The 57,671-nt window shown below is 48.4% G+C and carries 55 protein-coding genes and 1 pseudogene (2 of these 56 only partly in view); 5 read left to right on the forward strand and 51 right to left on the reverse strand.

Annotated elements, in window-relative coordinates:
• The 23 genes and pseudogenes from V1224_10320 to V1224_10430 all read right to left on the reverse strand — a co-directional run.
• A protein-coding gene (locus tag V1224_10320) for a glycosyltransferase (GenBank protein ID WWR14890.1) crosses the window boundary here: on the reverse strand, positions 1-10 show its 5' end (the start). 1,142 nt of this gene lie to the left of the window's left edge; the window shows 10 of its 1,152 coding nt (coding positions 1-10); its start codon is at positions 8-10; the stop codon falls past the left edge of the window.
• Between the two features lie 3 nt (positions 11-13).
• Positions 14-3,685 (reverse strand): hypothetical protein, encoded by a 3,672-nt coding sequence (locus V1224_10325; protein WWR14891.1) that lies wholly within the window; start codon positions 3,683-3,685, stop codon positions 14-16.
• Between the two features lie 22 nt (positions 3,686-3,707).
• Complete coding sequence (locus tag V1224_10330) at positions 3,708-5,216, reverse strand: rhamnan synthesis F family protein (GenBank protein ID WWR14892.1); 1,509 nt, start codon at positions 5,214-5,216, stop codon at positions 3,708-3,710.
• Between the two features lie 8 nt (positions 5,217-5,224).
• Positions 5,225-6,631 carry a glycosyltransferase gene (locus V1224_10335; protein WWR14893.1) on the reverse strand — a complete coding sequence of 469 codons (1,407 nt, stop codon included), beginning with the start codon at positions 6,629-6,631 and terminating at the stop codon, positions 5,225-5,227.
• 42 nt (positions 6,632-6,673) lie between these two features.
• On the reverse strand, positions 6,674-8,353 hold the full coding sequence (locus tag V1224_10340) for a glycosyltransferase family 4 protein (protein ID WWR14894.1): 1,680 nt from the start codon (positions 8,351-8,353) through the stop codon (positions 6,674-6,676).
• A pseudogene (locus V1224_10345) lies at positions 8,340-8,831 on the reverse strand (FkbM family methyltransferase). The gene V1224_10340 and the pseudogene V1224_10345 overlap by 14 nt, the downstream one beginning before the upstream one ends.
• 11 nt (positions 8,832-8,842) lie before the next feature.
• Positions 8,843-9,361 (reverse strand): hypothetical protein, encoded by a 519-nt coding sequence (locus V1224_10350; GenBank protein WWR14895.1) that lies wholly within the window; start codon positions 9,359-9,361, stop codon positions 8,843-8,845.
• A 34-nt stretch (positions 9,362-9,395) separates the two neighbouring features.
• Positions 9,396-9,974 (reverse strand): SIS domain-containing protein, encoded by a 579-nt coding sequence (locus V1224_10355; GenBank protein WWR14896.1) that lies wholly within the window; start codon positions 9,972-9,974, stop codon positions 9,396-9,398.
• 52 nt (positions 9,975-10,026) lie between these two features.
• Positions 10,027-11,337 (reverse strand): HAD-IIIA family hydrolase, encoded by a 1,311-nt coding sequence (locus V1224_10360; GenBank protein WWR14897.1) that lies wholly within the window; start codon positions 11,335-11,337, stop codon positions 10,027-10,029.
• Positions 11,325-12,272, reverse strand: a complete 948-nt coding sequence (locus tag V1224_10365) for an NAD-dependent epimerase/dehydratase family protein (protein ID WWR14898.1) — start codon at positions 12,270-12,272, stop codon at positions 11,325-11,327. The genes V1224_10360 and V1224_10365 overlap by 13 nt, the downstream gene beginning before the upstream one ends.
• A 14-nt stretch (positions 12,273-12,286) precedes the next feature.
• Positions 12,287-13,270 carry a GHMP kinase gene (locus V1224_10370; protein WWR14899.1) on the reverse strand — a complete coding sequence of 328 codons (984 nt, stop codon included), beginning with the start codon at positions 13,268-13,270 and terminating at the stop codon, positions 12,287-12,289.
• A 41-nt stretch (positions 13,271-13,311) separates the two neighbouring features.
• Positions 13,312-13,785, reverse strand: a complete 474-nt coding sequence (locus tag V1224_10375) for a hypothetical protein (GenBank protein WWR14900.1) — start codon at positions 13,783-13,785, stop codon at positions 13,312-13,314.
• Entirely contained in the window at positions 13,769-14,596 is an 828-nt protein-coding gene (locus V1224_10380) for a hypothetical protein (protein ID WWR14901.1), read from the reverse strand. Before V1224_10380 ends, V1224_10375 begins: the two co-directional genes overlap by 17 nt.
• A gap of 46 nt (positions 14,597-14,642) precedes the next feature.
• Positions 14,643-15,902, reverse strand: a complete 1,260-nt coding sequence (locus V1224_10385; GenBank protein ID WWR14902.1) for a hypothetical protein — start codon at positions 15,900-15,902, stop codon at positions 14,643-14,645.
• Between the two features lie 74 nt (positions 15,903-15,976).
• Positions 15,977-16,756 carry a class I SAM-dependent methyltransferase gene (locus V1224_10390; protein WWR17460.1) on the reverse strand — a complete coding sequence of 260 codons (780 nt, stop codon included), beginning with the start codon at positions 16,754-16,756 and terminating at the stop codon, positions 15,977-15,979.
• Positions 16,757-16,779: 23 nt separating this feature from the next.
• Positions 16,780-16,917, reverse strand: coding sequence for a hypothetical protein (locus V1224_10395; GenBank protein WWR14903.1), 138 nt, complete (start codon positions 16,915-16,917; stop codon positions 16,780-16,782).
• A gap of 21 nt (positions 16,918-16,938) precedes the next feature.
• A complete protein-coding gene (locus V1224_10400; GenBank protein WWR14904.1) occupies positions 16,939-18,177 on the reverse strand; it encodes a glycosyltransferase in 1,239 nt (412 codons plus the stop codon).
• A 39-nt stretch (positions 18,178-18,216) separates the two neighbouring features.
• The gene (locus V1224_10405; GenBank protein WWR14905.1) at positions 18,217-19,404 is read right to left on the reverse strand and encodes a glycosyltransferase; all 1,188 of its coding nucleotides are present in this window, start codon (positions 19,402-19,404) and stop codon (positions 18,217-18,219) included.
• 24 nt (positions 19,405-19,428) lie between these two features.
• A complete protein-coding gene (locus V1224_10410) occupies positions 19,429-19,560 on the reverse strand; it encodes a hypothetical protein (GenBank protein ID WWR14906.1) in 132 nt (43 codons plus the stop codon).
• Complete coding sequence (locus V1224_10415) at positions 19,550-20,428, reverse strand: TylF/MycF/NovP-related O-methyltransferase (protein ID WWR14907.1); 879 nt, start codon at positions 20,426-20,428, stop codon at positions 19,550-19,552. Before V1224_10415 ends, V1224_10410 begins: the two co-directional genes overlap by 11 nt.
• 44 nt (positions 20,429-20,472) lie before the next feature.
• Positions 20,473-22,299 carry a thiamine pyrophosphate-binding protein gene (locus tag V1224_10420; GenBank protein ID WWR14908.1) on the reverse strand — a complete coding sequence of 609 codons (1,827 nt, stop codon included), beginning with the start codon at positions 22,297-22,299 and terminating at the stop codon, positions 20,473-20,475.
• Positions 22,300-22,303: 4 nt separating this feature from the next.
• Positions 22,304-23,032, reverse strand: coding sequence for an IspD/TarI family cytidylyltransferase (locus tag V1224_10425; protein ID WWR14909.1), 729 nt, complete (start codon positions 23,030-23,032; stop codon positions 22,304-22,306).
• 2 nt (positions 23,033-23,034) lie between these two features.
• Positions 23,035-23,871 (reverse strand): LicD family protein, encoded by an 837-nt coding sequence (locus V1224_10430; GenBank protein ID WWR14910.1) that lies wholly within the window; start codon positions 23,869-23,871, stop codon positions 23,035-23,037.
• Between the two features lie 154 nt (positions 23,872-24,025).
• On the opposite strand from V1224_10430, the gene V1224_10435 reads away from it, so the two are divergent.
• Positions 24,026-24,247 (forward strand): helix-turn-helix transcriptional regulator, encoded by a 222-nt coding sequence (locus V1224_10435; protein WWR14911.1) that lies wholly within the window; start codon positions 24,026-24,028, stop codon positions 24,245-24,247.
• A gap of 116 nt (positions 24,248-24,363) precedes the next feature.
• On the opposite strand, the gene V1224_10440 is transcribed toward V1224_10435, so the two are convergent.
• The 9 genes from V1224_10440 to V1224_10480 all read right to left on the reverse strand — a co-directional run bounded on the left by V1224_10440 (position 24,364) and on the right by V1224_10480 (position 34,311).
• The gene (locus tag V1224_10440) at positions 24,364-25,167 is read right to left on the reverse strand and encodes a MerR family transcriptional regulator (GenBank protein WWR14912.1); all 804 of its coding nucleotides are present in this window, start codon (positions 25,165-25,167) and stop codon (positions 24,364-24,366) included.
• A 105-nt stretch (positions 25,168-25,272) separates the two neighbouring features.
• On the reverse strand, positions 25,273-25,614 hold the full coding sequence (locus V1224_10445; protein WWR14913.1) for a hypothetical protein: 342 nt from the start codon (positions 25,612-25,614) through the stop codon (positions 25,273-25,275).
• Between the two features lie 141 nt (positions 25,615-25,755).
• Complete coding sequence (rlmN, locus tag V1224_10450; GenBank protein ID WWR14914.1) at positions 25,756-26,799, reverse strand: 23S rRNA (adenine(2503)-C(2))-methyltransferase RlmN; 1,044 nt, start codon at positions 26,797-26,799, stop codon at positions 25,756-25,758.
• A gap of 70 nt (positions 26,800-26,869) precedes the next feature.
• Positions 26,870-28,279: a 16S rRNA (cytosine(967)-C(5))-methyltransferase RsmB gene (gene rsmB / locus V1224_10455; protein ID WWR14915.1), complete on the reverse strand. Its 1,410-nt coding sequence runs from the start codon at positions 28,277-28,279 to the stop codon at positions 26,870-26,872.
• On the reverse strand, positions 28,279-28,986 hold the full coding sequence (locus V1224_10460) for a zinc metallopeptidase (protein WWR17461.1): 708 nt from the start codon (positions 28,984-28,986) through the stop codon (positions 28,279-28,281). Before V1224_10460 ends, rsmB begins: the two co-directional genes overlap by 1 nt.
• A 50-nt stretch (positions 28,987-29,036) precedes the next feature.
• Positions 29,037-30,065 carry a methionyl-tRNA formyltransferase gene (gene fmt, locus V1224_10465; GenBank protein WWR14916.1) on the reverse strand — a complete coding sequence of 343 codons (1,029 nt, stop codon included), beginning with the start codon at positions 30,063-30,065 and terminating at the stop codon, positions 29,037-29,039.
• The gene (def, locus tag V1224_10470) at positions 30,055-30,552 is read right to left on the reverse strand and encodes a peptide deformylase (protein WWR14917.1); all 498 of its coding nucleotides are present in this window, start codon (positions 30,550-30,552) and stop codon (positions 30,055-30,057) included. Before def ends, fmt begins: the two co-directional genes overlap by 11 nt.
• Positions 30,553-30,571: 19 nt before the next feature.
• On the reverse strand, positions 30,572-32,836 hold the full coding sequence (priA, locus tag V1224_10475) for a primosomal protein N' (GenBank protein ID WWR14918.1): 2,265 nt from the start codon (positions 32,834-32,836) through the stop codon (positions 30,572-30,574).
• A complete protein-coding gene (locus V1224_10480; protein ID WWR14919.1) occupies positions 32,833-34,311 on the reverse strand; it encodes a UDP-N-acetylmuramoyl-L-alanyl-D-glutamate--2,6-diaminopimelate ligase in 1,479 nt (492 codons plus the stop codon). The genes priA and V1224_10480 overlap by 4 nt, the downstream gene beginning before the upstream one ends.
• Positions 34,312-34,628: 317 nt before the next feature.
• Between V1224_10480 and V1224_10485 the strand changes: the two genes are divergently transcribed.
• The 3 genes from V1224_10485 (at position 34,629) to V1224_10495 (ending at position 36,147) form a co-directional block, all read left to right on the forward strand.
• Positions 34,629-34,844, forward strand: coding sequence for a (2Fe-2S)-binding protein (locus V1224_10485; protein ID WWR14920.1), 216 nt, complete (start codon positions 34,629-34,631; stop codon positions 34,842-34,844).
• 2 nt (positions 34,845-34,846) lie between these two features.
• Complete coding sequence (locus V1224_10490; GenBank protein WWR14921.1) at positions 34,847-35,017, forward strand: hypothetical protein; 171 nt, start codon at positions 34,847-34,849, stop codon at positions 35,015-35,017.
• 116 nt (positions 35,018-35,133) lie between these two features.
• Complete coding sequence (locus tag V1224_10495) at positions 35,134-36,147, forward strand: DUF4397 domain-containing protein (GenBank protein ID WWR14922.1); 1,014 nt, start codon at positions 35,134-35,136, stop codon at positions 36,145-36,147.
• Between the two features lie 29 nt (positions 36,148-36,176).
• Here V1224_10495 and V1224_10500 read toward each other — a convergent pair whose 3' ends face one another.
• The 6 genes from V1224_10500 to V1224_10525 form a co-directional block, all read right to left on the reverse strand.
• On the reverse strand, positions 36,177-37,298 hold the full coding sequence (locus V1224_10500) for an acyltransferase family protein (protein ID WWR17462.1): 1,122 nt from the start codon (positions 37,296-37,298) through the stop codon (positions 36,177-36,179).
• 76 nt (positions 37,299-37,374) lie between these two features.
• On the reverse strand, positions 37,375-39,096 hold the full coding sequence (gene recJ, locus V1224_10505) for a single-stranded-DNA-specific exonuclease RecJ (protein WWR14923.1): 1,722 nt from the start codon (positions 39,094-39,096) through the stop codon (positions 37,375-37,377).
• Positions 39,097-39,170: 74 nt separating this feature from the next.
• Positions 39,171-41,366: a protein translocase subunit SecD gene (secD, locus tag V1224_10510; GenBank protein ID WWR14924.1), complete on the reverse strand. Its 2,196-nt coding sequence runs from the start codon at positions 41,364-41,366 to the stop codon at positions 39,171-39,173.
• Between the two features lie 15 nt (positions 41,367-41,381).
• Positions 41,382-42,758: a thioether cross-link-forming SCIFF peptide maturase gene (gene scfB / locus V1224_10515; GenBank protein WWR17463.1), complete on the reverse strand. Its 1,377-nt coding sequence runs from the start codon at positions 42,756-42,758 to the stop codon at positions 41,382-41,384.
• A gap of 183 nt (positions 42,759-42,941) precedes the next feature.
• Entirely contained in the window at positions 42,942-43,088 is a 147-nt protein-coding gene (gene scfA / locus V1224_10520) for a six-cysteine ranthipeptide SCIFF (protein ID WWR14925.1), read from the reverse strand.
• 145 nt (positions 43,089-43,233) lie between these two features.
• Positions 43,234-43,608 carry a TIGR04086 family membrane protein gene (locus V1224_10525; GenBank protein WWR14926.1) on the reverse strand — a complete coding sequence of 125 codons (375 nt, stop codon included), beginning with the start codon at positions 43,606-43,608 and terminating at the stop codon, positions 43,234-43,236.
• Positions 43,609-43,766: 158 nt separating this feature from the next.
• Here V1224_10525 and V1224_10530 point away from each other — a divergent pair, with 158 nt between their 5' ends.
• Positions 43,767-45,083, forward strand: coding sequence for a hemolysin family protein (locus V1224_10530; GenBank protein ID WWR14927.1), 1,317 nt, complete (start codon positions 43,767-43,769; stop codon positions 45,081-45,083).
• Positions 45,084-45,173: 90 nt separating this feature from the next.
• Here V1224_10530 and V1224_10535 read toward each other — a convergent pair whose 3' ends face one another.
• The 13 genes from V1224_10535 to V1224_10595 all read right to left on the reverse strand — a co-directional run.
• Positions 45,174-46,172: a LacI family DNA-binding transcriptional regulator gene (locus tag V1224_10535; GenBank protein WWR14928.1), complete on the reverse strand. Its 999-nt coding sequence runs from the start codon at positions 46,170-46,172 to the stop codon at positions 45,174-45,176.
• Positions 46,173-46,218: 46 nt separating this feature from the next.
• Complete coding sequence (locus V1224_10540) at positions 46,219-47,697, reverse strand: glycerol kinase (protein WWR14929.1); 1,479 nt, start codon at positions 47,695-47,697, stop codon at positions 46,219-46,221.
• A gap of 51 nt (positions 47,698-47,748) precedes the next feature.
• On the reverse strand, positions 47,749-48,681 hold the full coding sequence (locus V1224_10545; GenBank protein ID WWR14930.1) for a transketolase C-terminal domain-containing protein: 933 nt from the start codon (positions 48,679-48,681) through the stop codon (positions 47,749-47,751).
• A 1-nt stretch (position 48,682) separates the two neighbouring features.
• Positions 48,683-49,507 carry a transketolase gene (locus tag V1224_10550; GenBank protein ID WWR14931.1) on the reverse strand — a complete coding sequence of 275 codons (825 nt, stop codon included), beginning with the start codon at positions 49,505-49,507 and terminating at the stop codon, positions 48,683-48,685.
• Between the two features lie 25 nt (positions 49,508-49,532).
• Entirely contained in the window at positions 49,533-50,933 is a 1,401-nt protein-coding gene (locus tag V1224_10555) for an L-fucose/L-arabinose isomerase family protein (GenBank protein WWR14932.1), read from the reverse strand.
• A 37-nt stretch (positions 50,934-50,970) separates the two neighbouring features.
• Positions 50,971-51,372, reverse strand: a complete 402-nt coding sequence (rbsD, locus tag V1224_10560; protein ID WWR14933.1) for a D-ribose pyranase — start codon at positions 51,370-51,372, stop codon at positions 50,971-50,973.
• A 50-nt stretch (positions 51,373-51,422) separates the two neighbouring features.
• Positions 51,423-52,469, reverse strand: coding sequence for an ABC transporter permease (locus tag V1224_10565; GenBank protein WWR17464.1), 1,047 nt, complete (start codon positions 52,467-52,469; stop codon positions 51,423-51,425).
• Between the two features lie 15 nt (positions 52,470-52,484).
• Complete coding sequence (locus V1224_10570) at positions 52,485-54,026, reverse strand: sugar ABC transporter ATP-binding protein (GenBank protein ID WWR14934.1); 1,542 nt, start codon at positions 54,024-54,026, stop codon at positions 52,485-52,487.
• A 13-nt stretch (positions 54,027-54,039) separates the two neighbouring features.
• Positions 54,040-54,618, reverse strand: a complete 579-nt coding sequence (locus tag V1224_10575; GenBank protein ID WWR14935.1) for a DUF2291 family protein — start codon at positions 54,616-54,618, stop codon at positions 54,040-54,042.
• A gap of 93 nt (positions 54,619-54,711) precedes the next feature.
• Complete coding sequence (locus V1224_10580; GenBank protein ID WWR14936.1) at positions 54,712-55,773, reverse strand: D-ribose ABC transporter substrate-binding protein; 1,062 nt, start codon at positions 55,771-55,773, stop codon at positions 54,712-54,714.
• Positions 55,774-56,136: 363 nt separating this feature from the next.
• Positions 56,137-56,757, reverse strand: coding sequence for a cytidylate kinase-like family protein (locus V1224_10585; protein ID WWR14937.1), 621 nt, complete (start codon positions 56,755-56,757; stop codon positions 56,137-56,139).
• Between the two features lie 13 nt (positions 56,758-56,770).
• Entirely contained in the window at positions 56,771-57,481 is a 711-nt protein-coding gene (locus tag V1224_10590) for an ABC transporter ATP-binding protein (GenBank protein WWR14938.1), read from the reverse strand.
• 11 nt (positions 57,482-57,492) lie between these two features.
• Positions 57,493-57,671, reverse strand: the final stretch of a protein-coding gene (locus V1224_10595; protein ID WWR14939.1) for an ABC transporter ATP-binding protein. 580 nt of this gene lie beyond the right edge of the window; only the last 179 of its 759 coding nucleotides appear in the window; the start codon falls outside the window, past its right edge; the stop codon is at positions 57,493-57,495.

The raw sequence follows: 57,671 nt of genomic DNA on the forward strand, positions 1-57,671 counted from the left end.
TATAATTCATTTCTTAAATAATCTCCTTATACCAGACATAGTCTTTATATTTCTGTAATCCATGTCGTTCAAGCTGGTCCGCCATCTGATTGTAACTGTCTGCTGTTATCACAATAAAATATTCCTGAAGACAGCTTAAATCTTCCGGTCTCATCACCGAAAGACCATCCAGCATCACATCCGGCTCCGGATGATTATCCAATAGCAGAACCGGACATACATCATAAAATTCCCGGCGCATTCTCCTGTACACGGCGCCTGTTCCAAAATAGGCCAGCCGCTTTGCATGTTTATAAAAATTCATATACAGTGAAGTACCCCTGGGCCATGATATGGAAACTTCGGGCAGATGTTTCATCAGCATCTGATAATACATTCCCCAATGATATGTCATTGGTTTCCCCGTATAGTAATCTTCCTGATACGTGTCAGAAAACATTTCCAGATCGACCTTGTTGATATTTCTCAAAAATCCTTCAAACGGCAACGAAGCCTCCTGTCCCTTATAGGGAATCATTTCTATATTTGTGGCAAATGTACCATACCAGTCAGAAATAAAATCCATGGCCCCCTTTTGCATTTTCTTAATTGCTTCGCTTTCACAGTACTCTTCCGGCTGCATCTCAAAAACCGGCACTAAGCTCCCTTGCTCCCGCGAAAACCCCAGGCATGTGGGTCCATTTTCGGAAATAATATACTCCCGGATGGCATTATCCACACTGGGTGTATAAGAGTAAAAACTGGAAATCCTGAAATTTCCATTTCGCCTCATAAATTCCGACGTTTCTTCATCTGTATATAAGTAAAGCACATCTGATACTCCGGAACTTAATTCCACAATTTCCTTCGCCAGCCTCCCGCTATATCCCAGATCAAATAATGCGTCGCCTTCTGTAAACTCCCGGTAATAACTCTGTACTGCCGCCCGCAAGTGTTCATGTTTCTCCTTGCTATAGTAATGCGTAAGAAAAAAGGTTATAAAATATTCAAATTCCTCTATAGATTCAAAATTTTTATCATATTCCAGATGCGCTTTTTCCAGTTCATCCCTGCACCTTTCCTCATATTGCGGATAGGTCTCCTGTTTGAACTCATATTCCTGTGCCATGTCCGTAAACTCCCAGAATAGCAGCATGGCAAGTCTGGGGGAATATTGATCATAAAAGACTCCCGGCGGCATAAAAAAGTCTGCTTCTGTCTTCAGTAAGGCGGGAAGCAACGCTTTCCTTGACGCCTGTATGTAAAGAGACTCCGGAAGCTGTGGTACGATCTTTTTATAGCTGTCATACGCCTGCTTAATCAGAAAACCATCTCTCGAGCAAAAAAGGATACGCCTGTACCTGTGGATTTTCGCCTCTTCAACAATCCATTTCACAATACCCGCCAAATGCATCCCCAGTGTATAGTACCCTGCAAAATAAGGGTCCACATTAAACAAGCTGTCTTTTTTCCAGTGTACAAAAGGATAATCAAAAAAACGGTTTGCAATCATTTTTCTCATGATTCCAATCCCTGCACTGTTTTTCATCCTGTCATAGGCGACCGTATTTCCTGCCGCAATCCACACTGCTTTCTCGCATAGGATACCCATATCAGATTCTCCGCAGAGAACATCAACGGTATCCGGTATCGTGACATGATCTGCGACAGAATTTTCGAATGCGCTGTGAGATCCCAGATACAAAATATTCTTTTTCCATTGGCCTTTTTCCATCATATGTTTCAAATCATGTTCATGGAACAGGCGATAATTACCCGTGTACCCGCATTGTTTCAATATCATTTGCACCATTTCAGGATCCAAAGGCCCAGAGAAAGAGAAGATGATTTCCTTTGCACTGCTCTGCGCCTCAAAATACAACGCCTTTACAAACTCTCTCGGTTTGCAAAAATCCAGAAGCAACTGACATTCTCTTTCTTTCAGTTCCTTTCCGGAAGCTGTACTTAAATGAGATTGACAACAGAGTGCATCATAAATGTCATGAATGGTCATATCTTTGCAGCGGTCATATCTGCTTCGCAATTCATGAAACACAAGATTGCTGTCTGTCATTTTTGCAAAGAGATCGTCCAGTAAAAAATACATATCTTTCGTCCTACTCCAGGGCGTAAGAACCGCTGTGTCAAAAACATTGACAATTACTGTCTGATATAAATCAGACCTTACCTTATCCGTTATCATTTCATCCTGACCATTGGATGAAATATCAGAACAGTTCATAACTCCGAACTCAAATTTATTCCGTATATATGTCTCCACCAGCCGGGCCATTTCTTCTTCTGTCGGAAATTCTTTTCTGACCCAGTTGTATCCGCTCAAACTTTTTTCCCGAAGCAACGCCTCATCTGCAAATATTTCTTCCAGTCCGGCGGCAAATTTATCAGGAAGGGAATCCAGCAAAAACACATGGTCGGCATTGTTCCCATATTTAGCCAGGGCAAATTCCAGATCCAAATCTACTACCGGACAACCGCAGCTCATCATTTCATAGGGAACAAGACTCGGATTCGTTGTCGAAAAGACAATTCCCAGATCGGCATCTGTATATAGCTGTGCCATATCCCATAATGTTGGAATATAATTCAGTATCGTGGCCTCAAACGGAACCATCTCCCGCGTAAGTTCATTTGAGCCAAACAGAATAATCTCAACCTCCGGGTGCCTGTGTTTATATATTTTTAAACCTTCTATTCCTATTTCAAAACATCGGCGCGACATCTCCGGTTTTGCAAAAAAAATAATATTCTTATTTTTCTTATACCTTTGATAGCCGGTATGATAGATGGTTCTGTCCAATGGAAACTGAAAAAATTCCGATTCAACAGAATATTTCTCTTTTAACATGGTATCAATCCAGGGTCCTGAACAAATATGCGACATGCCCAACTTGTAAGTGTTTTCTGCCAGATAATAATTAGAAGAAACCGGGTAAAAATAAGGCTCAAAATCCTGAACAAAGTAAAATAATTGTCTGAAGTGATCTTCCTGCTTTTTGAATACATACGCCGTTTCCCACCATGTCGCAATGCCTGCATCATGATAGCCAAGCTCTCCTGTGTAAGAAACAAACGCAATGTCCTGCATCGGATAAAACCACTCGGATACATTGTCTCTGGTATCCTCCGCACTTGCCGGCGTCCGGAACAAATAAACCGTTATCTCGTGTCCAAATTCATGCAAATATCTGACTGCCCGGAAAATATTGCGATGCCCTCCGCCTCCCTTGATCGGTTCCGGAATGATAAAAGCTATGTTCAGATGACTGAGATCCGGAGGCACAGATAATTTCTCTTTTTGCAGGCGTTCACTTTCCTGTCGAGAAATTCTGTTTTCATCTTTTGACGCGAACGCTCTTTCCGGCTTCCATGGATCGCAGACTGTCACAATCTCAGAATCCGTTATCCCCATTTCATATAACAGAGATAAAATTGATCTGACTGCATTTCTGCTGCCGATCGCTATGAGTATTTGATCATAATCACTTTCTGCTATCTGTGACGGCGGAAAGATGCCTGACTGATCCTCAAAGTTTTGATAATTTGTATCTACCCAGAGCACTGTTTCACAGTATCCGGTCGCGTCAAGCTGTTTTTTCCAGTCATGCCCGATTCTTCCCGCCCCATACAGAATGATCCTGCTCCCTTTTTTTACTTGATCGTACGGAAAAACCCATCCTTTTTGCATTTCACTTTATCTCCATCTCCCATCAGGGAGCGGTCTGCTGACCGTAACTTTCCATCACATGCCATCTTGCAAGCAATGTTACGAAATACCCATCCTCATCGACCAGTGGAATCTTTCTGATCTTCGTATTCTGAAATATGTTTCTCGCACTTTCCATATAGTTTCCACTCTGCACAAGGTACACCCCGTCCGGATTATAAATGGCGCTTACCGGAGTATTTTCTGAAAACAGATAACTGTTCTTAAATTCCTCACGTCCTATGATGCCGCAGTATTTTCCCTCTTCGTCTATTACAGTCAGCATCCTTTTCCCATGATAAAAATACTTTCCGTATGCGGTTATGACCGTATCGCTAATATCAATCAATAAGTCAGACAGATCAATATCATCTTTCCATATATAAAAAACATGAGTAAATGATTGCAGGACACACCTTGTCCATTCCATCTCATAATCCTCGACACAGACTAAAATTGCCGCATTTTTGTCCAGCTCCATCTCATTAAGACGATTCCATCTGATATTTGGTTTGATCAAATCTGTAATCGATGGCTTCTCACTGATAAATCCACCAAATTTTTCATTCTCCATAGTATGAAAAAAATGAGCAAAAACTCCGCTTGCACATTCACCAGACCCATAGATAAACACCCTGTCATTGGAATCTATGAATTCTCGAATCTGTATCCAGTTTTTCAACATGATATTCTGATGAATATCAGATCTTACCACTACTCTGTTCTGCCCGTCAGTCATCCAACTTTTTTCATCCAGCCTGTATTCGTCCTTTGCTTCCTCTATAATGAAACGAATGTCATATTGATAATTTTTCTTAATATAATTTAAACACGCTATGATTTGGTTTTTATCATAATAAGCTGGCGAAAAAACCTTTTTTTTCAGGACAGGAAGCCTGTCCAACTTTAAACTTCCATAAGGATTCCTGTAATTGTCACAGACAATATCTCTGGCATAAGCATCCATCTGAAATCCTCTGCCCAATAAATAATCGCTGATGCCGTCTTCAAATACATTACACACATCTCTGTAATCCATCTTCATCGGATCGATATATGTAACAAAATATTTCTTCAATATCCCCGATGTTAATATCTTCTTTCTAAATACACAAAAATAGCTTTGAATATGATGCACTAAATTTTTTTCCGCACTGGAAAGTCCCCAAAAATCACAACTGCGTTTCTCCATGCTCTGAAAAATTTCCTCAAACGGTATAAAAGGACCATAAAAACTGTTATTACAAAAAATACATTCGTCAAATTTCTCCCAAATATCATGATATTCCCCGGATGTAATCACTTCCCAATAAGCCCCGGCATCATAACTGTCGTTGCTTCTCTCTATAACAAAATCAGTAAATTTATAAAAAGGATCTGTTGTTTTTACACTGCCATTTATTACTATGACAAGTTTATCAACTACTGTCAGCAAATCTTTTATCTGCGCAACCGAACTTTTCCGGATTTCTCCTGCTTTATCATAATAACAATAAATTGCTATACGATTCATTCTTTCTTTTAACACTCCCCTCTGTCTAAAATAGACATGCGAATGATCTTTGCCTTCGAAATTCCCATGTTCACCAGCTCGGTTTTGATCTCGTCAAAATATAAATTGCTTCCCACAACAATAAAGTCAAACTGCATCGTTTTTAAATCATCTGGCGCATATATACGGTTTCTATGATGCCCGCTTATTTTTATATTCTTTTTATCTACTATGGCTGACAATTTCCAAAAGATTTCACTATTTTCATATAGTCTTTCATACTTTGTCAAAAATTCAAGGCCGCGCCTGCCAGCACCATACAGAACAAACGTTTTATCTTTCTTCAGCACTGCATTCCAGGCTTCGTCTGCCTCCTGCAAACTTTTTTCCACGCATATACACAATTCCTCATGCGCATCAGATGACAGATGATAGAAATCAAGCAGCCCGGACACAAGGGAAGAAAATGTCTGATTGCAATGATCCTGAAGAAAATCCACAACTTCACTATTACCTACAACAGATGGTGTCTCGTAGTTTCTTTGCACGCATGTGCCAAATCTGTCACCAAATTCTCTTCCAAGCGCTTCCTCGTTTATTTTTTGTAATTTCATATTTGCGTCATAAATCTGTAACAGCAGCCGGAACTGTTGCGATACATAGGAAGCTCTGCTTCTTCGCTCTACATGCGTAAACCACGTCGGATAAAAATCAGCAAAACGATACCCTGCCAGATCAATGTTATATAAATTTCGAATATACACGATAGAACTGTCTACCGTAGACTGTATCCCCTTATCACCAACCTGAAAAGTCGTGCAGTTGCCATGTACTCTGTACTTGAGCAACGGTTCCGAAATATTGGCAAACTCTGTACATAAAATCAGCTTCGTCCACAGATCATAATCTTCCGCAACTTTTGTCTCATCATAACACAGCTTATTTTCTGTCAGGACACTCTTTCTTATCATAACCGTCGGATGATATACCGCGCATGAAAATAACAGTCTTGCTTTGATCTCGTCATTGGTCTCTGGAAGAGGTACCAGTCTGTTTATATTCCCCTCCATGGTTATCTCATAGGCAAAGGTTCCCAAAACTCCTATCTGCGGATTTTTTTCCATGAAATCCATCTGTCTTTCAAATCTCTCCAACATTGCGATGTCATCAGCATCCATCCTTGCTATCATCTCCCCGCGGGAAACCGATAACCCATAATTCAGCGCATTTGCCACTCCCTTTTTTTCTTTCTGAAAGTATCGGATTCTTTCATCGGGCGGCAGTATTTTTTTTACTCCTTCCCTGTCTTGTGAACTGTCAACAACAATCAATTCCCAGTTCTCATAAGTCTGACCCATAATACTTTCTACTGCTTCCTCCAGAAATGATATTTCATCTCCAACGGGCATGATAATACTGATCAATTTGCTATTCATCCAAGCTCTCCTGTTTTCTGTTGTTCCACACTTCAGTCGCTGTTAAAATATATCTTTTCCACAGGCAAAATCTCTGCCGTATTCCAGTCCGATACACGCAAGCTGCCGGCATATTGCCGCTGCGTCAACCGGCGTAATTATGATAAACAAATTATCCCACGTTTCAACATCCCCAAAATAGAGAATTGACACTCCACCTATTTTTTCATTCCTTTTATTGATGTCATTGTCAATGCAAAAACAAATTTCAATTTCCGGATGTTCTTTCATATATCTTCTGCACCGGATCCCGGTCCCAAAATAAGCAATTTTTTTGTGCAACATGTTTGGTATTATTTTCTTTAATTCAATTTCGTTTTGACATTCAAACCGCTTCTCGATACCTGCTATGTAGAATTGCAGTAACGTACTTATCATTAACGATTCCGTATCTCTTTTTCGTTTTTTCTCCGGCCGATGCAGGCTTGCAAAAACTTCATTCCACTGACTCTTTTGATCAAAATCTATAAACCTCTCTGCATACATTTTCGCCCTGCCGCTTAAATACTGTCTTCTTCCCTCATCCTTCAGCAGTGCCGTTATCTGCTTTGCCGCTTCCCCTGCATCCATTTGTGCCACTGAGATAACAGCCTCGTTCTCATCGACAACAGAAAGATATGGCAATTCATACATCACACATGGAAGGCCATACGCAAGCCCCTCCAATACAGAAAGAGGAAACCCCTCATATACTGATGTTGAGAGTAAAAGGGAAGCCTGACTTAAATACCTGGAAAGATCACCCAGATAGCCCGTGATTATAATATTGTCCAGAAGATTGTATTGTTCTATCATCTGTTTAAATCCACATAGTTGAAGTTCGGGAACCTCCCCCAGCATATATAATTTAACGTCAGGAATCTCATAAACCACCTGGCGGATGATTTCGATTGCCTCCTCCGGTCTTTTCTCAGTCGAAAATCTCCCAATCCACACAATTATGTTCTTATTTTTCTTCGAATGCGCCTCTGCTCCTATCTTCACATCCACAGGATTCACTGTCCGAAACACATTATGATTGGCACTGCTCCAGTATTTCAGATCAACGTCACTCAAAGTAATGACTGCATCCACCAATGAATAAATCTCATGTAATTGCAGTATCTTTCTGTCTGCACTGAGCATCAGCTTCGCAAAAACCGAATGCGTATATATAATAAAGCGTACATCATATAACTTGCAAAAAAGCATGTCCCATGCAAGCAATTCCCGGTCCTCCCACGCATGATAGACCATCGTGTCTATGTGATAATCCAGAATTGCTTTCTCTATTGCTCCTGCTCTCTCCCGGTAACTCTTATCACGACGATTATACGGCGGAATCACGATCCGCGTTATCCGCGAGTCCAGTTTGTAATCATCCGGTGTTGATTCTGTCTCTGTCATAACAATGACACGGTAGCCCATGTCAATCCACATATTGGCCAACAAGACCAGAACCTTTTCCGCTCCGCCGCTGAATACGGAATAATAGAATGTCGCGATTGTTCTGACCTCCCGGGATGTACAGACAAAGGCATTCTCATTTTTCAGTAATTGAATCAACTTTTCAGGATCTTTTTCATACTTCGTTTTCTCTCTTTTTCCGGTGAGTTCCTCCAAGAGCTGTCTTTTCTCTTTTTCATCCATCGTTCTCCTCCAGGCTGTCTCCGTTTCACCGTCATCTGCACTATAGAACTGCATAAAGGACAGTCTCCCATTCTGATTTGGAATAATGTCTGACATACATTCGGTATTCCGGTACAAGCGATTTTATATACAACGGAATCTTGGTCATGTCTTCCGGCTTATGGTAGATGCATACCGCTATCCTCGGTTTACTGTCACAGATCAAACGTCTGGCTCCTTTTAACGTTTCCAGTTCAGCACCTTCGACATCCATTTTTAAATAGGTTATTCTTTCTTTTACCGTATCATCGACAGATACGACGGAAATAACTTCTTCTCCGTCCGCATCAATTTTTGAAGACCAGTTTCCCAGGGCAGTAAAATGAAGTTCCTCTTTTTTGCTCCATGTGCCATAAGGTATGATCTCAATTCTCTCGTCCCCGCCTTTTCTTGCATTGCAGAGAACGATATTGTCCCGATCCGGTTCAAAGGCATATGCTTTCTTAAAATGAGGGCAATTCTTTTTCCACTCCAAAGTCGTCGTCAGATCATATGCTCCGGCGTCTACGAAAACCTCGCCATTTCCCCCCCCAAATGTAGAAAGCTCTCGTCAAAATATTGTCTTCTGACTAAGTCTTTTTGTCTCTCTATAAACCGTTTCATATGTAATATCTGATTTTTATGGAAGCCCGCCTTCCTGAGTTCTTCCTCCATTTCATCTCCGTATTTGTCGCTCGTAATCAGGATACCGCTGTCCGGGTACTGTTTCAGCTCTTCCAATGAAATTACACGGTATCCTCTGAATCCGTTTTTCTGCTTTTCCAGATCTTTGTCGCAAAAACAGTCGATCTTCAGCCAGTCCGGAATAGAAATCATTGCCGCTCTTCCGGCGCCATAACATATGATCTTTGGAAATTCCAGAAAAGACTGCAATTCCGGTGATAAGGAATCACAACAATATCTTTCAATAATATTTTGCATGTACGTAAAATCACCCGTAACCAGATACCCCAGACGGTTCATCCATATATCCTTTGACTGCTCGTCTTCCAACATATTATAAACCTGCCGTAATTCTTCCATTCTCTCCCTCCATGATTCTCCGAAAAATATCTTATTATTTCTCACTGCACAAAGTCTGAGACAGTACAGCCATAATCATATGGTCATAGATCATATGGACATCTTCTGTGATCTGCATACTCATCGCATTCACATGAAGAGCCACGTCAGCCAGCGCATGGAGTCTGCCACCGTCAAATCCTGTCATCCCGATCACTTTGTTTCCCTGTTCTTTCGCATATTCCACAGCATGGATCACATTACTGCTGTTACCGCTCCCCGAAATGGCAATGATAATATCCCCCGGCTCAAGCCTGCCCATGAGCTGGAACCGAAATACTTCCTCAAACCCTATATCATTGGCAATCGCCATGATCGTGGAAACATTATCGTTAAGACACTGAAACCGGAACTTTACATCCACATATTCTGAAATTCCTTTGTTAAAATCATTCTGATAGTGAGAGGCGGTAGCCGAACTGCCGCCATTTCCAAAGATATAGATCGTATGCTCTCCCTCATATGCCTCCATGATCAGATTCATCGCTGCATTGATCGCATCGACGTCCAGACCATCCAGGGTATCTTTTTCCAACTTAATATATTCCTTTATCGCGTCCGTATAGTTTCCCACGTAACTTCCTCCTATGGTAATCCCTGAGACTTTCAGCGCAGTCTCTTTATTTTCAAAGACAGTTTGTATCTAAGATCCGCTCTATTACCTCTGACAGATTCTCTCCGACTATCTCCGGGATGACCTCATACTTGCCATCCCGTCCCGCCTCTCCGGTCATCACAAGCGCCGTGTGCATCCGCGCATTGATCCCGGTCTGTATATCTACCGTCGTATCGCCCACAATCCATGATCGCTCCAGATCAATATTGTATTTTTTCGCACATTGTTCCAGCATCCCTGTATCCGGCTTTCTACAATGACAGGGTATCTTAAAGGCAGGGTTTTCGCCCTCATAGCCTTTGTCCGGATGATGCGGACAGTATGCAATATCATCCACGTAAGCGCCTTCCTTTCCGAGCAGTGTCGCCATTTTTCTGTGGATTCTCTCCACATTTTCGATACTGCACAGACCACGCGCTACGACAGGCTGATTAGTGACTACAATGCAAAGCCACTGCGAATGATTGACTCTTTTGATCGCTTCCGCCGCAGCATCTTCCAGCACAAAATCGTCTATATCACTGAGCAGCCCCTTCAGTTTATTTACCGTGCCATCACGGTCGAGAAAAATACACTTCTGTCTGTTTCGCAGACACCGGGCACTTACAAAACCGCTTTTAATATCTGCAATGGTGTCCGTAATCCGTGTGACAGTCCCGACATCTTTGATATATTCTGCGGAGCGGTATCCATAAACATTCTCGCCATTAACAATCATTCCCGCCAACAGATCTTTTTCAAGATCCGTCTTCTCAGGCTTCCTCACTCTGTCACAGATTTCACTGTCTACCACATAGAGTCCCGCATTGACACAGTTCTCGTACCAGTCATCTCTTTGATTGTGTTTGGAGTCAAACGCCGTGATCCGTGCATCCTGATCCATGACAACCAGATCAGAATCCGACGGATGAGAGTTAGGATGGACAAAAAGTGTCACCGCCGCATTTTTATGATGATGAAAGGTAAGCATTCTGCCAAGATCAATATCAAAATACACATCTCCAAAGACCAGCAGAAAGCAATCTTCTTTCAGCCAGTCTTTCAGGTAATAAAAAGCTCCTGCAGTCCCAAGCGGTTCTGTTTCTTCAATATAGGAAGCAGAGATTCCAAACGCACTGCCGTCACCAAAATGCCGTCTGATCGTTTCCCCGAGATGCCCGATGATAAAGCAGACCTCTGTGATTCCATAACGTTTTAATCCGTCGACCTGCCACTCCAGCAACGGACGCCCCAGAATGTCCACCATCGGTTTTGGTATCAGATCCTTTGTGATGGCGTTCAGTCTCGTTCCCTTCCCTCCGGCCATGATCACTGCCTGCATCGCAACACCTCTTCCACCGTTTTCGTCACGGCCTCATCGGAATCACAGGAAGCTCTCCAGCCGGTGGCATAGATCCTGCTCAGGTCATATTGAAATCTGGGAACATCCCCCTTCCAGCCGATATTTCCGCCGGTATAGTTGTATTTCACACCTGCAAGTCCCATTTTTTCACAGATTATATCCGCAATCCTGTTTACGGTAGTCGCACCTTCCACACCCAGATTGTATAGCGTAATCCCTTTTCTTCCGGTCTCCATAAATCTGACCATAGCTTCCACAAGATCCATTACATACAGATAGGGTTTGCACTGTGTGCCATCCCCAAGTATCTCAAGCTGTGTATTGTCTTTCTCTAACTTCCCGATAAAATCAAAGATCACCCCGTGGGTCAGCCGTGGGCCGATCACATTTGGAAACCGAAAGACCAATGCCTCCAGATCATTCATATGGCTGTATGCGGAGATAAGCGCCTCTGAACCCAGTTTGCACGCTCCATAGTAAGAGACGGGACACAGGTTCGTTGTCGTCTCTGTCAAAAGCTCATCCAGCTTTTCTCCGTATACTGCCGATGTCGAGGCAAAGAACATCTTTTTTACACTGTGCAGCCGCATACATTCCAGCAAATCAAACGTCGTTGTATATGTGTTTTTATATTCAATGACCGGATTTTGGGCGCTGGCCTGTATATCGGAATTGGCTGCCAGATGAAACACATAATCAACCTGTTCCCTCTCAAAAATATCCGACAATGCCTCCAGATCACACAAATCCTGCTCATACATGTGAAAGCGCGGATCATACTCCAGATGCGCAATATTTCGCTTCGTACCGATAAAATAGTTGTCAACACAGACAATCTCGTGTCCCTCTTTCAAGAGCAGATCAATCAGATTACTTCCGATAAATCCGGCTCCTCCTGCCACTAAAATTTTCATAATGTTCTCTCCGTTTACCAATATTTATTACCCACATGGGCGATCGATGTGCCGTCATGCTCAAAGGAAAATGCGAAAGGTTTGAGTCCAAGTGCATCTGCGAGCCTCTTTTGTTTCTCTTTTTCACAGTAAAACAGAAAAAATCCCCCACCGCCCGCGCCCAGCAGTTTGCCGCCCCTGGCACCATTTTCCATAGCCGCATCATAAAGGGTATTGATCCCTGCGCTGGTAACTCCCGACGCCAGCTCTCGTTTCCGTATCCATCCTTCATGGAGTATCTCTCCGAAATCCGAAAGTTCACCCACTTCCAGACAAGCCTTCATATTTCTTGCCAGCTCACACATGATACGCAGATTTTTCGTCTTGTCTGCAAGGGAAAGATTGTTTTTCTGCTCTGCCAGAATCCTGTTTGCGTCATGCGTAATTCCGGTATAAAACATCACAAGGTTTTCTTCTAACCGTCTTTTCAGTCCCGAACGCAAAATCAGAGGTGACACCGTAACCGTATCGTCCCTGTGAAATTCCAGAAAATTCAGACCGCCACAAGCTGCAGCATATTGATCCTGTTTGCCGATCGGACTGCCCAGTTTATCGATTTCCACTTCACAGGCTTCTTTCGCAATATCTTCTTTGCCGACATACTTCCCCTGATAGCAATAAAGTGTATGTATCAGACCGACGGTAAAAGCACTGGAAGAGCCGAGACCAGTGCCGCTTGGAATATCCGCAGTGCTGCTGATTTCCACTCCACTGATGCCCATATCTTTAAGTACCTGCCGAAAAATAGGGTGACGGATCGCTGAAATATCATCCACGATCTCAACCTGCGAATAACGAAGCGCTGTCTTTGTCTCATCAAAATAAGGATGAATCGTAAGATACATATAACGATTGATTGTCGTACTGAGCACACAGCCGCCATTGTTCCGGTAAAAATCCGGCATATCACTCCCGCCTCCGCAGAAGCTGACGCGAAAGGGCGTTTTGGTAATGATCATCTTCTGTATTTCCTTTCCATATCGTAACGGTTTCCTCGGACTTACAGATACACATCACATGCGTTAAAAAAATCCTCCCCTTCTGTCAGTCCTATTTCTAAACATTGTTGTTTTACTTCCTCATACTGTAACACTGTCACTACAATACAATACCTTTTCCAGTCATCAATCGTTTCAGGAGACACAACGGGGATTCCGTCCATACTGCTTTTCCGCATCTCCGGGGCATTATCAATGATAAGATCCGGTCTATGTCCTTCTCTGAATAATTTCCTGCACCGTCTGCCGCCTCCCCAGAAAGCGATTTTTCTGTTTCTTGCCTTTTCCAGAAAACAGATCATATTTTTTTGACGCAGATAAAATGTAAAAAACGTCCTGATTATGCACTCCTGGAAACTATCGTACTGCGGACTATCATATGGCAGATCCACCTGCTTGTCGTAAAATAGTGTCTCCCTGTTTTCAAAAAATGTCTTAGCGATCTGTTGATTGTCTTTCTCATGGGCTTCCAACATACAGATCCTCTCTTGCGAACTGAGGTACCCCCCCCCGGTTCATTTTTCCCCGCTCCATGCCGGACGAAATATCTGTAAACAGTCGTTCAAAATTCCATTCCGGCTGCATCTGCGCAAATTGTTCCTTTCGCACTGCATGATAAAAACGCATTAATTCCAGACAGTCTCTTGACAGCCTCACATTCTCCGTTTTACCAAATATAAAAATTTCTTTTTTCTCTGACAATCCTAATATTTCCAGAAAATCATTGATCACGTCAAACTTTGGAAATTCGCTCTTCCCTTCATATAAGCGAAGGATTAGCTGTTCTTTCTTTATGATCTTGCACAGATCACCGATCCGCCCGTAATAATCACATCTGTCTCTGTAATCTCCGCATCGCAAAGCCTGCTGTGGATCACGTGTAAGTCCCCATTTCACATTTTCTCCCCACAGACTTTCCCAATACAAATCCTGCCTTCTCAAATATAAAACGATTTTAAGATCAGCAAATCTGGGTGCCATCTCATCAAGAATCTTTATACTTTCGTCCCAGTGAATATAAAACTGTTCCGAAGATAAAACTACATTCTTATGCGCTAAAACCTTCTCCAGTTCTTCATAATACCGACGTCTTTCCTGAGATGTCGTTGTTCTCTCCTCTTCTTTCACAAGCAGCAGATCGAATAAATTATCGATACGCTGACGACTTAAATCAGGATACGACCAACTACTTATTTCTCCGAGCCGCTCCCTGTTAGCCGTTAAAAAGTTCTGTAGTGACGTTGTTCCTGTCTTATCTGTGCCAATATGTAGTATTAAAGTATTCATTGCACTCTCTTTCTATTTCTCCCTGATTCATATCCGAAATATCCAGTCACAATATATCCCCGCCACAGATAAACTCTTTCCCCTCTGTCAGTCCATAAGACCGGCACTGCTCGCAAATTGCCTGCGGATACTCTACAGTGATCACAATACAATACTTTTTCAGCTCGTCTATATCAGCAACGGACACAACAGGAACGCCCGACAACTGTTTTCCCCACAGATTACCGTCATTGTCTATAATAATATCCGGCCGTATCAGACCACTTCTTATCATCTCTGTGCAGCGTGTTCCCGCTCCCCAGAAGGCTATCTTTTTCTCTCTGTTTGTCAGAAAAAACTTCATTGCATTCCGCCTTTTTACTTCCATCAACAGAAACATCTTTACGATTGTTTCTTCCATAGCAGAGACAGGCGGATCATAAAACGGATATTGTATTTTCTCGTTGAGAAATAATTGCTCCCTTCCCAGATATTTCCTTGCCAACGCATCGTTTTGTTTTTTCCATACGGATAAAATGCGCTCCCGCTCTGCGGGAGAAAAATATTTCCTTGCGGACCCGTTATCTTCAATCCTTTTACTCCCTGCTATCTCTGAAAAAACCTTTCGAACAGGCAGCTTCATACTCTCAGACTGTTCTTTTGTCAGAACAGAACTGCAAATCTGCAGCAGCTTCAGACACTCAGTATCCGTCCGCTCATTCACTCTCTTTCCGGCTTCCCCGCATTCACATCGGCAGCTATTTAAATTCAGGTATGTCAAAAAATCCTGAACCGTATCAAAGCCTTCCTCCTCATAAATACGGACGGCAATGTTTTCTGTACTGATAATTTCCGCAATCTCATGCAGCCGTCTCCCATAATCCCATTCCGCAGACATTTCTCTTTCAAACTCTTTCAAGTTAAGTCCTGTCTGTTGATCTCTTACATACTGACTCCACAGAGCCTCAATATAAAAATCCTGACGCCGCAAATAAACAATAACCTTTAAATTATTCCAGACTGCATATAATTTTTTTAATATCTGTTGTCCACCGCCCCATCCGAGAGCAAACCAGGCGTCTTCTGACGAGAGAATCACATGACTGTTTTCTAACATATTCAGCGTCGTCTCAATAAAAGTATCGTCAGGTCGGTAGAGAAACACGTCCAGATTTCGTGTTACCACCCCCCCCGGATACCTGAAATCAGGATAAGTCCAGCCATAGTTCTCTAATTGCTTTCTGTTTTCAGCCAGAAAGCGTTGCAGCGACGTCGTTCCTGTTTTCGGCATTCCGAAGTGCAATACCAAACGGTTTTTCTCATTCATTTTATCCCCTCGCTTTTTACAAATGCGGACTTAAACTGCGAATTTACAGATAACTATATGTCAGCCCGCAGCAGTCATCTTTTCTCGACCAGAGTAATACAGTCGAGATCTTTGACCCCTGACCAGTCGATCGTCTGCTGTTCCAGTACTTCCAGTCCTGCTCTGTGCGCCAGATAAGCAAAAAGCTCTCTGCTCATATAATTACGCCCGCTCTTTCCAGTCGAAAAATCAATCCGATAGTCTTCTGTATTATTGGAATGATGGAACAACGCCCTTCCTCCTGTTTCCAGGACCCGTCTTGTCTCTTTTAAAAAATAAGAAAATACATCTATCATTTCAAAGTGTACCATCGCATCATACGTAAACAATGCCGTATATGCTCCCGTTTCCAATTTTTCCAAATCTTGTCCGTTGTTGACATAATATTCAATGTTTTCTTTACTCTGAAATCTTTTCTTACAAAATTCTATATTTTTATCCACGATGTCAACGAGAACAATTTGCTCTGCCTGTCGCATATATTGTAAAACATGACGCCCATGTCCACATGCCAGCTCAATAATCCTTGTCGGATTCAGTTTTGAGAACATTTGATAAAAAACACTCCGTGCATCCCAGAACTTTTCGATGTCGTCTGCACTTTCCGCATTCTCATAATATTCTTCCATGCAATACGTATGAAAATTCGCAATGTGCTTTCTTTTCATACGTACAATATCATCATCCCCATATAACACTTTTTCTACCGTGCCGGTCTCAACTCCTGCACATTCAAGTAATTTATTTACCTGAGTACGTTCTCCGCTATCCGCAATGGTTACAATTACAAGAAACTGTTCCCTGTGCTCCTGCACATATTCCAAAGGATAAACGGGTATTACCCCCCCCTATCGGTTTCTATTACACCGCTTTTATAAGAATCACAGAAGCCATAGATTTTTATGCCTTCATCCCAAAGCAAATTTGCAGTCACTTTTCCTTTTTTTCCAGCGCCAAATAATATAATATCCTTCATTTTTCTCTTCCTTTTTATCATTTATAAATGAAATATCCAGTCGCACGAAATGATTTTACTCTTCTCAATTCCCATCTCACACAGCTCTTCTGTGATTTCCTTATCATAAATTTGAGAAGAAACAAGAATAAGATCTACCTGTTCTCTGATCGCCAATAACTCTACCGGCTCTTTGAGAGGAAGTTCCTCTTTCTGCATATACGGTGCTCTTTTATCAATCACCGCACAAAGATTCCAGTGAATGGCCATCCGCTCATTTAACACTTTCAGCTTTTCAATGATCTTTTTCCCTCTCATCCCATAGCCGTATATGACTACATTTTTTTTCATTTCAAGCAGTTTCTTTCCGCTCAAAATTCGTGACAGCCATTTTTGCCGCATCTCGCACTCCCTGCGGAGCGCATTCTGAGCAAAAGCGTTACATTGTTGATTTCTGGCTGTCAGATCCTTCAGTAATTCCGCCTGGCGACTTAAAAAATCTTCCATCGTTTCCTCGATTCTCTCCTCAGAACCGGTACGTACAAAATCCTGGACACAATATTTTCCTAATTCCCATTCCAGCTTTTTCTGTACAAAGTTATAAGCGCTCTCTGCCCTCGACAACACGATCTCTTCCGCTCTTTTTGCCGTTATACTGTTTGGATGCTTCCGGTATAAAAGTAGTACCTCAGGCAGATTTGCAAATTTGTAGTCAAACGATAAATCCATCCACAATCTTGCATCTTCGACCAGGACATTCTGATACCGGCATCTGCCCTGAAAAACCCGGCTGCGAAACATAACCGTCGGATGAAAGAAACCGTTTCCAAAAATCAGAGTGGCTTTTATATCTTCATCTTCTGTATACATTTCTACTTTTCCAATTTGTCTGCCCTTCTCATCAATCCGCATCACAGCAGAACCAACAACGTCAACTTCCTGATGACCGTCTAAAAAACGCACCTGTTTTTCCAATCGCTCTGGAAGGGCAATATCATCCGCATCCATTCTTGCTATGTAGTCACCTGAAGAAGCTGCAATTCCCAGATTCAAAGCATCGGAAATCCCCGTGTTTTTCTGAGTTAATATTCTGACATTATGATAGCGGTCCGCATACTCCTCACAGATTACGGCCGATCCGTCATCGGAATTCCTGCTGACAAGCAGCAAAAGTTCCGTATTTTTGTATGTCTGACATAAAATGCTGTCTATTGACTGTCTCAAAAACTTGACGTCATGATAAACAGGCATAAGAACGCTGACTAATTTGTTTCCGGTCATTCTTCGTTTCCTATCAGGATAATTACCTGCTTTCATACACTATAAGCACGATGGTATATTCTCCCATGTCAATATCGATTCATCCATCAGCTGTATCTTGTCCTCGTTGATTCCTTTATTAATAAGAGATTTTTTTATGTCACAAGCAGTTTCATACTCAAGTACCGAGATTAATATATAGTCGTATTGCTGATCCGGTATCACCGTCAGATCATTTTCTATCTCATCAGCGATAACATTCGTGTCAACCCAGGCTACCAGCGGATACCTTGGATCCTTTCGTAAATAAGAAACCAAATGCTTTCCGACATTACCCGCACCATAGACAACGACTCTGCTTCCATTTTTTACCTCTCGATACGGAAAGAGATAACTATCGTTTTTAAACCAGCAACTGCTGTATTCCACCATAAGCATTACGTGAAAAATATATTGGCATATTACTTTCTCCAAATTCGGAATATATTTGTGATTCAGAAAAAATTCTTTTATCTTTTCTGTGAATAAACGCAATCTTTCTATTTGAGAATCACACGCCTGTATGATAGAACCCTTTCTTGTTTTTATATAGTGATAATCCGGCTCGTCAATACAACTTATGCGCTTGCTTTGTACCAGACAGGATAATAGACACACCAAATCTTCTCCAAGTGTCATACCATTATCAACAGTGGCCTCAATCTCCTGAAATAGTTTTTTCTTTATCCCCCAGCTGCACAGTGAAGGTGAAATATTCCTTTTTAAAAAAACACGGGTATCTACCAGACCTGGAAGCAAAATGTCTCTTATCTTCCGTCTGTCATATATTCCATACTCCAATGGGAACCCCCATTGATATACACTTCCATATTCATACTCTTTATAAATACCCGCCATGTATATCATATCAACGCCTAACGAAGCGCCTCTTTCTACCATATTTTCTACCCGGTTCTCCCCGATCCAGTCGTCCCCGTCCACATTGAGAATATATTCCCCTTTTGCAGCTGCTGCTCCGGCCTTTCTGGCGCTGACCAGACCACCATTTTCCTTGTGAATCACCCGCACCCGCGAATCCTGCGCTGCAAATTCGTCACAGAGCCGACCACTGCCGTCTGTAGAACCGTCATCTACCAGAATAATCTCGATATTGGAATATGTCTGTGATAAAATACTGTTGACACATGCCGTCAGATAATCCTTCACATTATAGATGGGCACAATGATACTGATCAAAATAGGTTCCAATGGACTCTCCTCCCAGGTTCTCTTTTATTTGGTGATGACCAGACTTCCCTGATTGTCACAGATTGGGACTTTGGCCAGCCTTGTCTGCAACTGTGCCTCATATCTCGCAACCGCTTTTTTCGCACAGGTAAGGAAGTTATTATAATCATGAATCATAAGATACCCCCCCCCTTGCCATACGCGGATAGAAATAGACAAGCCCCTGATACAAAGACTCTTCCCAGTCACAATCCAGTGAAACAAAGGCAAAAGTATCTTCCAAACCGTTCAGCGAATCCGGAAAGAGTCCTGGCCTGACAATCACTCTCTCTTCCCATCGCATTTTTTTCATCACGGTAGCGACTTCTGTCTTTCTGAAAATATCTCTTCCCGCTGCCTGCATCATACCGCTTGTCTCTTTTTCCAGCTCTGTTTCATCAAAACCGTCAAACGTATCAAACAAATAAAGAGTTCTGTCAGGGAACGCCGCATTGATATACTGTGCAAAATCACCCCGATAGACACCCAGCTCTGCAACCGCCCCGCTGACATTCGCATCTGTAATCTGTCGTGCCAGCAGTGAGAACGTCTTGATTCTGATATAATCGTTTTGATACATAGACTGCTTCTGCGTCGATACTGCCGCGAGTTCCTCATGATCCGCTCCCGGATTGACATCTATTTCCCGCACGAGATGGTATCTGCTCTTGATCGAATCCGCAAACTTATCACCGCATATCTCCCTGACAAAGTCGTAATCCTCATTCATGTCTGCGGTAAGAACATTGCCGTATACATAGATCACCTTGTCTGTATCCAGGCCAATCTCACGACACGTCGCTCTCACTTCCTCCGCACACGACAGGGAGACTAACACAGCGTCCCATTCAAGCTCTGATACTTCAGCAGGAGCATATACAGGCTTTCCTGCAAATCTGTGCGCAGACCGGTAGGTATCAACATACCCGATAATCTCGTCCTCGCACACATGATTGATCGTATGCCAGGCCAACTGCCCTGTCCCCCAAATCAATAATTTCTTCATACTGGTATCCATCATTCTTCTGTCTGCATTGTGCTGCAGACAAATCAGTGCCTTTCTGCTTCCGCCTGAAACGCTTTTCCCAACTCTTCCTTCAACACATCTTCTTCCAAAAATGGATAGAGATTTTCATAATTCGGAGAGACGAAAGTGCCGTCCGCAAGCGCGACCGACTTCAGCCTCGGACAGACCTCCTGATCTTCAGCGACAAAAACTTCCAGAACCGCCATCCCTTTCGTCTGCATCAACGCTTCCACCTTGCCTGCAAGCGCTTCTGTATCATGACAGGACAAATATTCCACACCATACGCCTGCACAATCTCTCTGATGTCAGGAATCGGAACACCCGCCGCCACATCTGTACCAAACGGCGGCTCGATACCATACCCTGACTGAGACATCCGCACAAACTGATAACCATTGTTGCTGACCACGATCATCTTCACTGGCAGCCCATATCGCTTCAGAGTCGCAAGCTCATGGATATTCATCTGCAGGCTCCCGTCGCCCACAAAGCAGATCACAGACCCGGAGCCATCGTTTCCGATGGCAAGTCCGATCGCCGTGGCCCAGTAGCCCATTGCCGACAGCCCTCCGGAAATGAAGACCCTCTGCCGTTCTTTCACCTGCCATTGTTGGGCGACAATACTGCAACAGGAACCGGTATCAGACAAAATCAGATCCTGTTCTCCCGCATAGTCGCTCACTGCTTCCACAACCTGATAGGTGGAGATCTTTTCACCCCGTGAGTATTCTTCCTGCATCACCGGATAGCATCTCTTCCAGCCATTGCAGCAGCTGATCCAGTGCTGATGACATACTTGCTCCGGCCCCGCCTCTCTGCCCCTGATATACTCCAGCGCATACTGCAGAAAATCCCCGAGATCCATCACTGCCTTTTCATTTATAACAAGACCATACTTCTCTGATTCAGAGCCGTCGATCTCGACCAGTATCTTATACGACTGGCCGGAAAATTTATCGACATCATATCCTGTCGTATTCGGCGACAGCCTGCTGCCAAGAATCAGCATCACATCACAAGTCTGGATCGCGAAGTGAGAAGGACGGCTCCCGTGATTACCACAGCGGCCTATAAAATATTCGCTGTCAGAAGCAATCGTATCGATCCCCATTCTGGAATTGACGACCGGAATCTGGTACCGCTTCACAAACTCTCTGAACCTCTCCACGGCGCCTGCCAGACGAATCCCCTGCCCCGCCAGAATCAGCGGCCTCTCTGCTTTGAGCAGTTTCTCCAATATTCCATCCAGCTTTTCAGCAGCGAAATCCGCAGCCAACTGATCAGACTGACCGGACTGTACCTCCCAGCCTCTCATAGTCTGCGGCACTTCCGCCGACTGGATATTGATCGGAATTTCAATACACACAGGGCCTGGCCTGCCGCAAACAGCTGTCTCATATGCCTCCTCAAGGCAGGCCCTGACATCCTCCGCCCTCTCGAGTAAAAAGGTCTTCTTCGTAATCGCCCGCATAATCCGGCCTGTATCCACGTCCTGTGTCCCATACTGCCTCATTTTGCGTTCCCGCTCATAGCGGACACTTTTCAGATTGGAATTGCCTGTCAGAAGGATTATCGGTGAAGAATCCACCCATGCCTGAGCAATTCCTGTCACTGTATTGGTCATGCCGGGACCATTAATCGTGAACACGACTCCCGGCTTTCGTGTAATGCGGGCCCAGCCATCCGCCGCCATAACTGCTGCCTGCTCATGATTGGTGAACACCGGCCTGATCTTCGTGCTTTCACTGAAAGCCTTGCAAAGCCACAAAGCCGCGCCGCCTACGACACCAAATATACGATCTGTTTTTTTCTCTTCCAAAAATGTTACGATATATTCCGCTACATTCATACGATCATCCTTTTTCACACGGTTTCATCCAGCAACTGTCCGTTGTAGCCAAAAGCGCCTTGAAAATCGTGATGTCATCCGTTGTTGTAATCTTGATATTGAGTTCGGAACCTTTGGCAAAGTAGACTTTCTTCCCCAATTCCAGCAGCAGTGTGCAGGTAGCGACAGAATTGGTAATCCCCTTATCGACTGCCTCCTGATGAAGCGCAACCATATCGCCCACACGGATTGTCTGCGGTGTCTGCGCCCTGAACAGAGAATTGCGCAAAATGCTTTCCCTTGACTCAAATTCGTCTTCTGACCTGAGCATTGCCTCCATACAGGGAATGACGGTAATCGCATTTCCATATTCCCTGCACTTTGCAATATTATCTGATATAATCTCCGGCGACAGCATCGGCCTGATTGCATCATGGACAAGAATCAGATCTTCGGAATCATACCGCTTTGCAATGGCACAGACGCCGTTTCTGATAGAATCCTGTCCATTCTTTCCTCCGTTGACAACTTCCACGACTTTGGAAATATGAAACTGTCTGATATATGCTTTTAACGCTTCCTGCCATCCGTCAAGACAGGCAATAACGATCCCCTCTATCTCCGGATGCTTTTGGAACGCTTCCATCGTATAAACGATCACCGGCTTGTCATTCACCGAAAGGAATTGTTTCGGTATCTCCTGATTCATTCTCGCTCCGGTGCCTCCTGCAATAATCAGTGCTATATTCGCCAATTTCACTCGCTCCTTGTCATCTGTGGTACATCAATCAGTCTGATAGCTGATACCGGATGTGCTTTTCGTTTCTTTTTTGGGGGAAGCGTCATATAGTCTCCGAATTCATACCGAAGCCATCCCTCATAATCCTTTACCCCTTCAAAGAGAACACCTGCCAGCCTGATCGGCGCTGTCTCCGCAAACCACCGCCTGTAATAGCCATGCAATGGTTTGGGCGCCGGATAGGTCAGGGTACGTACTACTTCTGTCGTCTCGCTGCCATGCTTCAGTATGAGTCGACGGTACATACGCTTTACTTTATCTTCCGGGATCCGGTACAAGAGCCCATACAAAAGCCGTTCGACCGCGTTGTCTGCCGCCAGACGCCCGATGGCCGACCACAATGTCTTTCTCACAAAAAAACAACATAACTCATGAATCCTTCTTAAAATAAGATTATCCGGGGTAGCATCGATTGGAAAAATGTCGAGAAACACACCTTGCTCATAGGGCATTCGCTCCTGACTCCTGCGCAGGAATAAAGTATCTCTGCGCCTGATCTTTGCATATCCCCAGCGGTATCCGGGTGTATTATCCATGTTTTGAAAATAGAAGCGTCCGCTGTCCAGGTCTTTCGCAGCGGCTTTACAGAATTTCTCGTATTCCCTCCTGAGCATTGCCACATCCGCATCGTCATCCCACGGTATAAAGTTCCCATCTCTGACAGCACCCAGAAGCGTTCCGCCGATGATGGTGTATTTTATATCATGTTTCTTACAGATACGGTCTACTTCGATCAGCATTTCCAGCTCAATCATCTGTATTTTGTGCAAAGCCTCCGCATTCAGCTCTACCATCTCTGTGTCTCTTCGTGATCGCTCTTTTGTACTCATAACTTATGGTATTATATCTCATCTTTCAATTATCTAATGTACACATTATATAATGTATAAATGAGTTATGCAAGCGTTTTTTGCTGGATATAATAACAGAAAAGGCTGGAGGGCAAACATGGTACGCTTGCGCGTCTTAGAAATACTGGAAAAACAGAATCATACAAAGTACTGGCTCTACAAACAGATGGAGATGAGTTATCAGAACTTTTCCAAGCTCGTCAACAATGAAACCAAGTCGATTCGCTTTGAAAATATCGAAAAACTCAGTGATCTTCTGAACTGCCCGATTGGCGATCTGTTTGAAAAAATAGAGACGGAAGAAGGATCTTTCTATTAAATAATAAATAAAGACAATTTTCTGAAAAAGAAAAAGCGTTTATTGGTTTTCCAACAAACGCTTTTTGTACTTAATGCCCGCTCTGATTTATATTTTTCCTCAAATATTAACTGAAATCATTTCTTCCTTACTGGGAAGTATACCTCCGTCACCCAGTCTTCCGGTGATAATGAGTCAAACTGCGTTTTGAGATAAAGGTCAAACGGCGCTCCCGCAATCTCATACCCGTTCTCAATAATCCAGGAAACGATCGCCCCATACGCTTCCGAGAGTGTGGAATATCCCCCATGATGAACGGTCACCGCGCACTCGCACGGCTGCATGACCACATCGGCCCTGTCCTTTTCCTGAATCCCGATAAAGACTTCGATGTCTGAGGATTTGTGGTTAAATTCATCATCATAATACCTCGCGCCATTCAGTCCTGTGGGAGTGACCTGTTCTTTTGGCACACGCTCGAAGAGCGTTCCATAATATTTCCCAAATTCATCGACGCCCATCATCGCACGGTTCGCCAGAACATTCATCTCCGGTGAATGTTTAATCTCAATCGTATAGCCTTTTTGATATGTCATAATGTCACCCGTCCTTTCAAATACAGAAATGTGTGTCTGAAGCTCGTTGAGGATAATGGCCATTTCCTGCTGCTCTCGTCTGATCTTTTCCTTTTGCCGCCGCAGCGCATCTGAGAGCGTTTTCTGATCGGAGACGGTAAGCAGATGCTGGATCTCTTCCAGAGAAAAACCGTAACGTTTGAGCCGCTGGATCAGATTCATTGTATCGATCTGCTCTGCCGCATAATACCGGTAGCCGGTAAAGCGGGCCACCTCCGCCGGAACGAGCAGACCGATCTTATCATAGTGATGGAGCGTCTTTACGCTGACCTGACATATTCTGGAAAATTCTCCGATTTGTAACATTTTCTCTACCGCCTTTCATAATCACAGATTCGAATCTGTAATCATTTTACCTTCTGACCTAAGAGGAGAGTCAACACTTTTTCACTCTATCAATATTTTTCCTGACTATAGTATCTGTTCCGCCGCCTTGGTCAGATTTCGTTCGATCTTCTCCATCAGCCGCTCGATCGGAACTTCCGCTATGATCTCATGAATGATCTGATCTCTCGCCACTTCCATCCCGCGTGACCTGTTGCCCCCGGTATGCAGCACCACATAAGCGACAGACAGCAAGCCCGCATCTTTCAGGCATCTGATTAATTCCAGCTTTTCTCCTACGGTTAATGTAAAAAAATCCGGATCGCAAATATGCTCCCAATCATCATGGTGTCCGACGATCCACTGCAGCAGACGCTGTAATTCTCTCTGGCTTTCCTGCATCTTATCATTTGTACACTCTCTGCTCATCACATTTTCCTCCATTCATAAAATATAATTGGTGCTGTTTCAAACACTATTATATTTTATAAAGGGTAAAAGGCAGAATGGTATTTTATTTTCCATAGAAAGAACGACCTTAAGCCTCTCGGCAAAAAAAGAATGGGGCTGTCAAATACCTTCCCCATCCATCTCTCTTCTTCTCAGCTGCCCGCACGCACCGTCAATATCCCTGCCCATTTCCCGGCGGACGGTGACATTGATGCGGCCGTTCTCCAGCTTATTTTTAAAAGCTGTCACCCGCTCGCGGCGCGGCGCAGTAAAGGAACGCTCCCGGACCGGATTAATCGGAATCAGATTGACATGACAGTTCAGCCGGCGGGCAATCGCAATCAGCTCCGCCGCATCTTCCTCCGTATCGTTGATCCCTTCCGACAGACTGTATTCGAACGTGATCCTGCGGCCTGTCCGTTCAAAATAATATTCACAGGCCGACAACACTTCCGCCAGCGGATACCGGTCCGTGACCGGCATCAGCGCCCGCCGCTTTGTATCGGTCGTGGCATGGAGCGACAGAGCAAGTGTAATCTGCAGCTTTTCGTCAGCAAGACGCCGGATATTCGGGGCAATGCCGCAGGTCGATACCGTAATATTGCGCTGGCTCATATGAAGTCCCCGCTCATCCGTCAGAAGACGGAGAAAACGCAGCAGATTGTCATAATTATCAAGCGGTTCTCCCGTGCCCATGACGACGACATTCGAAACCCGCTGCCCTGTCAGACGTCCGATGGCATAGATCTGATCGAGCATCTCGGACGGGGTCAGATTCCGCTCCAGCCCACCCAGCGTGGAGGCACAGAAACGACAGCCCATCCGGCAGCCCACCTGGGAAGAGATACATACGGAATTACCGTGATGGTATGACATCCACACACTCTCCACGAGATTACCGTCCGGCAGTGCGAACAGATACTTCTTCGTGCCGTCCAGCTCAGACTCCTGTACTCTGACCGCCTCCAGCGCCACAAGGATGGTTTCCTCCCGCAGCCGTTCCCGCAGCGCCCTGGAAACATTGCTCATCTCGTCATAAGACCGCGCCGCCTTCCGGTGGAGCCATTCATAGATCTGATCGCCGCGAAAAGATTTCTCTCCCATCCGCACCAGTTCCTCTTTCAGTTCTTCCAGTGCCAGTGATTTTATATCCATTTTTATCATTTTGTCCCGATTTTCCATATTCCTGTCCTGCCTGCCAAAAGCCTGTGACGATTTACCTGTCTCTTTTTCGCTACACTTTTTTATCCCGCACAAACCGCGCCAGGAAAAAGCCGTCCGTATCATGGACGCCCGGGAGAAGCTGTATGTATGGGCTCCCCGCCGCTTTCTCTCCGCCGGTAAAGCTGCCACCCTGCGTTGCAAAACCTTCCGGCAGGAAGGGGCGCGGATCCTCCCCGTGAAAGGGAAACTGCGACAGAAACCAGTCCGCCATCTCTTCATTCTCCGCCCGGCTGATCGTACAGGTTGAATATAGCAGAACACCGCCCGGTTTCACGTACTGCCAGACCGTACTCAGTATCTGTCTCTGGAGCTGTACGAGACTTTCGATCGTCTCTATCGAAGCATGATATTTGATGTCCCGCTTTCTGCCGATCACACCCAGGCCGGAGCAGGGCACATCAGCCAGTACGACGTCGGCCTCTCCCACATATGCTCCATCGAGGACCGCTGCGTCCCACTGTTCCAGCGTAACGTTATCCGCACGCATTCTCACTCTGTTTTCTTCCATCTGCTCCAGACGTCTGAAAGAAATATCTCTCGCCAGCACGCTTCCGCCGCTGCCGGCTTTTTCCCCTGCAAACAGCATCTTACCACCCGGAGCCGCACAGACATCCATCACAAAGTCTCCCTGACGGATTCCTGCCGCCTCCACGGCCAGCATGGAGCTGACATCCTGCACCGTAAATCTGCCGGCGGCAAAGGAAGGAATACCGCCAAGTCCTTCGCTCTTTTCCAGATTCCACGCATACGGCAGTATTTTGCTCTCTCTCACCAGGATGCCGCGCGCGTGCAATTCCTCTTTGATCTCTCTCTGGCAGGCTTCCCGCTCTTCCTCACGTATATCCTGCCGCAGTCTGACAGTGACCGGCCGCTTTTCCAACAGTCCCTGCAAAATTTTTTCTGTCTTTTCACTGCCTTGCTCCTGCTGCCACTTTTCCACAAGCCACTGCGGCATCGAATAACGGACAGAGAGAAATACAGCCTCGTTTTCCTCTCTGTCAGGCCAGGAAATATTATCTTTTTCTCTGCAAATACTGCGCAGCACACCGTTGACAAACCCTTTCAGAGAACGGAAAGAACGGTGCTCCGCCAGCTTTACCGCCTCATTGCATACGGCGCTGTCGGGTACACCGTCCATAAATAACAGTTGATATACGCTCATACGCAGCAGTTCCCGGATCAGTAGTTTCATCTTCCTCACCGGCGTTTTGGAAAACGCATCGATACAATAGTCAATCTGTATCCGGCGTTCAAGCGTCCCTTCGGTCAGACATTTGAAAAATGCTTTCTCCTGCACTCCCAGATAATCATACTTGTCGAGCATACCGCCGATGACCACATGACTGTATGCCTCTCCCCGGGAAACAGAGAGCAGCGCCTCCAGCGCCAGCTCTCTCACATTCACACTGTCTGTCTTCATCAATCGTCTCTCCTGCCGCCAAATAAAAGGACAAGCCGCAAAAGCTGCAGCACGGAAGAAGCCGCAGCCGCCACATAGGTCAGTGCCGCCGCATTCAGAACCTGTCTGCACTGTCCGACTTCCTGTCCTGATAATATACCCTGCCGGTCCAATATCTGTACTGCTCTGTGGGAAGCGTTATATTCCACAGGCAGCGTGACAAGCTGGAACAGTACTGCCAGACAAAATACCCAGATACCGATATTGACAAGTGTCGCATTCATGCCGAGAATCATTCCCAGAATGATCAGCGGAACGCCAAGTTTAGAACCAATGTTCGCTGCCGGCACAAGCGCCGTCCGAATCCTCAGCGGTGCATACCCTTCATAATGCTGCAATACATGGCCGCACTCGTGTGCCGCTACGCCTACGGCTGCCACGGAAGGGGAATTGTATGTGGAATCCGACAGACGGACGACCTTGGCTTTCGGATCATAATGGTCCGTCAGATTTCCGTGCACATGTTCGACACGCACATCCCGGATTCCTGCCTGATAGAGTATCCGCTCCGCCGCCTGTGCTCCCGTCATGCCCGTCATACTGCGCACTCTCGAAAATTTGGAATACGTGCTGTTCACTTTGGCAGACGCCGCCATACAGAGCACAAACCCGATCAGCACCAGAAAATAAGTCGGATCAAAATAATATCCGTAACCATAATATGGCATCATAAAAATCTCTCCTTTTTGCCAGTTTCTCGCCTGTCTGTGACAGACGGCTATTCACCCAGTCTCTCCCCGGCCTTTACAGGATACCCCAAAAGGAAGTCTTTTACCTGCATCCTCTTTTTGCCTTCGGGCTGCACGCTCTTTAAAATCAGGATTCCCCGGCCTGTCATAACTTCGATCGTCTCTCTCGTCACATTGACAACCGTACCCGGAGAGTCGCATCCGGCCCGTGCCGCCACGGTGTCCGGAGGCTGCGCCTCATCTGCCTCGCCGGCCGGCCTCCTGCTCTGCCCCGTTTCGGCCGCTTCCTGCGCTTCCCATATTTTCAGATTTTTACCTCGGAACACCGTATACGCACCGGGCCAGGAGTTCAGCCCCCGCACAAGCCGTGCAAGCGACGCCGCATCGCTTTTCCAGTCTATATTTCCCAGAGACTTGCGCAGCATCTTCGCATAGCTGGAATCGGCATCATTTTGCTTTTCGGGCGTGATTTCTCCCTGCACAAACCGCGGTATCGTCTCTGTCACAAGTGATGCACCTGCCGCCATCAGTTTATCGTGCAGGCTGTCCCCCGTTTCAGTCGGTTCGATCAGCACGACCCGCTTAGCCAGCATATCACCGGTATCCAGTCCTTCGTTCATCTGCATGATCGTAATGCCCGTCTCCGTCTCTCCGTTTAAGATTGCCCACTGGATCGGGGCCGCCCCCCTGTATTTCGGAAGCAGAGAAGCATGGATATTGATGCAGCCATATCTGGGCATCCGAAGAATCTCCGCCGAAAGAATCTGGCCAAACGCAGCGACGACAAACAGCTCCGCCTCATATTTTTTTAATTCCTCTACCGCCTCCGGCGCCTTGATCTTCACCGGCTGAAAGACCGGAATGTCATGTTTGCGTGCACATTCCTTTACCGGCGGAAACTGTACGGCCTTGCCTCTTCCCTTCGGTTTATCCGGCTGGGTGACGACACAGACGATCTCATATCCCGCTGCAATGAGCGCCTCCAGTGCACCCACCGCAAAATCCGGTGTCCCCATAAAACAGATTTTGACCGGATCAGTCATTTTCTCACCTTTCATCCTGCAGCTCCTCATCCTCTTCCATATCTTCCACATTCATCAGCTCGCCCTCGACTTTCTCCACATAGAGATGTCCGTCGAGATGCTCCGTCTCGTGGCAGACTGCCCGTGCCAGAAGCTCTGTGGCCTCCAGTTCAAACGGCTTCATATCCCGGTCCAGCGCCCGCACCTTCACATAATTCGGACGTATGACGACACCGGTCTTTCCCGGTACGCTCAGGCACGCCTCATGGCCGATCTGCTCACCACTCGTCTCCATTATCTGCGGATTAATCAGCACATACGGATCTTCCCCCGTCGTATCGATGACTACGATCCGCTTCAGAATACCGACCTGACATGCCGCCAGGCCGACACCGTTCGTCTCATACATCGTATCAAGCATATCATCGATGAGCTGCGACGTGCGCGCCGTCATTTCTGTCACTTCCTTACATCTTTTCTGTAACACACCATCTCCGATTTCCCGGATCGTTCTGATTGCCATACCTGTTTTCCTCCTCTTGTCAATAACTGTTCATAGGGTCAAAATCAAACTGTACACTTTCCCCCTGAGTCTTCTGCTCATCAAGAAACGCTTCCAGTCTGTCCTTTATGTAAATAAGCGCTGTCATATCACTGCATTTTCCGTAAAAAACAGTCCGGTACTGACCCGCAATCCTGCCGATACCGGCTGGCGCCGGACCAATCACCTGTACCTTCTTCTCCCGGTACGAAGACTCGGACAGAGCGCCCGCCGTCTCCCGCACAAGCCGCTCCGCCAGCTCTCTGCCTGTGCTTTCCTCTCCGGATAATATGAGCACTGCCAGCATATGCGCGGACGGCGGATAGCCGAGTAGCTCGCGGTATCCCATCTCTTCCGCATAAAAGCCCTGATAATCCTGGGCGGCGGCATAACGAATGCTGTGATGGTCCGGCTGATATGTCTGGATGACAACTTCTCCCGGCTTTTTCCCTCTGCCTGCCCGGCCTGCCGCCTGTGTCAGCAGCTGGAATGTCCGCTCACCCGCTCTGTAATCTCCCGCATGGAGAGACAGGTCCGCCGCCAATATACCGACCAGCGTCACATTTGGAAAATCATGCCCCTTGACGATCATCTGGGTCCCCACGAGAATATCCGCCTCCCCGCCCGCGAAAGCGGCCAGAATCTCTTCATAGCTCTCTTTCCGTCTCGTCGTGTCCGCATCCATCCGCAGTACCCGCGCCTGCGGATACATCCGGTGCAGACATTCCTCGATCTGCTCCGTGCCCGCCCGGAATGCTGCAATGTATTTGGAGCCGCACTCCGGACACACCGTTACGGTTGGCTGTTCATAACCGCAGTAATGACAGACGAGACGTCCGTTTCTGTGCTCCGACAGCGACACGTCACAGTTCACACATTTCATTACATGGCCGCAGGCGCGGCAGGACACAAAGCCTGCATATCCCCGACGGTTCAAAAAGAGCATACTCTGCTCTCCCGCCGCCAGCCGCTGTTCCAGAAGCCTCTGCAGCCGGCTGCTGAAGATCGAGCGGTTTCCCCGCCGCAGTTCTTCCCGCAGGTCTTCGACATATACCTGTGGCAGCTGACCGCCTGTCAACCGCTTTGTCAGTTCATAGCGTCTGATCAGACCCGTTTCCGACGCATAATAAGATTCCAGCGACGGAGTCGCCGACCCCAGCACGACGCTCGCGCCGTAATAAGAGGCAAGCTCACGGGCCGCTTCCCGCGCATGATATTTCGGCATCGTCTCACTCTTATAACTGGCTTCGTGCTCCTCGTCAATAATAATCAGTCCCAATCTGGAAAAAGGGGTAAACAGCGCTGACCTCGGCCCGATCATTACATCGATTTCTCCTTTGTCTGCCCTCTCCCACTGATCGTATTTCTCTCCGGCGGAGAGTCTTGAGTGCATGACCGATACCCGGCTGCCAAATCGGGACGTAAAACGGGACACCGTCTGATATGTGAGCGCGATCTCCGGGATAAGCACAATCGCCTGTTTGCCAAGAGCTGTCACGCCGGCGATCAGTTCCATGTACACTTCTGTCTTCCCGCTGCCGGTAATGCCATGGAGCAGATACGTACCCGGCCGCCCGGCCCTGTAATCCGCCAGCACATGATCGATCACGGTCTGCTGCTGACTGCTGTAAACGACAGTCTGCTCCTTCGCACCGGCTCCCACGGCCGCTTCTCTGACCGGATTTCGATAAAAAACCTCTGAACTGACCGCAATAATCGTTTTCTCTTCCAGCGCGCGAATAACGGCCGGCGTCACAGAGAGCGTTCTCACCGCATATTCATAGGCGATCTCTTTTTTGCTAAATAACGTTTCCAGAAGACGTAGTCTGGCATTTTGATGTTTCCTGCGGCATTCCATGATGATCGACTCCGCTTCACCGGAAGATACCGCCAATGAGATTCGGCGCTTTGTCTGCGCTCTCATCCTTTGCTTTACCGGCAGCACTGTCTTCAGCGCAGTGATCATCGTCGAACCATATCGCTCTCTCATCCATGCCGCCAGCCGTATCTGACTTCCGGCGGCCGACACTCCTTTATCCGCAATCCGAAGGATTTCCTTTATTTTATCCTCATCATATCCCGGCCTGTCGGTCACCCCGATCACATACCCGGTCCGCTCCCTGTCTCCTTTTCCAAACGGAACGACAACACACATTCCCGGACTGATCTTTCCCAGAAGCGGCTGCGGTATCCGGTACTGAAAAGGACGGTCTACCTTTTCATGAGAAATATCAACAATGACATCGGCATATCTGCCTGTTATCATACAGTCCTTCCTCTTTCCCGCAAAATATCCGCGATCAGCACTCTCTCATCCATCGGATATTTCTTTCCTCTGATCTCCTGATAATCCTCATGCCCCTTTCCGGCAAGCACGATAATATCTCCCGGCTGGCCATGGTCAATGACATAGGCGATGGCTTCCTTACGGTCACAGATCTCCACATATTCGCCCGCTGTCCTGCCGATCCCCGTCTTAATGTCATCAATGATGTCCTGCGGCTCTTCGTCCCGCGGATTGTCGGAAGTGATAACTGTCAGATCTGCCAGACGCCCGCTCACCTCTCCCATCTCATAGCGGCGCAGCCTGGAACGATTGCCCCCACAGCCAAACAGACAGACCAGCCGATGCGGCTGATATTCTTTCAGCGTCGTCAACAGACTCTCCAGCGCCATCGCATTATGCGCATAATCGATCATCAGCGTAAACGCATCCGACACTTTCACGATCTCGATCCTGCCCCGTACATGGGCATGAAGCAGCGCCTCCTTGATGTCATCCCCGGAGACCCCGAAATGTGCACAGATCGCCATCGCCGTCAGCGCATTATAGACGCTGAAACGCCCCGGCGTATTCGTCTCCACCGACAGATCAATCAGCCCCCGCACCTCAAAGTCCACGCCAAGACTACCCGGTTTCGTCACAAGACGCATGTTGTATGCCTGCAAGTCAGCTTTCTCCGAAAATCCATATGTTTCCAGCCTGCATGTATGTCCCTCCGTCACCTTCTGCCAGTGGACGTCGTCACAGTTCACGATCCCCACCCGGCACTGCCGGAACAAAAGCCCCTTGCAGGCCATATAATCCTCAAAATCTTTATGTTCATTTGGTCCGATATGATCCGGCTCGATATTGGTAAAAATACCGATGTCAAAGACAAATCCCTGCGTCCGGTGCATCATCAGCCCCTGCGACGACACTTCCATCACGACCGTATCGCACCCCGCATCCGCCATCTCCCTGAGATACTGCTGCAGCACGTAGGATTCCGGTGTCGTATTGGCCGCCGGAATATGCCGCTCCCCGATGACCGCCTCTATCGTGCCGATCAGTCCCACGGTTCTCCCGGCATGTTCCAAAATAGACTTCACGAGATACGTCGTCGTCGTCTTGCCCTTCGTCCCCGTGATGCCGATGATCTTCATCTGCTCCGCCGGATAACCGAAATAAGCCGCCGAAAGAAAAGCCAGCGCATATCTCGTGTCCGCCACGCGGATCATTGTCGCCCCGCTTTCATCCGGGATTTCCACCTCTTTTTCCACCACGATCACAGCGGCTCCCTTCTCCGCCGCCTCCGCCGCAAAACTGTGTCCGTCCACATTCGCACCCGCGATGCAGACAAACATGCAGTCCCTTTCGATCTTTCTCGAATCATAGACGAGCGCTCCCACTTCTCTGTCAGGGTCTCCCTTCACACAGGTATAAGTAAGCCGCTCCAATAACGTTAAAGCCTGAACCATATCGTTCCTCTTTTCTTTCCTTGTAGATTACTATATAAAATAGCACAAATCAGCGTTGATTGCAATTCAGGGGATACCTGTTCTATTATAATATAAAGAAAAACCTCCGGGGCAACGGAGGTTTTTCTTTTCTCATGAGGGGGAGATAGTGAGTTGTTATTCGACTATCTGATTTATACTATACCCGATAAATATGGAAAAAATGTGTCCATTTTCTGAAATAAAACATAAATTTATTAAGAAAAAATAAAGACCCGATGAAATTTACCAAAAGCCAGAAAAACACCGGCATAATTCCCTCCGTCCATGCGCATACTATGAGCGAAAGGAAGGTAACTCATATGGATTATGATAAAATTGTATGTAATTGTCTTGGTGTAACAAATGGTATGATCAAAGAGGCCGTCGATGGCGGCGCAGACACGTTGGAACAGGTGCAGGAAGCTACCGGTGCAGGCACCGTATGCGGCGCCTGCCTGGAAGATGTCAGACATCTGGTGGAACAGTTTGTATCCGAGAGAAAGGATGGCTGACCATGAAGGACGAAGAACTGCCGATCGGTTTCTCCATGGAGCTGGCCAAACATCTGGACGCGCTCAACCGCTTTTCCGGTCTGTCTGACTCCGAAAAGAAAGCCGTCATTGAACGGGCACGGCAGATCACTTCCAGACAGGAAATGCGAAACTTTGTCAACTCCGGCTTCTGAAAAACTCATTTGATTGCCAAAATACTGTCTCATCTCTGTCCCTCAAAAGGAATTGTTGCACCTTTCTCATGTCAAATCATAAAATACAATATATTCTAATATAAACGAGGGATATTATGAATTCCAACGATTTCGAGTACATGAACAGCAACGGCAATAACAATAAAGCAGCCGCAACGCCTGTGATTCCTCTGCCCAATCCCGGTGAGGGCGGTCCCGTCTATCCCGGCAACAACTTTAACCCGGAGCCGGACAACGGTGCCTCAACACCTGTGATCCCCCTGCCCAATCCCGGTGAGGGCGGTCCTGTCTATCCCGGCAACATGCCCGGCGGCAATGGCAACGTCCCCGTCATTCCTCTGCCCAATCCCGGCGAAGGCGGTCCTGTCTATCCCGGCAACATGCCCGGCGACAATGGCAACGTCCCCGTCATCCCCCTGCCCAATCCCGGTGAGGGCGGCCCGGTCTATCCCGGTAATCACTTTCCTCCCATGCTGGGAACAATCATCACGGTCCTGCCCCGTCCGGTCACGCCGTGCTTTTACTGTAACACAAACAGCTATGGCACGATCCGCTTCCTGAATGCGGCAGTCGGCTACAATCCGTTCGTCATTTCCGTCAATAACCGTACGGCTGTAGACACTCTCGAATACGCGGAAGTCAGCGAATATGGCCGCATTTCTTCCGGCTACCAGACGATCACCGTTGCCGGCAGAAATGGCTATATCTACATCACCAAACAGATCCGTGTCACCGTAGGCGCTACGATGACCATCGCCATCGTCAACACAGCCGGAGGACTTGATCTCGTGGAGATCAATGATTCATCCTGCTATACGCCGCTGGGCGGTTCCTGCCTGCGCGCATGCAATCTCTCGCACAACGCCGGTCCGCTCACTGTCTCCACCTACTCCGGCAACATCGTCTTCCAGAATGTCATGTTCAAAGAAGTGACAAATTATGTCCGTGTCATACCTGCGCACTATGACATCTATGTAGCCAGCGCAAACGAAGTGCTGCTGTCCACCGACCTTACCGTTCGGAGCAACGCACAGTACACCATCTACATGTTCAACTGGAACGAATCCCCCACGGCCATCCGTACCCTGATCATTGAAGACAGAAAGTAATCCTTTTTACATGCTGTCTGTCTTCCTTTTTACTTTACTCTCTTAAACTTTGTTCCCCGCAGCCGTTTTATCAGCCGCTGCCACCACGAAGGTCCTTCCAGTTTCACCGGCTTCTTTCTGCCGATCAGGAAGAAGCCGACTTTTCCCACTAATACGATCATCACAAGTTCTCCGACCAGCAAAGCCCCATACAGATTCAAATAAAAGATGATATTCTTTGCTCTCGGGATGAACTGATTCATCCCGACGGCAAAGCGGATTGCCAGACTCATGACCTGACAGTCCAGATGCGTCAGCATGACGATCAGCGAATTGCTCCCGAGAAAACCGAGCAGCCATATTTTTTTTACATGCCGGAAGATCAGCAGCAGACCGATGGCCGCGCTGCATGCGCCGAGATAAAAATAAAATACATTATGAAACACGAGAAAGTGCATGTCTACCCTGCCATTGGCAAAAGCGACCGCTCCGTTCAGAAACAGGCAGAGAATGCCTACCATCACTTCCTGCCCTGCACGCAGCCGCAGATCACAGAGCCAGCAGTATACGCCGTATCCGATCATCAAAAAGACAAGCGCCGGAAATACCCGCAGCAATGCCATCAACAGACTGCCAAACCAGCCCAAGAACACGTTTTTCTCCATCTTGATAAAAGTCTGAATAAGCCATACCCCCAGCACCGGCACCCATACGGAGCCAAAGCCGATCACACACAACAGCCATATGGGATACTGCTTCCTGATCAGAACATAAAGGCACAGTTCCCCGAGAAAGATCGTCGGCAGAAACCACAGCACGGAAATGCCGTAGAAGGAAAGACTCTGAATGACAGCCGTATTGATAAACTGCTGATCGATCACCTGCGGATGGACAAACAGATAATAATAGTCCACCCCAAGGTAGATGAGGCTGAACCAGAAATAAGGAAGTATCATCCCATGAAAACGCCGCTTTACATAGTTGCCAAACGGCTCCTGATCCGACTGTTTATGGGCAAAGAGCATCCCCGATACGATAAAAAACAAAGGCATATGAAAGGATGCCAGCCATGTCAGCACGCCTTCCGGGACATAACTGGAATGTCCGACTACGACAAGAATAATGCCGACTCCCTTCACCATGTCGAGATAATCCAACCGTTTTCCTTCCATCTTCTTCACCCTTTCCTTTCCCCTGTCATTCCTGCATTGCCTGCTTTCTCCCCGCATATCCGTCTTTCTCCACAGACTACTGAAAATTCTGCAGCACGAACTGTATCTGTGTCCTGCCCCGGAATGTATTGCGCTCCGGGTAATAGGTAACACTGATCTTCCCCTTTTCCTGCCAGAAGGCAAGCAGCTCTTCCTGATCTCCGAAATATGTCAGCTCATACTTGCCTCCATATTCATCCAAAACCGTGTATTTGCCTACCCGCCTGTCCTTTCCGAATATCCTGCTTCCAAGCAGCGTCACATTCTTCTGCGCAAAGAGCGGTTTTCTGTTTCCATTGCCAAATGGTTCCAGCAGGGAAAACTGTGAGAGCAGTCTGTCCGTCACATATCCGAACGGCATCGGCACATCGATATGGATCTTTTCCGTCAGCTCTTCTTCCGTCAGCATACATCCGGTCTCGATCCGCTCGATAAATGGCTCCATATTTTCTCTCGGCAGCGAGAGTCCCGCCGCCATCTTATGGCCGCCATATTTAGTATATAAGTCTTTGCATTTGCTCATCTCCTCATACATGGAGTAGGCTTCGACCGAACGCCCTGACCCCTTGAGCCCTTCCTCCGCATCTGTGAGCACAAAAACAGGCCTGCCGTAGCGCTCCCGGATTCTACCGGCGATAATACCGGCCAGTGACTCATGACAATCCGGCAGATAGACGACCAGCACCTTCCGGTTCTCCAGCCCCCGCCTCTCTATTTGCGCCTGGGCCTCCTCCACACCGCGCTGTGTCATCTCCTTGCGGCTCTCATTCAGATGTTTCAAATCCGTGGCAATGGGAAGCGCTTCCTCTCTCGCCCCGCACTGCAGCAAAGACAGCGCCCGCCGCGCCGTATCCAGCCGGCCGCTGGCATTGAGACAGGGCCCCAGTACAAAGCCGACATGATAGGCCGTCAGCGTACGGCCCGAAAGCCCGCACACTTCTATCAGCGCACGCAGTCCGGCGTTCTCTGTATTCTCAAGAGCGCGCAAGCCGTATTTGACGATGATCCGGTTCTCATCCACAAGTTCCATCACATCACCGACCGTGGCAAACGCTGCCATCTCCAAAAAGGCATCCAGCGCTTTCTTTGCGCCATATCCGCTCATCTCATAGAGCGCCTGCATCAGCTTCATCGCCACGACGGCGCCGCAGATCCCTGAAAAAGGATAACCGCAGTCCTGCTGCTTTGGGTCAATGACCACGGCGGCAGGCGGTATCCGATAACACCTGCCTCCTTCTGTCTCTTCAAACGGCACCTCATGATGATCCGTGACGATGACCGTCATACCGAGACTGTTGGCATAGACGATCTGTTCATAAGCCGCGATCCCGTTATCGCATGTGAGAATCGTATCGATCCCTTCCTCATGCGCCGTCCTGATCAGTTCCATATTCAGCCCATAGCCGTCCTGAATACGGTGGGGAATGACCGTATCCACCACAGCGCCCAGCGTTTCCAGTCCTTTTGTCAATATATAGGCCGCCATAATGCCGTCAATGTCATAATCTCCGATCACACGGATCTTAACACTCTCTTTTATTTTCCTAAGCAGCAGGGCCGATGCCTCCGTCAGGCCTTTCATACGGCCCGGAGCATAGAGATCATCTGTCGTACCATGCAGGTAGCGGCCGATGGCTTCCTCGCCCTCAACATCCCGGTTGCGGATCAGCCTGGCTATGACCGGGTCTATGGAAAACGTCCTGCCAATCTGTTCAAAGTCGGCTCGTTTTGCCGCCATGTACCACTTTTCTTTCTTCATCCTTCCACCTGGAATCCTGTCTGATGTCCTATTATGAAAGAAACCCTCTCGTTCTGAGAAGGTTTCAAGTCCTCTTAATCTTTCTTCTTTCCCGCAATCTTCGTGCGCAGCACATACCAGAGTGCACCTGCAAGACAGATCGACGAATACGTACCGCACAAAATACCTACCATCAGCGGCAGCGCAAATTCGCGGATCGATGTGACGCCGAGTCCATACAGTGCCGCCACCATAAAGAATGTCGTCAGAGAAGTGAAAATACTTCTCGAAAGCGTCTGTGTGATACTCTCGTTCACCACATCTGCCAGTTCCGCCTTCTTTTTCGCCATCCCGAGATTCTCACGAATTCTGTCAAAGATGACAATGGTCGCGTTGATCGAATAGCCGACGATCGTCAACATGCAGGCGATAAAGGTGCTGCCCACCGATACTCTTACTGCCGCATAGAACGCCAGCACAACCAGCACATCGTGAAGCAGCGCGATGACAGCGCTGGCTGCAAAGCGGATGTCTTTAAACCGGAACCAGATGTAGACGAGCATACAGGCCGTCGCGATCGCAACGGCAATGATCGCGTCTCCACGCATCTCGGAACTGATCGTCGAGCTGATCGTCTCCGCTGTGATCTTTTCCGTGTCCACCCCGAATTCCTCGGCCAGAGAAGCGTTCAGAGTCTCCCTTTCCGCCACGGTGAGCGTCCTTGTCTTAACGATGACCTCATTGGTGCCGCTCACTTTCTGCGTCTGAATATTGCCGTCCCCGGTCACTTTTTCAATCACAGGCACAACCTGCGCATCGATCTCTTCAATGCTCAAATCCTCATTAAAGACAATATTGGTGGAGGTGCCGCCTTTAAATTCCAGACTGTAATTCAGGACATCTCCCGTACCGGACGCATTGATCCCCATACATACGACCCCGGCTGCGATCACGAGCAGGGAAGCCGCAAAGAATACCATCTTTTTCGAAAGAAAGTCCAGCTTCTTCCTCTCTCTGGCTACGCCGTAATATTTGACATCTTTCAGTCCAAGCGCATACAGCGCGTTCAGAATAAGCCGCGTCACAAACAGCGCCGTAAACATCGAGACGATAATACCGAGCGCCAGCGTCTGCGCGAAGCCTTTCACACTGCCGCTCCCCTTTACACCGAGCACAAGCGCCGCAATCAGTGTCGTCACATTACCGTCGATAATCGCAGACAATGCTTTCTGGAAGCCGATCTTGATCGAAGAATGTACGGTCTTGCCGGTAGCCAGCTCTTCCCGGATCCTGGCAAAAATAATCACGTTGGCATCGACCGCCATACCGATCGAAAGAATGATACCGGCGATCCCCGGCAGCGTCAGTGTAATCTGGAACGCATTCAGCAGAACAACAATCAGTCCCACATAGATCCCCAGAGCCAGCGATGCCGCCAGACCGGGAACGAGGTAAATGACAAGCATGAACAAAACGACAAGCCCCATCCCGATCGCGCCGGCTTTCAGACTCGTCTGAATCGCCTCGGAACCGAGCTGCGCGCCGACAACGTTCGAACGAAGTTCCTCCAGCTCCAGTTTTAATCCACCGATGCGGATCGTGGAAGCCAGCTTGTCCGCTTCTTCAAAACTGGCCATTCCGGTAATCACCGCCTTGCCGTCCGTAATCTCGTCGTTCACAGAGGGCGCGCTCACGATCATTCCGTCATATAAAATAAAGATAATGTCACGATTCGGCGCTGCCTTGGCAGTCGCTTCCGCAAATTTGCTCCGTCCTTCTTCCGTCAGTGTAAGCTGTACCACGTACTCACTGTTGCCCATCTGATTCTGCTGTGTCCCGGCCTGGGCATCGGCCACATCCGTACCCGTAAGCACTTCTGTCCCGTCGGAAGCCATAAAATACAGAGAACCCGGCTGCCCCAGTTCCTCTAAAATGGCATTGGCATCGGACACGCCCGGAATCTCGATATTGATCCGGTCACTGCCCTCCTGATATACCTGAGACTCTGTGCTGTAGCCTTCCACACGCTGCTGCAGCTTATAGATGGTGTCCTTCATATCTTCATCCGAAGGCGCCTCCTCACCGACTACCTGATAGGTGATGCTCACACCGCCGGCCAGATCAAGTCCCTGCTTGATGTCGGACGCCGCGCCTGCCAGCAGAACTGTCTGCTCTCCGGTCTCCATATCCGTATTGACTCCGACCGGAAATCCATACACGGACGTGTAAGACAAAAGCGCCAGCAATACGGCCGTCACCGCAAGAATCAGTATCGCTCTACTCTTTTTCATCCTGTTTTCTCCTTTTTATTCAGACAATGCCGCCTTTATCATGATCGCACATTCGACCCGTTTCCTCTGCAGCTCACAGCCGATGTCATAGGCATCTCTGATATGACCGTGGAAATGATAAGAATTGGCCGCACAGCCGCCGCTGCAATAAAATCTGGCAAAGCAGTCTCTGCATTTCTCCTTCGCATAGACATTACAGCTCTTAAAATCCTCCTGAATCTCTGTGTTCGTAATCCCGTCATCCACATTTCCCATCAGAAACGCTTCCTCACCGACGAACTGATGGCACGGATAAAGATCTCCCCACGGCGTTACCGCCAGATACTCCGTCCCTGAGCCGCAGCCTGAGAGCCGTTTGGCGACGCAGGGACCTCCTTCCAGATCTATCATAAAGTGGAAGAAATTGACCCCTTTCCCCGCTTTGCTGCGCTCAATCAGCGCCGCTGCCAGTCTGTCATACTCTTCCAGTAAAGCCGGAACATCCTCCTCGCGTATCGCGTATGCTTCCTCTTCCCCGGCGACTACCGGCTCCACAGAAATCTGTTCAAAGCCAAGATCTGCCAGATGCAGCACATCCTCCGCAAAATCAAGGTTATGACGTGTAAAGGTGCCTCGCACATAATAGTTACTCTGCCCCCGGCTCTCCGCCAGCTTCCGGAATTTCGGCACGATCAGGTCATAGCTGCCCTGACCGCCGCGAAACGGCCTCATCCTGTCATTGACCTCTTTGCGCCCGTCGATGCTAAGTACGACATTGCTCATCTCTCTGTTGAGAAATTCCGCAATCTCATCATTCAGAAGGACGCCGTTTGTCGTCAGTGTAAAACGGAATTTTTTATGATAAGGCTCTTCCAGACTTCTGCCGTATTCGACCAGCTTTTTCACGGTCTGCCAGTTCATCAGCGGTTCTCCGCCAAAAAAATCAACTTCCAGATTGACTCTGTTGCCGGAATTGCCAACGAGAAAATCAAGCGCTTTCTTCCCCGTCTCAAAATCCATCATCGCCCGTCTGCCATGGTATTCCCCTTCCTGCGCAAAACAGTATTGGCACGCCAGATTACAATCATGGGCAATGTGAAGACAGAGCGCTTTTACAACCGTATCCCGGTTTTTGAAATCAACAATATAGTTCTCATAGACATCTTCTGCAAAAAGTGCCCCTGCCTCTTTCAGTTCCAGTATTTCCCGAACGGTCTCCTGACATTCCTCCGGCGTGTAATCAGTCTCTCTCTCAGCTCTCCTTGCAATCTCGGAAATCTCTGTCACCTGGTCACGCAGTGACGCTTCCACAATCGGAATCAGATCATATGCAGTGTCGTCAACGATATGTACGGAGCCACTGTTTACATCCAGAACGATGTTGTAGCCGTTACTCTTATATTGATGGATCACGTAAAATTTCCCTTCCTTTTTTATATGCCCCTGTACGGTTCTTTCTCTGCGCTGCGTATGCCGTGAGACGGCTGATTTCCTCATACGTCCCTGCGCATAATATAAGCAGCGACAAATATCGCTGCTTACCCGTTCTTTCCCTACGGCACCGCTGGGCAAAGATCATACCAGCACCCGGAGATTTTATTTTCCTGCTTTCTCACAGCTCTGGTTTCCTACTGTGCAGGACGTCTTGCAGGCTGACTGGCAGGATGTCTGGCACTCGCCGCATCCGCCTTTTTTCATGGACTCCTGTAAATTTCTCGTGCTCAATGTCTTGATGTGTTTCATCTTTATATCCTCCTTATCATCCGCCCCTGATCGGAAACGGATATTATATTCTCTGTCTTTCTGCTTTCCTGTATAACGGCAAAAGTATACCACAACTTCCAAAAAACGTCAACAAACAGTCGCATTTCTTTCACGGCAAACGCCTCTATCCGATCATTCCTCCGAGCATACCGCTCCCCGCACAGATAAAAAATACCGTCACCAGATTTCCCGAGATTCCCGCCGCCCCGCGTTCGATGACAACAGATACACAGAGAAGAATTGTAAAATACAGTACCCCGGCCAGCAGTCCCCACAAAAATTTCCGACTGCCCATCTTCTTCCCGGATGCAAATCCGGCAAACAGGCAGGCGGCTATGTAAATAAAAATAATAGAGATCGACACCGCTTTCTCCGATAGCCCGAAGCGGTAAAGAAAGAGCGCCAGGAATAAAAGCAGGCCTACCGTCAGTATATAGGAAAAGAGCAGACATTTTAAATAAAAGGTTACATAAGAATTGTTTTTTACCGAAGCCTTCATTGTCACACCTCCTGTTCCTATATATATGCCCGGAGGCGGCTGAACTTGACAATCTCTTTTATCTTATTATATGATTAGGCACATGGAGGCCTGCATGGACAGGCACAGACCGGATGACACACTTATCCGCATTACATATGGATCGGGAGGTTTTTTATTTGGACACAGACAGTTGGATTGGATTTCTCATTCTCGCTCTTTTGCTCACGCTCTCTGCCTTTTTCTCATCGGCGGAAACAGCGCTCACAACAGTAAACAAAATACGGATCCGTACTCTGATTGAAGAGGAAAACAGACGCGCCGTCACAGTGCAGAAAATACTCGATAACTACAGTAAAATGCTGAGCACGATTCTTGTCGGCAACAATATCGTCAATATCTCCGCCTCATCGCTGGCAACCACACTTGCCATCCGCATATGGGGCAGTTATGCAGTCGGTATCATGACAGGCGCACTGACTCTCTTCGTCCTGTTATTCGGAGAAATCATGCCCAAGACATGGGCGATGTATAATTCCGAAAAGATTTCTCTCGCCTACGCCGGGATCATCTACTCACTGATGGTACTGTTCACACCGATCATCTTTGTCGTGGACCGTCTCTCCGGCGCCATCATGCTGCTTTTCCATATCAACACTGCCAAAACACAGAGCGCCATGACAGAACGGGATCTGAAGACCTATGTGGATGTGAGCCACGAGGACGGAGCCATTGAGACGGAAGAACGGGAAATGATCTACAATGTGTTTGATTTCAGCGATTCCTCCGCAAAAGACATTATGATTCCCCGCATCGACATCACGATGGTGGACATTACAGCCTCCTACAATCATCTGCTGGCCGTTTTCCGCGAATCCATGTATACAAGAATCCCTGTCTATGAAAATGACACGGACAATGTCGTCGGTATTGTCAATATCAAAGATTTTCTCTTTGTTCCCAATAAAAGAGCTTTCCGGATTCAGGATATTCTGCGGGAAGCCTATTACACTTATGAGTATAAGAAAACGGCTGATCTGATGATGGAAATGCGGGAAGCGACGATGAACGTCGCCTTCGTCTTAAACGAATACGGCGCCTGCGTCGGTATGATTACCCTGGAAGACCTGCTGGAAGAGATCGTCGGAGAGATTCGTGACGAATACGACGAAGATGAACAGGAACTGATTAAGGAAGTCGGCGAAAGACAATATCTGGTCGCCGGAAATGTGAAACTGGATGACATCAACGATGCCCTCGACATACAGCTCATCTCCGAAGACTATGACTCCATCGCAGGCATCCTCATCGGTACGCTCGACCGGCTGCCTCAGACCGGAGAGACCGTCACGATCGGCAACGGTATGACAATCCGCGCGGAAGAGATCAACCAGAACCGCATTGAAAAAGTGCTGCTCACCCTGCCGGAACCGGAAGAAATGACGCCGCAGACGGAGGAAAATGATGAAATGGATATTCCCACAGAAGAAATTTGAGGCCTGCTCCGCCTGTTTTCCCAGCAGTGATCTTTTCTGATTCAGCATTTCCATCCGATGCGGCGATCCCTTTTGATTCAGCGTTCCCTTCTATTTCAGAGTCCGTACGCTGTCCCGCTCGATAAAAGTCGTGGACACATGCACCTTCGTCGTCACCGTGTCGCCGCGGATGATTTCCTGCAGCCGTCTTGCCGCGATCCTGCCAAGTTCCTGTTTGGGCACATAGAGCGTCGTCAGCGGCGTGGAAGCCACCGCCGCAAACGGCAGATCGTCAAAACCGATGATCGACACATCTTCCGGTACTTTCAGCCCGCATTCCGTCATCGCTTTCATGGCGCCGAGCGCGATCATGTCATTGTCCGCGATAAAAGCCGTCGGCAGCTTCACACCCCGCTCCAGATGTGCTTTCATACCGCCGTAGGCGCTGTCCATTGTCGTTCCCACCGTCAGCGTGTATTCTTCGCGGATGGGAATCCCCGCCCTGCGCATTGCCGACCGGTACCCCGCACCCCGCATCTTGAACGGTGTAATCCGGAAATTCCCCCGCAAATATCCGATCTGTGTATGCCCCTTTTCAATCAGATACCGCGTGGCATAACGAACCGAATCTTCGTTGTTGATCTGCACGGAATTGAACGACATCTCTCCGTTCCAATAGTCGACAACAACAAAGGGATTGGTGATCCTGTTCAGCAGCTTAATGTCTTCGGAGAGCATCTCCGTTCCCAGCATTATGATCGCCGAAGATTTATCATGCAGCAGACTTCTGACCTGCTCTTCATAATACATATCCTGCATATCAAGAATGCTCATGACCATATCCATTCCGTTCTCCCGGCATTCCTGCTCAATCCCTGTCAGCATCAGCGGGAAAAAGGGAGTGTCTTCCACAATGCTTCCGTCTCTCTTGAATGTGACGAACTTCAGTTTCGTGATCCGGGACTCGTCAAAATATCCCAGTTCCTGCGCCGCTTTCAGCACCCGCGCCGCCGTTTCCGCATTCACGCCGCGTTTATAATTCAGGGCGTTGGAGACTGTGGCGGTGGAAACCCCCGTGATCTCGCTGATCTGTTTCATGTTTACTTTCATAGCCGCTGCTTTCCTCTACAATGACCTGATGTCTTCCGGTATGCCGTTATTTCGTCATGGTCCTTTTCACAGCGTCTTTCCATCCTGCGTAGCGCTGTTCGCGGACATACCCTTCTATTTCTGAATTATAACTGGTTCGGCGCATTTTCTCAAATATTTTTTCATCCAGTATACCGGCCGCCAGCCCTGCCGCATAGGCGGCCCCAATGCCCGAGAGCTCTTCCGCCTCGGGAATCCTCACGGGAATGCCGAGCTGATCGCTCTGAAACTGCATCAGATACTTATTCCTGGTGGGACCGCCGTCCACGCGCAGTTCTCCGATGGCAATGCCCGAAGCCTCGCTCATCGTCTTCACGATGTCGGTAATCTGATAAGCGATACAATCCAGCGCCGCACGTACAATCTCCGCCTTGCCGGTCGTCCGTGTGATGCCGCAGATCACCGCAGCCGCTCTGCTGTCCCAATAAGGCGCACCCAGACCGGAAAAGGCAGGCACCAGGTACGTCCGGTCGCCCGGCACGGCCTCTCTCGCCAGCGCTTCCGTCTCCCCTGCCGATGCGATCAGCTTTACCTCGTCTTTCAGCCAGGTAATGACCGCGCCTGTGTAATTGATATTGCCTTCCAGCACATAGTTGACCTTTCCATCCAGCGACCAGGCCAGCGACGTGACAACGCCGAGATCGGTAAAGACCGGTGTCTCTCCCGTATTCATCATGATCGAAGAACCGGTCCCGTAAGTCGCCTTCACCATGCCTTTGTGCAGGCAGCCCTGCCCGAACAGCGCCCCATGGGAATCCCCGAGGACGCCCCGGATCGGAATCGGCTTTTCCAGAAAGCCGTCAAAATCCGTCTCCCCGTAATCGCCGTTGGAATCTGCCACTTCCGCCATATAGGATACGTCAATGCCAAAGAGATCCAGGATTTCTCTGTCCCATTTCAGCTCCCGAATATTGAAGAGCTGCGTCCTCGAGGCATTGGAATAGTCCGTCTGGAAACGCCTGCCGCCCGTGAGCCGGTACACGAGATAGCTGTCGATCGTACCGCAGGCGATCCCGCCTGCTCCGGCCTTTTCTTTCACCCCGTCGACATTTTGAAAGATCCATGCCAGCTTGGCCGCGGAGAAATACGGAGACAACTGTAGTCCTGTGCGCTCCCGGATCATCCTCGCATACCCCTGTTTCTCAATCTGTTCGCAGATCGCCGCGCCCCGGGCGCACTGCCAGACAATGGCATTGTACACCGGTCTGCCGCTCTCTTTCTCCCAACACGCCGCCGTCTCTCTCTGATTGCTGATCCCGAGCACCGCCAGTTCGGATTTGTCGATGCCCGCCTTCTCCACCAGATTTTTCACTGTCTGTATCGTATTATTGTAAATTTCCTCCAGATCATGCTCTACCCAGCCACGTTCGTCTACCATCTGTCTGTGAGGAAGGTCGCTCCGGCACAGGAGCCTGCCTTCCTCATCAAACAAAAGAGCCTTTGTGCCCTGGGTACTCTGATCAATCCCCAACACATATCTGCTCATATTCTTCCCTTTCTCTCCGGTGCACCCGCACCGCCTGCTGCCGGAAAGCGCTTACGCGAGCGCTTCCGCCGCCGTTTTGGCGATTCCTTCCGCATCCAGTCCATAATGGGCAAACACTTCCTTCGAGTTGCCCGTGATCACCGGTGCATCCGGCAGAGCCAGATTGACAACCTTCTTCGGGCAGTGTTCCCCGATCACCTGACTGACCATCGAACCCATGCCACCAAACGGAGAGTGCTCTTCCACCGTCACCACGACTCTGGCATTGCCGGCAGCCCTGAGAATCCCTTCCGTGTCAAGCGGCTTCACACAGTACATATCGAGCACCGTCGCGCTGATGCCTTTCTCTCCGAGAAGCCCGGCCGCTTCCCTGGCAGGACGTACCATCTCGCCACAGGCAATCAGGGCCACATCTGTCCCCTCACAGAGCACCGTCGCTTTGTCCATCTCGAACGGGCAGTCATCCTCCGTATAAATATCTTCCACCGGATTTCTGCCGACACGGATATAGGCCGGTTTGTCATCTGTGAGAAGCGCCTCGATCAGTTTCACAGTCTGGAATCTGTCGCTCGGCAGATAGACGCGCATACCAGGGATCGATGACATCGCCGCAATGTCCTGCGCCGAGTGATGGCTCATACCGAGCGCGCCATAGCTGATTCCGCCGCTGATGCCGATCAGCTTTACATTCGTATTCGAATAGCACACATCCACTTTGCACTGTTCATAGCTGCGGGTGCTGAGGAAGCTGGCCGGAGACGCAGCAAACGGCTTTTTCCCGCATTTGGCCAGGCCGGCTGCGATGCTGACAAGATTCTGCTCCGCAATGCCTGTCTCGATAAAATGTTCCGGATATGTACTGGCAAAGGCGGTCAGCGACGCGCTGCCCCTGGAATCGCTGCACAGTACGACAATCTCCTTATCTGTCTTTACTTTTTCCATCAGCACATCACAGATAGCCTGTCTGTTCGGAATCTTATTCATATCAGTGTGCCTCCTTTCTCTCTGCAAAATCTTTCATGATCTGCGCATACTCCTCCTGTGTCGGCACTTTGTGATGCCATCCTGCCTTGTTCTCCATCACGGCCGAGCCGCAGCCTTTGACCGTATTGGCAATGACGACCGTCGGTTTTCCTTTCACCGTCTTCGCCTCTTCCAGTGCGGCGATCACCTGCTCCACATCGTTTCCGTCACTGACATCAACCGTATTCCAGCCAAAGCTGCGGAATCTCTCATGCAGATCGTCATGCGCCATCACATCCTCCGTATTGCCGGAAATCTGCAGCCGGTTTCTGTCCACAACCGCACAGAGATTGTCGAGCTGATAATGAGATGCCGCCATCGCGCCTTCCCATACGCTCCCTTCCGCCAGCTCCCCGTCTCCCATAACGGTATAGACGCGGTAATCTTTTCCATTCATCTTGCCGGCCAGCGCCATACCCACGCTGACAGGCAGACCGTGTCCAAGTGAGCCGGAGTTCATCTCAATGCCGGGCAGTTTGTTGTTCGGATGGCCGATATATTTCGAACCGAATTTACTGAAATTCTGAATGACCTCTTCGATCGGGAAAAATCCCTTTGCCGCCAACACCGCGTAGAGCGCCTCCACACAGTGCCCCTTGCTCATGACAAAACGGTCTCTGTCCGGATCATCCTGATTTTCCGGACTGATATTCATTACCCCAAAGTAGAGCGCGATCAGGGTATCGATGACACTCATGTCCCCACCAATGTGTCCGCCTTTTCCTTCCACGATCATATCCACGACATTTTTTCTCAGGTCGTAAGACAGTTCCTTATAATTCACCATGTTCTCTTCCCTTTCCCGCAGCCTCTCATTCGCCGCGCAGATATGCCTTTACGTCTTCTTCGATCGGATCATACAGATCAGGCTTCACACCGATATATTTACATGCCTCATACAACACCGGCACGACGTCTTTGTGAATACCCACACAGTGATGAATGTAAGGCCCTTCCACGATCTTCGCCTCCAGACGTTTGATATTGTCCACCTCTACCCAGAGATAAGTGCCCATCCCTTTTGGGCCGTCCACGCCTTTCGCATTGCCCAGAAGCAGGGAATACTCACCCTCATCGCCGTCAAAACGCGCCAGCGTCACAAGGCCGTGCTTTGCCTGCGCCGTGATTGCCCCCGGATGATCGAAAGCCAGCGGATAGGTGATCTGTGGTTTTTCCTGCGCGCAGGAGATCGGCCATGGACCGCAGTGCTGCAACAGCTCACCATTCTCAATATCGGGATGGCGGATCGTCCAGTCTGCGAAAAAGCTCCTTGTATCGTCCAGCGCAGCCGCTTCCACCATCAGCGCCGTGATCGCACCATGAATGTCCGTCTCACACACGACCGGAATCCCTTCCTCGTTCAGAAGCGCATTGGCCGCGCACGGCATAATGCCGATTTCGCTCTGCAACTGATTCCAGCACTGGATCGCCGCCGCCTGGCAGCCGTATTTTCTGACGAGATTACCCATGGCTACTTTCAGTGCAGCCACATTCTCCAGCTCATCGTCTTTGATTTTAATCTCCATCTGTTCCCGGCAATAGGCAACCACCTTCGCCACTTCCGTACCTTCCGCCTTCGCCTTTTTCATCTCGTCGGTCAGTTCCGGCATCGGCACAGGCGCCAGTTGAATATTGAATTTCTCCAGCAGCTCGCCCTCATTGCACATCGTCGACCAGAACTCAAACGGCCTTGTGGAAATCTGTAAAATACGGATATTTTTAAATGTCCTGACAACATTGCACACCGCCATAAAATCCCGCAGTCCCCGCTCGAACACCGGATCGGTCACGCGGCAGTTTGTCATATAAGTAAAGGGAACGCGGAATCTCCGCAGTACCTTACCGGTTGCAAACAGTCCGCACTGCGTATCCCGCAGACGCGACCCGTCCGGCTCCGGTCTCTCATCAAGCGGTCCCCAGAGCAGCACCGGCACGCCCAGTTCTTTCGCCAGTCTCGCACACTCAAATTCCGTGCCGAAATTTGCATGTGGCAGGAACAGACCGTCCACCTTCTCCGCCCGGAACTTCTCGACAATCCGAATCCGGTCGTTGTCGTCATAGAGCAGCCCCTCTTCGTTGATGTCCGTGATGTCCACGAAGTCGATGCCCAGTTCCTTTAATCTGTCGGCAATGATGCCTCTGTATTTGATCGCATCCGGCGCGCTGAAAATACTCCTTCTCGTCGGTGCGTAGCCAAGTTTTACCTGTGCCATATTCTCTCCTCCTTCTGCCGCCCGGCGTCTCCCGTCACTATGCGGGAAACGCCACGCCTGCCCTCAAAATAATATTGGGATACGGGGTAAATTCCCCGGTCCTCACTGCAAATCTGCACTCGGCGGACATCTTTTTCAGGTCCGCATGAGGAATCTTCTCTTCCTCCGCATCCGGCAGTTTCTTATGAATATAAGCAAGCAGTTCGGGATTTTTCTCATCAATCTCTTCCGCGATCGTATAAGCCTCAATCTCCGTCTCTGCCAGTATCGCATCCATCGTCTGCCGGAACGTCGGAACACCGCCGCAGAGCGCCAGATCCACAACCGGCACCCCTTTGGGGATCGGCATACCCGCATCACCGACCATAAACGTATCTTTATGTCCTAGTGCAGCGATCAATCCGATGAGCTGCGCATGTAAAATACCGTTTTTTTTCATTGTCTTATCCCCTTTGCCTTCCTGTAATATTCACTGCCTGTAATGTATGGTTATTTATTCTCATTGCGGGCCTGCAGCGCCATCTTAGCCTGAAGATTTCTCTGCGTCTGATCGATGACAACTGCGAGAATAATCACGAGGCCACGAATGACCTTCTGCCAGAACTCGGACACGCCGCACATTGTCATACCGTCATTGATAACACCGATAACGAAAGCGCCCACGACCGTACCGAGGATCGTGCCGGAGCCGCCCGCCATGGAAGTACCGCCGAGCACAGTGGCAGCAATGGCGTTCATCTCCCAGCCGTCACCGGAAGCCGGATGAGCTGCGGAAAGCTGCGCCGTGTTAATCATCCCGACCCAGGCCGCGCAGAAGCCGGAAAGCATATAGACGAGAATCTTGATCTGATCGGCCTTGATTCCGGAAAGCCTTGCAGACTTCTCGTTGCCGCCCACACCGAGCACATACCAGCCAAATGGCATCTTTTTCAGCAGGATGACGGCGATGACTGCCAGTACGGCAAATACATAGACGCCCGCCGGAATGCTGGCAATGTTGCTGCCCAGCGTTTTAAATCCTGTATTTCCCAGTCCTTCATAACCGGCAATGTCCGGGAAGGTCGCACCGCCGGAACGCAGATTCGCGAATCCGCGGCAGATATACATCGTGCCCAGGGTGGCGATAAACGGCGCCACGTTCAGCTTGGTGATGATCAGACCGTTGATCCAGCCGATCAGCGCGCCGATGATGAGCATGACGAGGACGATGACCGGCACGCTGAAATAGAGCGTCACACCGGCAAACTGTAACGTCAGCCCCTCCTGGATGAGACCGCCGGCAAGCATACCGATCAGGCCGACAACCGATCCGACCGACAGATCAATGCCGCCCGTGATGATGACAAACGTCATGCCGAGTGCAAGAATACCGTATAAGGCCACATGTTTCGCAATCATCGTCATCGTCGACGGGTCTAAAAAGTTATCTTTGACGATGCTGAAAAATATGACAAGGATAATCAGAACGATAAAGGTACGTCCTTTGAGCAGCGTCATCAGCATCTGATTGGAATTCATTTTCTTCGTTTTCATAATTCGCTCCTTTCCATCTTACGCATGCGCGCCGGTGCCAAGTCCGGCATAAGATGCCCGTACGAGTGCATCCTCGGTGATCTCAGTTCCCTGTAGTTCGCCCGTACATTTCCCGTTTGACAATATGTAGATCCTGTCCGCGATGGCCATGATCTCTTTCAGCTCGGATGAAATGACGATAATGGACAGACCCCGCTCCGCGTACTCATGGATAATCTCAAAAACTTCCGTCTTGGCGCCAATGTCGATCCCTCTGGACGGCTCGTCGAGCAGCAGCACCGTAGGATCAGTCAGAATCCCCTTGCCGATCACGACTTTCTGCTGGTTTCCGCCGGACAGAGACAGGATCGGGAGCTTTTTATCTGCCACCTTGATATGAATGTCCGCAATCTGTTCCTCTACCGCTTTTTCCTCTTCCTTATTGTCGAGGAAAATTCCTTTGACATATTTCTTCATCGAGGCGATGGATGTATTCTTGCAGATGTCCAATGTCTGGATCAGTCCCTGACGCTGGCGGTCTTCCGGTACGATGGCGAACCCGTTTTTGATCTGCTCGGAAATACTTCTGATCTTCAGCGGCTTCCCCTGATAGATCACCTCCCCTTTGTGCTCGGGACGCATTCCCATCAGACACTCGAACAATTCGCTGCGCCCGGCTCCCAGAAGTCCGTAAATGCCGAGTACTTCGCCCTTTTTCAGGTGCATGTTCACGTGTTCCAGAAGGTACCCGCCGCCCTTTTTCTGCAGGGTCAGATCTTTGATCTCCAATATCTTTTCCGCCTTGTTCAGATCGATGCTTCTCTCGAATCTGTGATATTGCGTGTTCTTGCCGACCATATTTTCCACGATCCAGCTCAGCTCGATGTCCCTGACATCCGCATCCGCTACATATTTGCCGTCCCGAAGCACTGTCACATGGTCCCCGATCTCCATGATCTCCTCCAGACGATGCGATATATAGACGATGGAAATACCGTCCGCCATCAGTTCCCGCATAATCTTAAACAATACCTTCACTTCCGCCGCCGAGAGAGAGGAGGTCGGCTCATCCATAATCAGTACCCGCAGATCGTCCTGGATGAGATTTCTGGCGATCTCCACCATCTGCTGCTGCCCTACACGCAGATCTCCGACAAGCGTTTCCGGCGGGATTTCATGTTCCAGCCGCTCTAATATCTTCTTTGCACCCTCCACATGGGCTTTGTCGTCAAGAAACAGCTTCCCTTTTCTATGTTCATGGTTCATAAAGATATTCTGATACACTGTCAGATTTGGAAACAGACTCAGTTCCTGATGAATGATACCAATGCCCTTTTCTCTGGCCGCCGTCGTATCCTTAAAAAATACTTCTTCCCCGTCCATGTACATTTTGCCGTTCGACGGCTGCTCGATCCCCGCGATCATTTTCATCAATGTGGATTTCCCGGCGCCGTTCTCACCGATCAGCACGTTTACCTTTCCTTTTAACAGGTCAAAAGAAACGCCATCCAGCGCTTTCGTGCCCGGATAAATCTTATCTATTTTTTCACAATGGAGAACAACATTCGGATTATCAAACATAATGCTCCTCCTTTTATTCAATCGACATTTCTACCGGCGTGATCACAATCTTACCGCTGCTCTCCGCCGCTGCCCCTGTAAATGTCACCGTCTTGCCGGCCACACTCTCGTCCAGTCCAAGAGGCGCCACGACCTGTGTATCTGCCTCTTTGTTCAGCGCTTTCGCATACTGAGACCATTCTGTCTGGTTGGTAAAGCTCTCGAACCCCTTGAGTGTCTGGGTATCCCGAAGCGCCGTACCGGAATAGACACCGCCTGCCTGTATCTGCACTTCCCCCTCATAGCCGTCCAGTGTCACGAGCAGGTAATGCTTGGGCGTCTCCGTATTGTATTCCACGATCTTCGCCGTTCCGGTCACTGCCGTGCCGCCTCCGACGCCCGCACCGATCGCCTGTGCCGCGTCTGTGGCATTCGCTTTCAGCTCATCTACCACGGCCGTCCAGTCATTGCTCGATTCCGCGCTGGAATCAAACTCCTGCTGCCCGGTAAAAGAGCTCTCCTGCCCAATCGGCACGACCGTAACAATACCGCAGGCCGTGATACTCAGCGATGCCATAACTGCCGTGATCATAAGAACCAGTTTTTTCTTCATATTCCTTCTCCTATTATCCCGTTTTGTTATCTTTCCGGGGAAAGAAGGGACGACTCATACCACGCCGTCCCTTTCCGTTTCCCTGCTATCCGATTACTCTGTATAAACAAATGCAGATAATTTATCTACGTTATCGGCTGTAATTGCCACACAGGGAACGAGCTGTTTCTCTTCTGCGGGAGCTGTGCCCTTCAGATAAGCGTCAGCCTGCTCTACTGCCATTTCTGTGATCAGTGCGATTTGCTGAAGCGCCGTACCGACCATGTTTCCGGATTTGATATAGTTCGCTGCGTCATCGGAGCCATCCACACCGATAATCTTGATGTCATCACGGCCTGCATCGATACATGCCTGAACTGCGCCACATGCCATCGTGTCGTTGCCGCAGATGATACCTGTGATCTCCGGATTGGACTGAAGGATTGCTTCCGCTTTCTCGTAGCCCTGCGTCTGATCCCAGTTTGCAGACTGCTGTGCTACCATCTCCATGTCCGGATATTCATCGATGACAGAGTGGAAATTCTCGGAACGTACCTGACAGTTCGTGTCGGATTCCAGACCGAGCAGTTCCGCATATTTGCCTTCATAGCCCATTGCCTCGACCCATGCTTCCGCGATCGCTGCCGCACCCTGTGCATTGTCTGCTACAAGCTGTGCGACTGCAAGACCGGACTGATTGATCTCACGGTCTACGAGGAAAGTCGGGATTCCTGCGTCATAGGCTTTCTGAATTGCCTCGATGGAAGCGTCTGCACCTGCATTGTCACAGATAATTGCTGCCGCGCCGTCTGCGATCGCTGCCTCGAACATCTCAAGCTGTGTCGCCGCATCATCGTCATGGGAGAAGCATTTCACTTCATAGCCCAGTTCCGTACCCTTTGCGGTTGCAATATCCTGTACGGTCTTAAAATAAGCGTTGGAGGTGGAAGGGGTGATGCAGTAAATGATGTTGCTGCCGCCGCCCGGAAGCAATTCTCCTGATGCCTCTGCGGGTGCTTCCTCCGGCGCCTCCGCTTCCTCTGCGGGCGCTTCCTCCTGTGCCTCCGGCGCTGCTTCCTGTGCCGGTGCCGTCTCCTGCGGTGTGCTTCCGCAGCCGACAAGCATCGCTGCGACCATAGCCACGCTCAGGAGCGTTGCCAAAACTTTCTTTCTCATAATACGGTTTCCTCCTTTTCCTGTTTTGAAATTGTTGTTCGCAACCGTTGCGATTGCTTGTTTGGAATTATAAATTATTTATATAAATATTTCAATATTTTACGAGTAAAAATTTTTAACTTCGACAGTTTTCACATTTATAATGACAATATTTTGGTAGTGTTGCACAGTAATATTCTGTTTTATTGGAATATCCATTATATTTTACTGTTGTTCTGTTATTTCATTTATATAAATATTTATATAAATATTAAGTTTATTATTTAGATAGGAAATCCACATTTTCCGCACAAAAAAAGAACCGGTAAAGATATTTTTCTCTACCGATTCCTTTTTGCAACTCATATCATTTTCTCTTACGCCTTACCGGAACCTGACATTCATATATGCCTTAATCTCTTCAATACACCGTTCCATGCCCAGTTTACTGCTGTCCAGGCACAGGTCATAGTTTCTGGCATCTGTCCACTCTCTTCCGGTATAATGTTTGTAGTAATCCGCCCGCTCTCTGTCGGTCTTCTGGATAAATTTTCTGATCTCTTTCTCTGGCATGCTCAGCTTCTGCTTGGCCTGCTCGATACAATACTCTTCCGGCGCATGGACAAATACGCTCAGCACATTGTCATAATCGCGCAGCACATAGTCTGCGCAACGGCCGATGATAATACAGGATTCTTCCTCCGCAAGCTGTTTGATCACCTTTGCCTGATAATTAAACAGATTTTCCGCAGAAGTAAATCCCCCGCTCTCCGGTGAGATCAGCTGCCCCTGATAAACCCTTTTGGAGATCCGCAGCAGCGGACTGTTCCTGATCTTCTCGTCCGCGCCGACAAACAAACGCTCATTGATGCCGCTCTCCTCCGAGGCGATCTTCAGCAGTTCCTTGTCATAATAATGAACGCCCAGATCTTCGGACAACATCTGTCCGATCGTACGACCGCCGCTTCCATACTGTCTCGCGATCGTAATGACAACTTTATCCATCTTTCCTCCTCCTTTATTCCCCCAGATATGCTTTCTTAATGGAGTCATCATTCATCAGTACATCCGCTTCGCCTTCGAGCACGATCTTCCCTGTCTCCAGAACATACGCCCTGTCCGCGATTGACAGCGCCTTTTTCGCATTCTGTTCCACGAGAAGCACCGTCGTGCCGCTATTACTCACTTCCCTGATAATATCGAATATCTCATTGACAAAAATCGGTGAGAGTCCCATGGACGGCTCATCCATCAAAATGATCTTCGGATGAGACATCAGTGCCCTGCCCATCGCCAGCATCTGCTGTTCGCCGCCGGAGAGTGTCCCTGCCATCTGGCTTTGACGCTCCTCCAGACGTGGAAAGCGCTCATAGACCATTTTCAGAGTCTTTTCAATCTCGTCTTTGTCTTTTCTCGTATAGGCTCCCATACGAAGATTTTGCAGCACGGAAAGCTGGGCAAAGATTCGTCTGCCCTCCGGCACATGGGCCATTCCCATCGATACGATCTTATGTCCCGGCACTTTTGTGATGTCCTTTCCTTCGAACAGGACAGAGCCTTTTTTCGCCGGTAAAAGTCCGGTGATCGTATGCAGTGTCGTTGTCTTCCCCGCTCCGTTGGCGCCGATCAGCGCAATGACTTCCCCTTCATTGACCTCAAAGGAGATACCCTTGATCGCCTGAATCATACCATAATAAACTTCCAGATCTTTTATCTCAAGCATTGCCATCGCTATTCCCCCTATTCTCCCAGATATGCCGTGATGACCTGCGGGTCGTTGAGCACCTTGCTCGTCTTGCCCTGCGCCAGGATTCGCCCGAAATTGAGCACGGTGAGCGCTTCACAGATTCCGGACACCAGTTTCATATCATGTTCGATCAGGAGAATCGTCATATCAAACCGGTCGCGGATCAGCCGGA

It is taken from the genome of Lachnospiraceae bacterium JLR.KK008 (assembly GCA_037015955.1).
Lineage (GTDB): Bacteria > Bacillota > Clostridia > Lachnospirales > Lachnospiraceae > VSOB01.

Bases quoted from the DNA above. Each gene is read 5' to 3' on its own strand.
- V1224_10445 (WWR14913.1), bottom strand. From the start codon at position 25,614: ATGAGCAGAGAGTGTACAAATGATAAGATGCAGGAAAGCCAGAGAGAA.
- V1224_10350 (WWR14895.1), bottom strand. From the start codon at position 9,361: ATGGAAGAATTACGGCAGGTTTATAATATGTTGGAAGACGAGCAGTCA.
- V1224_10375 (WWR14900.1), bottom strand. From the start codon at position 13,785: ATGTTGGAAGCCCATGAGAAAGACAATCAACAGATCGCTAAGACATTT.
- V1224_10480 (WWR14919.1), bottom strand. From the start codon at position 34,311: ATGGTTCAGGCTTTAACGTTATTGGAGCGGCTTACTTATACCTGTGTG.
- V1224_10580 (WWR14936.1), bottom strand. From the start codon at position 55,773: ATGAGAAAGAAAGTTTTGGCAACGCTCCTGAGCGTGGCTATGGTCGCA.
- V1224_10490 (WWR14921.1), top strand. From the start codon at position 34,847: ATGAAGGACGAAGAACTGCCGATCGGTTTCTCCATGGAGCTGGCCAAA.
- V1224_10430 (WWR14910.1), bottom strand. From the start codon at position 23,871: ATGGTAGAGCTGAATGCGGAGGCTTTGCACAAAATACAGATGATTGAG.
- V1224_10460 (WWR17461.1), bottom strand. From the start codon at position 28,986: ATGCCATATTATGGTTACGGATATTATTTTGATCCGACTTATTTTCTG.
- V1224_10440 (WWR14912.1), bottom strand. From the start codon at position 25,167: ATGTTACAAATCGGAGAATTTTCCAGAATATGTCAGGTCAGCGTAAAG.
- V1224_10540 (WWR14929.1), bottom strand. From the start codon at position 47,697: ATGAGCAGATATGTGTTGGGGATTGATCAGAGTACCCAGGGCACAAAG.
- scfA (WWR14925.1), bottom strand. From the start codon at position 43,088: ATGAAACACATCAAGACATTGAGCACGAGAAATTTACAGGAGTCCATG.
- V1224_10415 (WWR14907.1), bottom strand. From the start codon at position 20,428: ATGAAGAAATTATTGATTTGGGGGACAGGGCAGTTGGCCTGGCATACG.
- V1224_10435 (WWR14911.1), top strand. From the start codon at position 24,026: ATGGTACGCTTGCGCGTCTTAGAAATACTGGAAAAACAGAATCATACA.
- V1224_10545 (WWR14930.1), bottom strand. From the start codon at position 48,681: ATGAATAAGATTCCGAACAGACAGGCTATCTGTGATGTGCTGATGGAA.
- def (WWR14917.1), bottom strand. From the start codon at position 30,552: ATGGCAATCAGAACGATCCGGGAAATCGGAGATGGTGTGTTACAGAAA.
- secD (WWR14924.1), bottom strand. From the start codon at position 41,366: ATGAAAAAGAGTAGAGCGATACTGATTCTTGCGGTGACGGCCGTATTG.
- V1224_10380 (WWR14901.1), bottom strand. From the start codon at position 14,596: ATGAATACTTTAATACTACATATTGGCACAGATAAGACAGGAACAACG.
- rsmB (WWR14915.1), bottom strand. From the start codon at position 28,279: ATGAAGACAGACAGTGTGAATGTGAGAGAGCTGGCGCTGGAGGCGCTG.
- V1224_10590 (WWR14938.1), bottom strand. From the start codon at position 57,481: ATGGCAATGCTTGAGATAAAAGATCTGGAAGTTTATTATGGTATGATT.
- recJ (WWR14923.1), bottom strand. From the start codon at position 39,096: ATGAAGAAAGAAAAGTGGTACATGGCGGCAAAACGAGCCGACTTTGAA.
- V1224_10335 (WWR14893.1), bottom strand. From the start codon at position 6,631: ATGAATAGCAAATTGATCAGTATTATCATGCCCGTTGGAGATGAAATA.
- V1224_10395 (WWR14903.1), bottom strand. From the start codon at position 16,917: ATGAAGGATATTATATTATTTGGCGCTGGAAAAAAAGGAAAAGTGACT.
- V1224_10340 (WWR14894.1), bottom strand. From the start codon at position 8,353: ATGCAGTTCTATAGTGCAGATGACGGTGAAACGGAGACAGCCTGGAGG.
- V1224_10555 (WWR14932.1), bottom strand. From the start codon at position 50,933: ATGGCACAGGTAAAACTTGGCTACGCACCGACGAGAAGGAGTATTTTC.
- rlmN (WWR14914.1), bottom strand. From the start codon at position 26,799: ATGATAAAAATGGATATAAAATCACTGGCACTGGAAGAACTGAAAGAG.
- V1224_10485 (WWR14920.1), top strand. From the start codon at position 34,629: ATGAGCGAAAGGAAGGTAACTCATATGGATTATGATAAAATTGTATGT.
- V1224_10360 (WWR14897.1), bottom strand. From the start codon at position 11,337: ATGCAGGCAGTGATCATGGCCGGAGGGAAGGGAACGAGACTGAACGCC.
- V1224_10420 (WWR14908.1), bottom strand. From the start codon at position 22,299: ATGAATGTAGCGGAATATATCGTAACATTTTTGGAAGAGAAAAAAACA.
- V1224_10330 (WWR14892.1), bottom strand. From the start codon at position 5,216: ATGAATCGTATAGCAATTTATTGTTATTATGATAAAGCAGGAGAAATC.
- V1224_10325 (WWR14891.1), bottom strand. From the start codon at position 3,685: ATGCAAAAAGGATGGGTTTTTCCGTACGATCAAGTAAAAAAAGGGAGC.
- V1224_10385 (WWR14902.1), bottom strand. From the start codon at position 15,902: ATGAATGAGAAAAACCGTTTGGTATTGCACTTCGGAATGCCGAAAACA.
- priA (WWR14918.1), bottom strand. From the start codon at position 32,836: ATGATAACAGGCAGATATGCCGATGTCATTGTTGATATTTCTCATGAA.
- V1224_10575 (WWR14935.1), bottom strand. From the start codon at position 54,618: ATGAAGAAAAAACTGGTTCTTATGATCACGGCAGTTATGGCATCGCTG.
- V1224_10550 (WWR14931.1), bottom strand. From the start codon at position 49,507: ATGGTGAATTATAAGGAACTGTCTTACGACCTGAGAAAAAATGTCGTG.
- V1224_10525 (WWR14926.1), bottom strand. From the start codon at position 43,608: ATGAAGGCTTCGGTAAAAAACAATTCTTATGTAACCTTTTATTTAAAA.
- V1224_10535 (WWR14928.1), bottom strand. From the start codon at position 46,172: ATGAAAGTAAACATGAAACAGATCAGCGAGATCACGGGGGTTTCCACC.
- V1224_10500 (WWR17462.1), bottom strand. From the start codon at position 37,298: ATGGAAGGAAAACGGTTGGATTATCTCGACATGGTGAAGGGAGTCGGC.
- V1224_10365 (WWR14898.1), bottom strand. From the start codon at position 12,272: ATGAAAATTTTAGTGGCAGGAGGAGCCGGATTTATCGGAAGTAATCTG.
- V1224_10370 (WWR14899.1), bottom strand. From the start codon at position 13,270: ATGATCATTACCAAAACGCCCTTTCGCGTCAGCTTCTGCGGAGGCGGG.
- V1224_10400 (WWR14904.1), bottom strand. From the start codon at position 18,177: ATGACCGGAAACAAATTAGTCAGCGTTCTTATGCCTGTTTATCATGAC.
- V1224_10495 (WWR14922.1), top strand. From the start codon at position 35,134: ATGAATTCCAACGATTTCGAGTACATGAACAGCAACGGCAATAACAAT.
- rbsD (WWR14933.1), bottom strand. From the start codon at position 51,372: ATGAAAAAAAACGGTATTTTACATGCGCAGCTCATCGGATTGATCGCT.
- V1224_10585 (WWR14937.1), bottom strand. From the start codon at position 56,757: ATGGATAAAGTTGTCATTACGATCGCGAGACAGTATGGAAGCGGCGGT.
- V1224_10410 (WWR14906.1), bottom strand. From the start codon at position 19,560: ATGATTCATGATTATAATAACTTCCTTACCTGTGCGAAAAAAGCGGTT.
- V1224_10570 (WWR14934.1), bottom strand. From the start codon at position 54,026: ATGTTTGATAATCCGAATGTTGTTCTCCATTGTGAAAAAATAGATAAG.
- fmt (WWR14916.1), bottom strand. From the start codon at position 30,065: ATGAAAGGTGAGAAAATGACTGATCCGGTCAAAATCTGTTTTATGGGG.